The 55872-nt window shown below is 71.3% G+C and carries 56 protein-coding genes (2 of these 56 running past the window's edge); 41 read left to right on the forward strand and 15 right to left on the reverse strand.

The genetic code is table 11. The features are described from left to right. The 10 genes from murD to ACGFZS_RS04385 form a co-directional block, all read left to right on the forward strand. Positions 1-297 carry the 3' portion of a UDP-N-acetylmuramoyl-L-alanine--D-glutamate ligase gene (gene murD, locus ACGFZS_RS04340; RefSeq protein ID WP_393793823.1) on the forward strand. The gene continues 1137 nt to the left of window position 1, outside the view, so only the last 297 of its 1434 coding nucleotides appear in the window; its start codon lies off the left edge, out of view; its stop codon occupies positions 295-297. A 66-nt stretch (positions 298-363) separates the two neighbouring features. Further along, entirely contained in the window at positions 364-1719 is a 1356-nt protein-coding gene (ftsW, locus tag ACGFZS_RS04345) for a putative lipid II flippase FtsW (RefSeq protein WP_365680366.1), read from the forward strand. A gap of 6 nt (positions 1720-1725) precedes the next feature. Beyond that, complete coding sequence (gene murG, locus ACGFZS_RS04350; protein WP_365680368.1) at positions 1726-2814, forward strand: undecaprenyldiphospho-muramoylpentapeptide beta-N-acetylglucosaminyltransferase; 1089 nt, start codon at positions 1726-1728, stop codon at positions 2812-2814. A gap of 29 nt (positions 2815-2843) precedes the next feature. Next, the gene (locus tag ACGFZS_RS04355) at positions 2844-3641 is read left to right on the forward strand and encodes a cell division protein FtsQ/DivIB (RefSeq protein ID WP_393794116.1); all 798 of its coding nucleotides are present in this window, start codon (positions 2844-2846) and stop codon (positions 3639-3641) included. 280 nt (positions 3642-3921) lie between these two features. Next, positions 3922-5118: a cell division protein FtsZ gene (gene ftsZ / locus ACGFZS_RS04360; protein ID WP_365680370.1), complete on the forward strand. Its 1197-nt coding sequence runs from the start codon at positions 3922-3924 to the stop codon at positions 5116-5118. A gap of 10 nt (positions 5119-5128) precedes the next feature. Beyond that, entirely contained in the window at positions 5129-5857 is a 729-nt protein-coding gene (pgeF, locus tag ACGFZS_RS04365; protein WP_393793824.1) for a peptidoglycan editing factor PgeF, read from the forward strand. Between the two features lie 6 nt (positions 5858-5863). Continuing rightward, a complete protein-coding gene (locus ACGFZS_RS04370; protein WP_393793825.1) occupies positions 5864-6583 on the forward strand; it encodes a YggS family pyridoxal phosphate-dependent enzyme in 720 nt (239 codons plus the stop codon). Positions 6584-6709: 126 nt separating this feature from the next. Further along, on the forward strand, positions 6710-7351 hold the full coding sequence (locus tag ACGFZS_RS04375; protein WP_355707924.1) for a cell division protein SepF: 642 nt from the start codon (positions 6710-6712) through the stop codon (positions 7349-7351). Between the two features lie 50 nt (positions 7352-7401). Beyond that, positions 7402-7686 (forward strand): YggT family protein, encoded by a 285-nt coding sequence (locus tag ACGFZS_RS04380; protein ID WP_355707926.1) that lies wholly within the window; start codon positions 7402-7404, stop codon positions 7684-7686. A 56-nt stretch (positions 7687-7742) separates the two neighbouring features. After that, the gene (locus ACGFZS_RS04385; RefSeq protein WP_393793826.1) at positions 7743-9050 is read left to right on the forward strand and encodes a DivIVA domain-containing protein; all 1308 of its coding nucleotides are present in this window, start codon (positions 7743-7745) and stop codon (positions 9048-9050) included. Between the two features lie 216 nt (positions 9051-9266). Here the strand turns inward: ACGFZS_RS04385 and ileS are convergent, their stop codons facing one another. After that, the gene (gene ileS / locus ACGFZS_RS04390) at positions 9267-12404 is read right to left on the reverse strand and encodes an isoleucine--tRNA ligase (protein WP_393793827.1); all 3138 of its coding nucleotides are present in this window, start codon (positions 12402-12404) and stop codon (positions 9267-9269) included. Positions 12405-12997: 593 nt separating this feature from the next. Between ileS and ACGFZS_RS04395 the strand changes: the two genes are divergently transcribed. The 6 genes from ACGFZS_RS04395 (at position 12998) to ACGFZS_RS04420 (ending at position 18434) form a co-directional block, all read left to right on the forward strand. After that, on the forward strand, positions 12998-13762 hold the full coding sequence (locus tag ACGFZS_RS04395) for a TraR/DksA family transcriptional regulator (RefSeq protein WP_393793828.1): 765 nt from the start codon (positions 12998-13000) through the stop codon (positions 13760-13762). 67 nt (positions 13763-13829) lie between these two features. Further along, the gene (lspA, locus tag ACGFZS_RS04400) at positions 13830-14438 is read left to right on the forward strand and encodes a signal peptidase II (RefSeq protein WP_393793829.1); all 609 of its coding nucleotides are present in this window, start codon (positions 13830-13832) and stop codon (positions 14436-14438) included. Between the two features lie 55 nt (positions 14439-14493). Beyond that, positions 14494-15438 (forward strand): RluA family pseudouridine synthase, encoded by a 945-nt coding sequence (locus tag ACGFZS_RS04405; RefSeq protein WP_393655354.1) that lies wholly within the window; start codon positions 14494-14496, stop codon positions 15436-15438. Continuing rightward, the gene (locus ACGFZS_RS04410) at positions 15435-15905 is read left to right on the forward strand and encodes a GNAT family N-acetyltransferase (RefSeq protein WP_393655356.1); all 471 of its coding nucleotides are present in this window, start codon (positions 15435-15437) and stop codon (positions 15903-15905) included. Before ACGFZS_RS04405 ends, ACGFZS_RS04410 begins: the two co-directional genes overlap by 4 nt. Before the next feature lie 56 nt (positions 15906-15961). Next, positions 15962-17548, forward strand: coding sequence for a Na+/H+ antiporter (locus ACGFZS_RS04415; protein WP_393793830.1), 1587 nt, complete (start codon positions 15962-15964; stop codon positions 17546-17548). Between the two features lie 145 nt (positions 17549-17693). Beyond that, positions 17694-18434, forward strand: a complete 741-nt coding sequence (locus ACGFZS_RS04420) for an SDR family NAD(P)-dependent oxidoreductase (RefSeq protein ID WP_393793831.1) — start codon at positions 17694-17696, stop codon at positions 18432-18434. Between the two features lie 9 nt (positions 18435-18443). Here the strand turns inward: ACGFZS_RS04420 and ACGFZS_RS04425 are convergent, their stop codons facing one another. Beyond that, positions 18444-19556 (reverse strand): mechanosensitive ion channel family protein, encoded by a 1113-nt coding sequence (locus ACGFZS_RS04425; protein WP_393794117.1) that lies wholly within the window; start codon positions 19554-19556, stop codon positions 18444-18446. A gap of 101 nt (positions 19557-19657) precedes the next feature. Here ACGFZS_RS04425 and ACGFZS_RS04430 point away from each other — a divergent pair, with 101 nt between their 5' ends. Then, complete coding sequence (locus tag ACGFZS_RS04430) at positions 19658-20227, forward strand: dienelactone hydrolase family protein (RefSeq protein WP_393793832.1); 570 nt, start codon at positions 19658-19660, stop codon at positions 20225-20227. 16 nt (positions 20228-20243) lie between these two features. Here ACGFZS_RS04430 and ACGFZS_RS04435 read toward each other — a convergent pair whose 3' ends face one another. The 4 genes from ACGFZS_RS04435 to ACGFZS_RS04450 all read right to left on the reverse strand — a co-directional run bounded on the left by ACGFZS_RS04435 (position 20244) and on the right by ACGFZS_RS04450 (position 25022). Beyond that, positions 20244-21914, reverse strand: a complete 1671-nt coding sequence (locus ACGFZS_RS04435; protein ID WP_359209667.1) for an alkaline phosphatase D family protein — start codon at positions 21912-21914, stop codon at positions 20244-20246. Between the two features lie 102 nt (positions 21915-22016). Next, positions 22017-22859 (reverse strand): thioredoxin domain-containing protein, encoded by an 843-nt coding sequence (locus ACGFZS_RS04440; RefSeq protein ID WP_355707946.1) that lies wholly within the window; start codon positions 22857-22859, stop codon positions 22017-22019. A gap of 83 nt (positions 22860-22942) precedes the next feature. Further along, positions 22943-23629: a hypothetical protein gene (locus tag ACGFZS_RS04445; protein ID WP_393793833.1), complete on the reverse strand. Its 687-nt coding sequence runs from the start codon at positions 23627-23629 to the stop codon at positions 22943-22945. 67 nt (positions 23630-23696) lie between these two features. Next, positions 23697-25022, reverse strand: coding sequence for a DUF2252 domain-containing protein (locus ACGFZS_RS04450; RefSeq protein ID WP_393655369.1), 1326 nt, complete (start codon positions 25020-25022; stop codon positions 23697-23699). A gap of 182 nt (positions 25023-25204) precedes the next feature. Between ACGFZS_RS04450 and dnaE the strand changes: the two genes are divergently transcribed. After that, positions 25205-28744, forward strand: coding sequence for a DNA polymerase III subunit alpha (dnaE, locus tag ACGFZS_RS04455; RefSeq protein ID WP_393793834.1), 3540 nt, complete (start codon positions 25205-25207; stop codon positions 28742-28744). Positions 28745-28857: 113 nt separating this feature from the next. Here the strand turns inward: dnaE and ACGFZS_RS04460 are convergent, their stop codons facing one another. Beyond that, positions 28858-29037, reverse strand: a complete 180-nt coding sequence (locus tag ACGFZS_RS04460) for a hypothetical protein (protein WP_393793835.1) — start codon at positions 29035-29037, stop codon at positions 28858-28860. A 220-nt stretch (positions 29038-29257) separates the two neighbouring features. Here ACGFZS_RS04460 and ACGFZS_RS04465 point away from each other — a divergent pair, with 220 nt between their 5' ends. The 4 genes from ACGFZS_RS04465 to ACGFZS_RS04480 all read left to right on the forward strand — a co-directional run bounded on the left by ACGFZS_RS04465 (position 29258) and on the right by ACGFZS_RS04480 (position 33273). Continuing rightward, on the forward strand, positions 29258-30478 hold the full coding sequence (locus ACGFZS_RS04465) for an NYN domain-containing protein (RefSeq protein ID WP_393793836.1): 1221 nt from the start codon (positions 29258-29260) through the stop codon (positions 30476-30478). Between the two features lie 201 nt (positions 30479-30679). Further along, positions 30680-31654, forward strand: coding sequence for an ABC transporter ATP-binding protein (locus tag ACGFZS_RS04470; protein WP_393793837.1), 975 nt, complete (start codon positions 30680-30682; stop codon positions 31652-31654). A gap of 100 nt (positions 31655-31754) precedes the next feature. Then, positions 31755-32579, forward strand: a complete 825-nt coding sequence (locus tag ACGFZS_RS04475; RefSeq protein WP_365680409.1) for an ABC transporter permease — start codon at positions 31755-31757, stop codon at positions 32577-32579. A 34-nt stretch (positions 32580-32613) separates the two neighbouring features. Further along, complete coding sequence (locus ACGFZS_RS04480; protein ID WP_393793838.1) at positions 32614-33273, forward strand: AAA family ATPase; 660 nt, start codon at positions 32614-32616, stop codon at positions 33271-33273. 511 nt (positions 33274-33784) lie between these two features. Here the strand turns inward: ACGFZS_RS04480 and ybaK are convergent. The 4 genes from ybaK to ACGFZS_RS04500 form a co-directional block, all read right to left on the reverse strand. Next, a complete protein-coding gene (gene ybaK / locus ACGFZS_RS04485) occupies positions 33785-34291 on the reverse strand; it encodes a Cys-tRNA(Pro) deacylase (RefSeq protein WP_393793839.1) in 507 nt (168 codons plus the stop codon). A 16-nt stretch (positions 34292-34307) separates the two neighbouring features. Then, positions 34308-35048 (reverse strand): LON peptidase substrate-binding domain-containing protein, encoded by a 741-nt coding sequence (locus ACGFZS_RS04490; RefSeq protein ID WP_359209696.1) that lies wholly within the window; start codon positions 35046-35048, stop codon positions 34308-34310. A gap of 11 nt (positions 35049-35059) precedes the next feature. Continuing rightward, on the reverse strand, positions 35060-36112 hold the full coding sequence (locus ACGFZS_RS04495) for a hypothetical protein (protein WP_393793840.1): 1053 nt from the start codon (positions 36110-36112) through the stop codon (positions 35060-35062). 137 nt (positions 36113-36249) lie between these two features. Then, positions 36250-37827 carry an oxidoreductase gene (locus ACGFZS_RS04500; RefSeq protein WP_393793841.1) on the reverse strand — a complete coding sequence of 526 codons (1578 nt, stop codon included), beginning with the start codon at positions 37825-37827 and terminating at the stop codon, positions 36250-36252. Between the two features lie 201 nt (positions 37828-38028). Between ACGFZS_RS04500 and hisD the strand changes: the two genes are divergently transcribed. The 8 genes from hisD to hisF are packed head-to-tail and all read left to right on the forward strand — an operon-like array spanning position 38029 to position 43770. Continuing rightward, entirely contained in the window at positions 38029-39354 is a 1326-nt protein-coding gene (gene hisD / locus ACGFZS_RS04505) for a histidinol dehydrogenase (RefSeq protein ID WP_393793842.1), read from the forward strand. After that, the gene (locus tag ACGFZS_RS04510; protein WP_393793843.1) at positions 39351-40469 is read left to right on the forward strand and encodes a histidinol-phosphate transaminase; all 1119 of its coding nucleotides are present in this window, start codon (positions 39351-39353) and stop codon (positions 40467-40469) included. Before hisD ends, ACGFZS_RS04510 begins: the two co-directional genes overlap by 4 nt. Beyond that, on the forward strand, positions 40466-41059 hold the full coding sequence (hisB, locus tag ACGFZS_RS04515) for an imidazoleglycerol-phosphate dehydratase HisB (protein WP_133028294.1): 594 nt from the start codon (positions 40466-40468) through the stop codon (positions 41057-41059). The genes ACGFZS_RS04510 and hisB overlap by 4 nt, the downstream gene beginning before the upstream one ends. Positions 41060-41063: 4 nt before the next feature. Continuing rightward, the gene (locus ACGFZS_RS04520) at positions 41064-41228 is read left to right on the forward strand and encodes a hypothetical protein (RefSeq protein WP_351325110.1); all 165 of its coding nucleotides are present in this window, start codon (positions 41064-41066) and stop codon (positions 41226-41228) included. Further along, a complete protein-coding gene (gene hisH / locus ACGFZS_RS04525; protein WP_393793844.1) occupies positions 41219-41869 on the forward strand; it encodes an imidazole glycerol phosphate synthase subunit HisH in 651 nt (216 codons plus the stop codon). The genes ACGFZS_RS04520 and hisH overlap by 10 nt, the downstream gene beginning before the upstream one ends. Beyond that, on the forward strand, positions 41866-42591 hold the full coding sequence (gene priA, locus ACGFZS_RS04530) for a bifunctional 1-(5-phosphoribosyl)-5-((5-phosphoribosylamino)methylideneamino)imidazole-4-carboxamide isomerase/phosphoribosylanthranilate isomerase PriA (RefSeq protein WP_393793845.1): 726 nt from the start codon (positions 41866-41868) through the stop codon (positions 42589-42591). Before hisH ends, priA begins: the two co-directional genes overlap by 4 nt. After that, a complete protein-coding gene (locus tag ACGFZS_RS04535; protein WP_359209716.1) occupies positions 42588-42980 on the forward strand; it encodes a RidA family protein in 393 nt (130 codons plus the stop codon). Before priA ends, ACGFZS_RS04535 begins: the two co-directional genes overlap by 4 nt. Positions 42981-43014: 34 nt before the next feature. Further along, the gene (gene hisF, locus ACGFZS_RS04540) at positions 43015-43770 is read left to right on the forward strand and encodes an imidazole glycerol phosphate synthase subunit HisF (protein ID WP_355707982.1); all 756 of its coding nucleotides are present in this window, start codon (positions 43015-43017) and stop codon (positions 43768-43770) included. A gap of 4 nt (positions 43771-43774) precedes the next feature. Here hisF and ACGFZS_RS04545 read toward each other — a convergent pair whose 3' ends face one another. Both ACGFZS_RS04545 and ACGFZS_RS04550 read right to left on the reverse strand, forming a co-directional pair. Next, positions 43775-44173: a VOC family protein gene (locus ACGFZS_RS04545; RefSeq protein WP_393655396.1), complete on the reverse strand. Its 399-nt coding sequence runs from the start codon at positions 44171-44173 to the stop codon at positions 43775-43777. A 10-nt stretch (positions 44174-44183) separates the two neighbouring features. Continuing rightward, positions 44184-44819, reverse strand: a complete 636-nt coding sequence (locus ACGFZS_RS04550) for a TIGR03085 family metal-binding protein (RefSeq protein WP_355707985.1) — start codon at positions 44817-44819, stop codon at positions 44184-44186. Between the two features lie 73 nt (positions 44820-44892). On the opposite strand from ACGFZS_RS04550, the gene hisI reads away from it, so the two are divergent. The 11 genes from hisI to lgt all read left to right on the forward strand — a co-directional run bounded on the left by hisI (position 44893) and on the right by lgt (position 53894). After that, positions 44893-45333, forward strand: a complete 441-nt coding sequence (gene hisI / locus ACGFZS_RS04555; protein ID WP_393793846.1) for a phosphoribosyl-AMP cyclohydrolase — start codon at positions 44893-44895, stop codon at positions 45331-45333. An 11-nt stretch (positions 45334-45344) separates the two neighbouring features. Beyond that, positions 45345-46841, forward strand: coding sequence for an anthranilate synthase component I (locus ACGFZS_RS04560; protein WP_393655398.1), 1497 nt, complete (start codon positions 45345-45347; stop codon positions 46839-46841). 61 nt (positions 46842-46902) lie between these two features. Then, positions 46903-47547, forward strand: coding sequence for a TIGR02234 family membrane protein (locus ACGFZS_RS04565; protein WP_365680433.1), 645 nt, complete (start codon positions 46903-46905; stop codon positions 47545-47547). A 216-nt stretch (positions 47548-47763) separates the two neighbouring features. Further along, complete coding sequence (locus tag ACGFZS_RS04570) at positions 47764-48024, forward strand: HGxxPAAW family protein (RefSeq protein WP_355707993.1); 261 nt, start codon at positions 47764-47766, stop codon at positions 48022-48024. A gap of 78 nt (positions 48025-48102) precedes the next feature. Next, entirely contained in the window at positions 48103-48552 is a 450-nt protein-coding gene (locus ACGFZS_RS04575) for a DUF2752 domain-containing protein (RefSeq protein WP_393793847.1), read from the forward strand. Positions 48553-48700: 148 nt separating this feature from the next. Continuing rightward, the gene (gene trpC / locus ACGFZS_RS04580; RefSeq protein ID WP_365680438.1) at positions 48701-49510 is read left to right on the forward strand and encodes an indole-3-glycerol phosphate synthase TrpC; all 810 of its coding nucleotides are present in this window, start codon (positions 48701-48703) and stop codon (positions 49508-49510) included. Between the two features lie 21 nt (positions 49511-49531). Further along, entirely contained in the window at positions 49532-49732 is a 201-nt protein-coding gene (trpM, locus tag ACGFZS_RS04585) for a tryptophan biosynthesis modulator TrpM (protein WP_393793848.1), read from the forward strand. A 78-nt stretch (positions 49733-49810) separates the two neighbouring features. Continuing rightward, on the forward strand, positions 49811-51094 hold the full coding sequence (gene trpB, locus ACGFZS_RS04590) for a tryptophan synthase subunit beta (protein WP_393793849.1): 1284 nt from the start codon (positions 49811-49813) through the stop codon (positions 51092-51094). Next, positions 51091-51909, forward strand: a complete 819-nt coding sequence (gene trpA, locus ACGFZS_RS04595) for a tryptophan synthase subunit alpha (RefSeq protein ID WP_393793850.1) — start codon at positions 51091-51093, stop codon at positions 51907-51909. Before trpB ends, trpA begins: the two co-directional genes overlap by 4 nt. Before the next feature lie 111 nt (positions 51910-52020). After that, positions 52021-52797 (forward strand): DsbA family protein, encoded by a 777-nt coding sequence (locus ACGFZS_RS04600; protein ID WP_393793851.1) that lies wholly within the window; start codon positions 52021-52023, stop codon positions 52795-52797. A 92-nt stretch (positions 52798-52889) separates the two neighbouring features. Then, complete coding sequence (gene lgt, locus ACGFZS_RS04605) at positions 52890-53894, forward strand: prolipoprotein diacylglyceryl transferase (RefSeq protein ID WP_393793852.1); 1005 nt, start codon at positions 52890-52892, stop codon at positions 53892-53894. Between the two features lie 94 nt (positions 53895-53988). On the opposite strand, the gene ACGFZS_RS04610 is transcribed toward lgt, so the two are convergent. After that, complete coding sequence (locus tag ACGFZS_RS04610) at positions 53989-54825, reverse strand: HpcH/HpaI aldolase/citrate lyase family protein (RefSeq protein WP_393793853.1); 837 nt, start codon at positions 54823-54825, stop codon at positions 53989-53991. After that, positions 54822-55872: the 3' portion of a CaiB/BaiF CoA transferase family protein gene (locus tag ACGFZS_RS04615; RefSeq protein WP_393793854.1), read on the reverse strand. Its footprint extends 176 nt past the window's final position; 1051 of the gene's 1227 nt are visible here — the last part of the coding sequence; its start codon lies off the right edge, out of view — the gene reads right to left on this strand; the stop codon is at positions 54822-54824. The genes ACGFZS_RS04610 and ACGFZS_RS04615 overlap by 4 nt, the downstream gene beginning before the upstream one ends.

A 55872-nucleotide genomic window follows, 5' to 3' on the forward strand; every position in this document is an offset into this window, starting at 1 on the left:
ACCTTCGACGAGCTGGTCGCCAAGTCGGCGAAGCGGCTTCGCGGGGTGGTGCTCATCGGCGCCGATCGCGCCCTCATCCGGGACGCCCTGGCGCGACACGCGCCGGAGGTACCCGTCGTCGACCTCGACCGGACCGACACTGGGGCGATGCTCGCGGCGGTCCAGGAGGCCCGGCGGCTGGCGGTCGAGGGCGACACGGTGCTCCTCGCCCCCGCCTGTGCCTCCATGGACATGTTCGCCAACTACAACAAGCGCGGTGACGCGTTCGCCCAGGCTGTTCGCGGACTCGGAGCCTGACCCGGCCGCCTGCCGGGCGACCATGGGAGGGACGCGTGGGACGGTCGACGTTCAGCGGAGGCGCTGATGCCCGGTAGCCGTACCGGCCGCCCGCCCGTACAGCGAGCGGTCCGCAGGCCCGCCGCCTCCCGCTCGCGGCGGGACAACCCGCTGCGGCGGCTCTACACCCGCGCCCAGCGGGCCTGGGACCGGCCGCTGACCGCCTACTACCTGATCCTCGGCGGCAGCCTGCTGATCATCGTGCTGGGTCTGGTGATGGTCTACTCGGCGTCCCAGATCACCGCGCTGCAGATGTCGCTGCCGGGCTCGTTCTTCTTCCGTAAACAGTTCCTGGCCGCGTGCATCGGCGGCGTGCTGCTGCTCGTCGCCTCCCGGATGCCGGTGAAACTGCACCGGGCGCTCGCCTACCCGATCCTCGCCGGAGCCGTCTTCATGATGGCGCTGGTGCAGGTGCCGGGGATAGGGATGTCGGTCAACGGCAACCAGAACTGGATCTCCCTGGGCGGCTCCTTCCAGATCCAGCCCAGCGAGTTCGGCAAGCTGGCCCTGGTGCTCTGGGGCGCCGACCTGATGGCGCGCAAACAGGAGAAGCGGCTGCTGACCCAGTGGAAGCACATGCTGGTGCCGCTGGTCCCGGTCAGCTTCCTGCTGCTCGGGCTGATCATGCTCGGCGGCGACATGGGTACGGCGATCATCCTGACGGCGATCCTGTTCGGCCTGCTGTGGCTGGCGGGGGCGCCGACCCGGCTGTTCGCCGGGGTGCTGTCCATCGCGGGCGTGCTCGGGGTGATCCTCATCAAGACCAGCCCCAACCGCATGGCCCGGCTCGCCTGCATCGGCGCCACCGAGCCCAAGACCGGCGTCGCCGACTGCTGGCAGGCGGTGCACGGCATCTACGCCCTGGCCAGCGGCGGGCTCTTCGGATCCGGGCTCGGCGCGAGTGTGGAAAAATGGGGGCAACTCCCCGAAGCCCACACCGACTTCATCTTCGCCGTCACCGGTGAGGAACTGGGCCTCGCGGGGACGCTGTCGGTACTGGCCCTCTTCGCGGCTCTAGGCTATGCGGGTATCCGCGTGGCCGGATGCACGGAGGATCCCTTCGTGAGGTACGCCGCGGGAGGCGTGACCACCTGGATCACCGCCCAGGCGGTGATCAACATCGGTGCGGTGCTCGGCCTGCTGCCGATCGCCGGCGTCCCCCTCCCGCTGTTCTCCTACGGAGGCTCCGCCCTGCTGCCGACCATGTTCGCCATCGGGCTGCTGATCGCCTTCGCACGCGACGAGCCCGCTGCGCGGGCGGCGCTTGCGATGCGGCAACCTCGCTTTGGTAGAAAGCGGGGGGCCGGGGGTCCTCGGGGACCTCGGAGATGGAACACGATGCGACGGCGCGCCTCGGCGGCGCGCTCGTCCGGAGAGCGGTGAATTTCGGTGCATGTCGTACTCGCTGGTGGGGGGACCGCCGGCCACATCGAGCCCGCGCTCGCCCTCGCGGACGCCCTGCGCAGGCAGGACCCCACCGTGGGGATCACGGCCCTGGGCACGGAACGCGGCCTGGAGACCACGCTCGTCCCGCAGCGGGGCTATGAGCTGGCGCTGATCCCGGCGGTTCCGCTGCCCCGGAGGCCCACTCCCGAGCTGATCACCGTCCCCGGCCGGCTGCGCGGCACCATCAAGGCCGCCGAGCAGGTCCTGGAGCGCACCAAGGCGGACTGCGTCGTCGGCTTCGGCGGCTATGTCGCCCTGCCCGGCTACCTCGCCGCCAAGCGCCTCGGCGTGCCGATCGTGATCCACGAGGCCAACGCCCGCCCCGGCCTCGCCAACAAGATCGGCTCCCGGTACGCGGCCGCCGTCGCGGTCTCCACCCCGGACAGCAAGCTGCGCGACGCCCGTTACATCGGCATCCCGCTGCGCCGCTCCATCTCCCTCCTGGACCGGGCCGCCGCCCGTCCCGAGGCCCGGCACCGCTTCGGCCTGGACCCCAACCTGCCCACGCTGCTGGTCTCCGGCGGCTCCCAGGGCGCCCGCCGGCTCAACGAGGTCGTCCAGCAGGTCGCCCCCTGGCTCCAGCAGGCCGGCATCCAGATCCTGCACGCGGTCGGCCCGAAGAACGAACTGCCGCAGGTGCACCAGATGCCGGGAATGCCCCCCTATATCCCGGTAAGTTACCTGGACCGGATGGACCTCGCGTACGCCGCCGCCGACATGATGCTCTGCCGCGCGGGCGCGATGACCGTCGCCGAACTCTCCGCCGTCGGGCTCCCGGCCGCCTACGTCCCGCTGCCCATCGGCAACGGCGAACAGCGCCTGAACGCCCAGCCGGTGGTCAAGGCCGGCGGCGGCCTCCTGGTCGACGACGCGGAGCTCACCCCGGAGTGGGTGCAGCAGAACGTCCTGCCCGTGCTCGCCGACCCCCACCGGCTGTACGAGATGTCCCGCGCGGCAAGCGAGTTCGGCCGCCGGGACGCCGACGACCTGCTCGTCGGCATGGTGTACGAGGCGATCGCCTCAAGCCGCTAGGACTGTATGACGAAAGGCAAGTGAGCAGCGTGGCCGGACCGACCACCACCGCCGAACGCGGTGAACGCCAGCGGGAGTCGTCCGGCCCGCCGCTCCTTCGGCGGCTGCGCAACCGCCGCTTTCGTAAGATCGTCATTCTGGCCCTCGCCGTGGTGCTCCTCGGATCCGGTTCCGTCTGGCTGTTGTACGGCTCTCCATGGCTGCGCGTTCGGCACGTCTCCGTGTCCGGTACGGCCGTTCTGACGCCGGAGCAGGTCCTGGAGGCCGCCGACGTCCCGGTCGGGGCTCCGATGATCTCCGTGGACACGGACGGCATCGAGGCCCGGCTGCGCCGGAGACTGCCCCGGATCGACGTGGTCGACGTCGTCCGTTCCTGGCCCCGTGGAATCGGGCTGAAAATCACCGAGCGCACCCCGGTTCTGCTCATCGGAAAGGGCGGAAACTTCACCGAAGTGGACAAGGAAGGCGTCCGGTTCGCGACGGTTTCGCAGGCACCGAAAGGCGTTCCGGCGCTGGAATTGAGTCTGTCCCGATCGGGTTCGGCCACCGCGAGCCTGCGCCGCTTCGGCACCGACCGGCTGGTGCGGGAGGCGGTCCAGGTCGCGGGCGCCATTCCGGCCGCCGTCCGCCGGGACACCGCGACCCTCAAGGTCCGTTCCTACGACGACATCTCGCTGGAGTTGAGCGGCAGGCGCACCGTCGAGTGGGGGAGTGCCGAGAACGGCGCCGCCAAGGCGCGTACTCTCACCGCACTCATGAAAGCCGCTTCCGGTGCCCGGCACTTCGACGTGAGCGTTCCCACCGCCCCCGCGTCATCGGCGAGTTGACGCACATCAGCGCAGGCCAGCACCCTGGTTGGGCACCGCTATGGCTGATCACATAGGGTGAAAAGAAAAACGGGAGGTTCGGCGTGTTCGTTGAACGGGCGCCACTTGTCGACTTAGTGTCCTGTTCAGAAGACTCCAGGGAACAGACACACTGGTAACCCTAAACTTCAGGCTTAGGGTTCGGGTCGGCGCTACGGACCGTCCCATTCGGCATCTGCCGTCCCCGCGCGGGGCACCGCTCGTGGACGGCGACGTTAATTCGAGGCGAGAGGCCTTCGACGTGGCAGCACCGCAGAACTACCTCGCAGTCATCAAGGTCATCGGTGTCGGCGGCGGTGGTGTCAATGCCATCAACCGGATGATCGAGGTCGGCCTCAAGGGCGTCGAGTTCATCGCCATCAACACCGACGCGCAGGCGCTGTTGATGAGCGACGCCGACGTCAAGCTCGACGTCGGCCGTGAACTCACCCGCGGGCTCGGCGCCGGCGCCAACCCGGCCGTCGGCCGCAAGGCCGCCGAGGACCACCGCGAGGAGATCGAGGAGGTCCTCAAGGGGGCCGACATGGTCTTCGTGACGGCCGGCGAGGGCGGCGGCACCGGCACCGGCGGCGCGCCCGTCGTGGCCAACATCGCGCGCTCGCTGGGCGCCCTCACCATCGGCGTGGTCACCCGCCCGTTCACCTTCGAGGGACGGCGCCGGGCCAACCAGGCCGAGGACGGCATCGCGGAGCTCCGCGAAGAGGTCGACACCCTCATCGTCATCCCGAACGACCGGCTGCTGTCCATCTCGGACCGCCAGGTCTCGGTGCTCGACGCCTTCAAGTCGGCCGACCAGGTCCTGCTCTCCGGTGTCCAGGGCATCACCGACCTCATCACCACGCCCGGTCTCATCAACCTCGACTTCGCCGACGTGAAGTCGGTCATGTCCGAGGCCGGTTCGGCCCTCATGGGCATCGGCTCGGCCCGTGGCGACGACCGCGCGGTGGCCGCCGCCGAGATGGCGATCTCCTCGCCGCTCCTGGAGGCCTCCATCGACGGCGCCCGAGGCGTGCTGCTCTCCATCTCCGGCGGCTCCGACCTCGGCCTGTTCGAGATCAACGAGGCCGCCCAGCTGGTCAGCGAGGCCGCCCACCCCGAGGCCAACATCATCTTCGGCGCGGTCATCGACGACGCCCTGGGCGACGAGGTCCGGGTCACCGTCATCGCGGCCGGCTTCGACGGGGGCCAGCCCCCGGCCCGCCGGGACAACGTGCTCGGCTCCTCCTCGGCCTCCACCCGCCGCGACGAGCCGACTCCGGTACGGCAGCCCGAGTCCCGCCCGTCCTTCGGCTCGCTCGGCAGCGTGACCCCCAAGGAGGAGCCGGAGCCGGCGCCCGAGCCGGTCGCCGACATCCCGGTCGCCCCGCCGGTCCCGCCGTCGCGTTCCTACTCGGACAGCGCGGCCGAGGAACTGGACGTACCGGACTTCCTCAAGTGATCCTTACGACGTGATAGGACAGCGCGAGACCGTGAGCGGCGCGCACTTCGCTTTCACCGACCGGTGGGGCGGGGTGAGCGCCGCTCCGTACGAGCAGCTCAACCTGGGCGGGGCGGTCGGCGACGACCCCGAGGCGGTACGGACCAACCGGGACGTCGCCGCCAAGTCGTTCGGCCTCGATCCGGCGGACGTGGTCTGGATGAACCAGGTGCACTCCGCCGAGGTGGCCGTCGTGGACGGTCCCTGGGGAAAGCGGCCGGTGCCGGAGGCGGACGCGGTCGTCACCGCGCGGCGGGGGCTCGCCCTCGCGGTACTCACCGCCGACTGCACCCCGGTCCTGCTCGCCGACCCGGTCGCCGGAGTGGTGGCCGCCGCCCACGCGGGCCGGCCCGGCATGGTCGCCGGAGTCGTTCCCGCCGCCGTACGCGCCATGACGGAACTCGGCGCCGACCCGGCCCGGATCGTCGCCCGCACCGGTCCCGCCGTCTGTGGCCGGTGCTACGAGGTGCCGGAGGCGATGCGCGCCGAGGTGGCCGCCGTCGAGCCGGCGGCGCACGCCGAAACCAGCTGGGGCACACCGGCGGTCGACGTGAGCGCCGGAGTGCACGCACAGCTGGCGCGCGCCGGGGTGCACGACCGAGTGCAGTCGCCGGTGTGCACGCGGGAGTCGGCTGATCACTTCTCGTACCGCCGCGACCGCACCACCGGGCGGCTCGCGGGCTATGTGTGGCTGGACTGATGGGGCATGACGGACCGTAAGACCGAACTCGCCGCGAACCTGGCGAAAGTGGAGGAGCGCATCGCCGCCGCCTGCGCGGCGGCCGGGCGCAAGCGTGAAGAGGTGACCCTGATCGTGGTCACCAAGACCTACCCGGCGAGCGATGTGCGGATCCTGTCCGGACTCGGTGTGCGCCAGGTCGCCGAGAACCGGGACCAGGACGCGGCTCCCAAGGCCGCCGAATGTGTGGATCTGCCCCTCACCTGGCATTTTGTTGGTCAATTGCAGACCAACAAGGTGCGATCCGTGGTGGGTTACGCGGACCTCGTGCAGTCCGTCGACCGTTCCAGGCTCGTCGGGGCACTGTCCAGGGAGGCGGTGCGGGCCGGGCGCGAGGTGGGGTGCCTCCTCCAGGTCGCGCTCGACGCGGGTGCGAGCGAGCGGGGCGAGCGCGGTGGCGTGGCGCCGGGCGGAATCGAAGAGTTGGGCGACCTCGTCGCCGGCTCGCCGGGGCTGCGGCTCGACGGACTGATGACCGTCGCTCCGCTCACCGGGGAGTACGCGGGGCGCCAACGTGCGGCGTTCGATCGGTTGATGGATTTGTCGACTGACCTGCGCCGAGCCCATCCGACTGCGAACATGGTCTCCGCAGGGATGAGTGCGGACCTCGAGGAGGCAGTGGCGGCCGGGGCGACACATGTACGCGTCGGCACTGCGGTACTCGGAGTCCGCCCCAGGCTCGGGTAACGTCGCCAGGAAGTCGGACCACAGCAGAAAATATGGTCAATGCGGCCCAAGGCGGGCGCAATGGCCACGTGGATCGCGGGACTTGGCAGTCGTCACGGATCCACCACAGAGCGGAGGACTCAGAGCATGGCCGGCGCGATGCGCAAGATGGCGGTCTACCTCGGCCTCGTGGAGGACGATGGGTACGACGGCCGCGGATTCGACCCCGACGACGACTTCGAGCCCGAACTGGACCCGGAGCCGGAGCGGGACCATCGACGGCACGAGCCGTCACACCAGTCCCACGGCGCACATCAGTCCCAAAGGGACGATTCGGTACGAGTGGTGCAACCGTCGCCACCGCGCGAACCGGTGTCGCATTCCGCTTCGCTACCCGCGGAATCCGGCCGCCCGGCGCGCATCGCTCCCGTGGCGTCCATCACACAAGAACGCGCAAGCCTGGAGAAGAACGCACCGGTGATCATGCCCAAGGTCGTGTCGGAACGAGAGCCTTACCGGATCACCACGCTTCACCCGCGGACCTACAACGAGGCCCGTACCATCGGGGAACACTTCCGCGAGGGCACCCCGGTGATCATGAATCTGACTGAGATGGATGACACAGACGCGAAGCGACTTGTCGACTTTGCGGCCGGTTTGGTGTTTGGTCTTCACGGAAGCATCGAGCGGGTGACGCAGAAGGTGTTCCTGTTGTCTCCTGCTAACGTCGATGTCACGGCGGAGGACAAGGCCCGCATCGCAGAGGGCGGGTTCTTCAACCAGAGCTGAGACACACCACCGGTACAGGGCATGGAACAGGGGAGAGGGAAGCACGGATCATGAGCGTGTTCCTGGATGTGATTCGCATCGCGCTGATGTGCTTCCTCATCGTGCTGCTGTTCCGGTTGGTCATGGACTACGTGTTCCAGTTCGCCCGCTCATGGCAACCCGGCAAGGCGATGGTGGTCGTACTTGAGGCCACCTACACTGTCACCGATCCACCGCTCAAGCTTCTGCGGCGGTTCATCCCGCCGCTGCGTCTCGGGGGCGTGGCGCTCGACCTGTCCTTCTTCGTACTGATGATCATCGTCTACATCCTGATCGCGATCGTTGGTCGGCTGTGATGAGCGATGTGACCTACCGTCTTGCCGAACGCCGACGACTACGTTGAGGTGAAGAGATGCCGTTGACCCCCGAGGACGTGCGGAACAAGCAGTTCACGACCGTCCGCCTCCGAGAAGGCTATGACGAGGACGAGGTCGATGCCTTCCTCGATGAGGTCGAAGCCGAACTGACGCGCCTGCTCCGCGAGAACGAGGACCTGCGCGCCAAACTGGCCGCGGCCACGCGCGCGGCTGCCCAGAACCAGCAGAACATGCGCAAGCCTCCGGAGCCGCAGGACCAGCAGGGCGGCATGCCCCAGCAGGGGATGCCGCAGCAGGGTGGCATGCCTCCGCAGGGGATGCCGCAGCAGGGCGGTATGCCCCAGCAGGGGATGCCGCAGCAGGGCATGCGAGGCCCCGGCGCTCCGGTGCCCGCCGGCATATCGGGCCCGCCGCAGCAGCAGATGGGTGGCCCCATGGGCGGTCCCCCGCAGCTGCCGAGCGGCGCCCCGCAGCTGCCGGCCGGTCCCAGTGGCCAGGGCGGTCCGCAGGGTCCCGGTCCGATGGGTCAGGGCCCCATGGGTCAGGGTCCGATGGGTCAGGGACCGATGGGTCAGGGCCCCATGGGTCAGGGCATGGGACAGGGTCCCGGTCCGATGGGCCAGGGCATGGGCCCGGGTCCGATGGGCGGCCAGCCCCCCATGCAGCAGCAGATGGGTGGCCCGATGGGCGGCCCCATGGGCGGTCCGATGGGCGGCCCCGGTCAGGGCCCCGGTGGCGACAGCGCCGCCCGTGTCCTCTCGCTGGCCCAGCAGACCGCCGACCAGGCGATCGCCGAGGCCCGCTCCGAGGCCAACAAGATCGTCGGCGAGGCCCGCAGCCGCGCCGAGGGCCTGGAGCGCGACGCCCGCGCCAAGGCGGACGCGCTGGAGCGGGACGCGCAGGAGAAGCACCGCGTCGCCATGGGCTCCCTGGAGTCCGCGCGCGCCACGCTGGAGCGCAAGGTCGAGGACCTGCGCGGCTTCGAGCGCGAGTACCGCACGCGTCTGAAGTCGTACCTCGAGTCCCAGCTGCGTCAGCTGGAGACCCAGGCCGACGACTCCCTGGCCCCGCCGCGCACCCCGGCCACGGCCTCCCTCCCGCCGTCCCCGGCGCCCTCCATGGCCCCGGCCGGCGCGAGCGCCCCGTCCTACGGCGGCAACCCGTCGATGGGCGGTCCGTCGATGGGCGCCCCGTCCCCCGCTGCCCCGTCCTACGGCGGCCAGCAGCAGATGACACCGGCGATGACCCAGCCGATGGCACCGGTACGCCCGCAGGGCCCCTCCCCGATGGGCCAGGCGCCGTCCCCGATGCGCGGCTTCCTCATCGACGAGGACGACAACTGACGGCGGGCGCGTAGCGCGCGTAGCCGTCGGCAGAGCACCACAGGGCGGGGCCCCGGATTCCGATCCGGGGCCCCGCCCTGTTTACGCGGGTTGCGCATACATCCTGTCTTTGAAGGGGCGCGGGGAACCGCGCACGGCACCTGCACCGACCCGCGCATACGAAAGGGGCCCGGTCTCCACTCCGGAGACCGGGCCCCTTCTCGATCAGGCCGGGGGCTACGCCTTGCGCAGGCGGAACGTCAGCGAGAGCCCTTCGTCGGTGAAGGGAGAGCCGTAGGTGTCATCCGCCTCGCCCTGGGAGAAGTCGGTCGCCAGCACCTCGTCGGCGATCAGCGAGGCGTGCTCCGCCAGCGCCGCGATCACCGCCGGGTCCGTCGACACCCACCGCAGTGCGATGCGGTCGGCCACATCCAGCCCGCTGTTCTTGCGCGCCTCCTGGATCAGCCGGATCGCGTCCCGGGCGAGGCCCGCCTGCCGCAGCTCCTCGGTGATCTCCAGGTCGAGGGCGACCGTGGCACCCGAGTCGGACGCCACCGACCAGCCCTCACGAGGCGTCTCCGTGATGATCACCTCGTCCGGCGCCAGCGTCACCGTCTCGCCGTCGACCTCCACCGTCGCCGTGCCCTCGCGCAGCGCCAGCGACAGCGCGGCCGCGTCCGCCGCGGCGACCGCCTTCGCCACGTCCTGCACCCGCTTGCCGAACCGCTTGCCCAGCGCCCGGAAGTTCGCCTTAGCCGTGGTGTCCACCAGCGAGCCGCCCACCTCGGACAGCGACGCCAGCGAGGAGACGTTCAGCTCGTCGGTGATCTGCGCGTGCAGCTCCCGGTCGAGCGCGTCGAAACCGACGGCCGCGACCAGCGCCCGGGACAGCGGCTGCCGGGTCTTGACGCCCGACTCCGCGCGGGTGGCGCGGCCGAGCTCCACGAGCCGTCGTACCAGGACCATCTGCTTCGACAGCTCCGGGTCGATCGCGGACAGGTCCGCCTCCGGCCAGGACGACAGGTGCACCGACTCCGGGGCGCCCGGGGTCACCGGCACGACCAGGTCCTGCCAGACCCGCTCGGTGATGAACGGGGTCAGCGGGGCCATCAGCCGGGTGACGGTCTCCACGACCTCGTGCAGCGTGCGCAGCGCGGCCTTGTCGCCCTGCCAGAAGCGGCGGCGCGAACGGCGGACGTACCAGTTGGACAGGTCGTCGACGAACGCGGACAGCAGCTTGCCGGCCCGCTGGGTGTCGTACGCCTCCAGGGACTGCGTCACCTGGTCGGTGAGCGCGTGCAGTTCGGAGAGCAGCCAGCGGTCCAGGACCGGGCGGTCGGCCGGGGCCGGGTCCGCCGCGGACGGCGCCCAGTTCGACGTACGGGCGTACAGCGCCTGGAAGGCCACCGTGTTCCAGTACGTCAGCAGCGTCTTGCGGACGACCTCCTGGATGGTGCCGTGACCCACCCGGCGGGCCGCCCACGGCGAGCCGCCGGCCGCCATGAACCAGCGCACCGCGTCCGCCCCGTGACGGTCCATCAGCGGGATCGGCTCCAGGGTGTTGCCCAGGTGCTTGGACATCTTGCGGCCGTCCTCGGCGAGGATGTGGCCGAGGCAGACCACGTTCTCGTACGAGGACTTGTCGAAGACCAGCGTGCCGACCGCCATCAGCGTGTAGAACCAGCCGCGGGTCTGGTCGATGGCCTCGGAGATGAACTGCGCCGGGTAGCGGCTCTCGAACAGCTCCTTGTTCTTGTGCGGGTAGCCCCACTGCGCGAACGGCATCGAACCCGAGTCGTACCAGGCGTCGATGACCTCCGGCACGCGCGTGGCCGTCTTCGCGCACTCGGGGCACGCGAAGGTGACGTCGTCGATGAACGGGCGGTGCGGGTCCAGGCCCGACTGGTCGGTGCCGGTCAGCTCGGTGAGCTCCGCGCGGGAGCCGATCACGGTGAGGTGGTCGTCCTCGCAGCGCCAGATCGGCAGCGGGGTGCCCCAGTAGCGGTTGCGGGACAGCGCCCAGTCGATGTTGTTGTCCAGCCAGTCCCCGTAGCGGCCGTGCTTGACCGTCTCCGGGAACCAGTTCGTCTTCTCGTTCTCCGCGAGGAGGCGGTCCTTGATCGCCGTGGTGCGGATGTACCAGGACGGCTGCGCGTAGTACAGCAGCGCGGTGTGGCAACGCCAGCAGTGCGGGTAGCTGTGTTCGTACGGCAGGTGCTTGAAGAGGAGGCCGCGCTGCGCCAGGTCCTCGGTGAGCCGTTCGTCGGCCTTCTTGAAGAAGACGCCGCCGACCAGCGGCACGTCCTCCTCGAAGGTGCCGTCCGGGCGGACCGGGTTGACCACCGGCAGGCCGTAGGCGCGGCAGACCTTGAGGTCGTCCTCACCGAAGGCGGGGGACTGGTGGACCAGACCCGTACCGTCCTCGGTCGTGACGTATTCGGCGTTCACGACGTAATGAGCCGGTTCCGGGAACTCCACCAGCTCGAACGGACGTTGATAGGTCCAGCGCTCCATTTCGGCGCCGGTGAAGGTCTGGCCCGTGGTCTCCCAGCCCTCGCCGAGCGCCTTGGCGAGAAGCGGCTCGGCGACGACGAGCTGCTCCTGGCCGTCGGTGGCGACGACGTAGGTGACCTCGGGGTGCGCGGCGACCGCCGTGTTGGACACCAGGGTCCACGGCGTGGTCGTCCACACCAGGAGCGCGGCCTGGCCGGCGAGCGGACCGGAGGTGAGCGGGAAACGGACGTACACGGAGGGGTCGACGACCGTCTCGTAGCCCTGCGCCAGCTCGTGGTCGGACAGGCCGGTGCCGCAGCGCGGACACCAGGGGGCGACGCGGTGGTCCTGGACCAGCAGCCCCTTGCCGAAGATCTCCTTGAGCGACCACCAGACCGACTCGATGTACTCGGGGTCCATGGTCACGTAGGCGTCGTCCAGGTCGACCCAGTAGCCCATGCGGGTCGTCAGCGCGGAGAACGCGTCGGTGTGCCGCAGGACGGACGCGCGGCACTTCTCGTTGAACTCGGCGATGCCGTACGCCTCGATCTCCGGCTTGCCGCTGAAGCCCAGCTCCTTCTCGACCGCGAGCTCCACGGGCAGGCCGTGGCAGTCCCAGCCGGCCTTGCGGCCGACGTGGTAGCCGCGCATGGTGCGGAAGCGGGGGAAGACGTCCTTGAAGACGCGCGCCTCGATGTGGTGGGCGCCGGGCATGCCGTTGGCGGTGGGCGGGCCCTCGTAGAACACCCACTCGGGGCGGCCCTCGGACTGCTCCAGGGTCTTGGCGAAGATCTTCTGGTCGCGCCAGAAGTCGAGCACGGCGTGCTCAAGGGCGGGCAGGTCGACCTGTGCGGGCACCTGGCGGTACGTCGGCGCTGTCATCTGCGAGCTTCCTCCAACGGACTTGCTGCCTTCCGTCGGAGGGACGAGAGCTCTGTCTTCCGTACGCCGTGTGCGGCGCGCTCCCGCGGTACCACCCTCCTTGGCTCCCCGGACGCCGTACGCGCCGGTGAGCCCCCTCATTGGGGTCGCGAAGCCGGTTCTACTGACCCTCGCGGGGCGTTCCTCCGGCGGCTCCGGGGTGATCTTCGCGTCGCGCTCGCCCCCGGGCTCCCACCGTCCCCGGGTCGCTCTGGGCTGCGTACGCCGCTACTCGTCCCCATCCACGCTTCTCGCTCCGCCCAGTGTACGGCTCCGCACGGACAGCGGCCGACCCGTTTTCCCGGCCCCCGCGGCGACGGGCCGTCCACCTGCCGAGATGACCCGAATGGCGAGGTACGCGTGTTCGCATCCTGGGATGTCCGGCTCGACGGATTACCGCGCGGGGAGCTGGGCACAACGCATGCATACCTGCTGCGTGGGGGGTGCGGGGCAGGCGGATCGGGCGGCGTGCCCCGTTGCCGCGGGACTGGAGTCGATTTATCGTCCCAGCACGATTCGCGTGCAAGATCACAATATGTGAAGGGGCCGCGGCCATGGTGGCGAAGAAGACCGCCGTACAGCAGTCGGCGTCCGGCCGGACCAGGGGCGCGGCCGCCTCCGACGGGGACCGTCAGGAGGCTGGCGGAAAGAAGGACTCGCACGCGAAAGCGGCGGATGCTCCCAAGAAAGCGCCAGGTGAGAAGGGCGCTGCCAAGAAAGCGGCCGCAAAGAAGACGCCGGTGAAGAAGGCGGCCGCGGCGGCGAAGAGCACGGCCAAGAAGAGCACGGCCAAGAAAGCGGGCGCGGCGCGGGCCGCGAAGCAGACGGGAGCCACGACGGTGGTTGCGAAGAAGACCCCTGGCACGGCCGCTGCGGCGGCGGAGACCGCCGTCCCCAAGGCGCGGGTCGCCACGGCGGCTCCGGGCGAGCTCGCGGTGCGTCCGGGCGAGGACCCGTGGACGTCGGAGGAGGTCGAGGAGGCGCGCACCGAGCTGATGGCCGAGGCGATGCGGCTGCGTGCCGAGCTGGAGGCCTCCGACAGCGCCCTGGTCGGTCTGATGCGGGACTCCGGGGACGGCGCGGGTGACGACCAGGCCGACACCGGCACGAAGAACATCACGCGCGAGCACGAACTGGCGCTGGCCGCCAACGCGCGCGAGATGCTCGAACAGACCGAGCGCGCCCTGGAGAAGCTGGACGCGGGCACCTACGGCCTCTGCGAGAACTGCGGCAACCCCATCGGCAAGGCCCGGATGCAGGCCTTCCCGAGGGCGACGCTGTGCGTGGAGTGCAAGCAGAAACAGGAACGCCGCTACTGAGCATCGGTGTCGCCTGGGGCGTGCCGTAGTCTCGTCCCGAGGCAGGCACCTAGGTTGAGGGACTCACGTGGCAGAGGCGGAGCGCATCATCGGTACGCCGGGCACCCCGGACGACGGCGGCGAGCAGACGGCGACGCCCGACGCTTCCGCCGCGGAGCAGCGGCCGGTCACGGACGAGCGGCGGCCCGGGCGCGGGCGCCGCATCGCCGTGCTGTTCGCCGTGGCCGCCTTCGCGTACGCCCTCGACCTGGTCAGCAAGATGATCGTGGTCGCGAAGCTGGAGCACCACGCGCCGATCGAGGTCATCGGCGACTGGCTGGAGTTCCACGCGATCCGCAACCCCGGCGCGGCCTTCGGCTTCGGCGGTGCCTTCACGATCATCTTCACGGTGATCGCCGCGGCCGTGATCGTGGTGATCTTCCGGCTGGCGCGCAAGCTCTACAGCTTCCCCTGGGCGGTCGCCCTCGGCCTGCTGCTCGGCGGTGCGCTCGGCAACCTCACCGACCGGATCTTCCGCTCGCCGGGGATCTTCGAGGGCCAGGTCGTCGACTTCATCGCACCCAAGGGCTTCGCGGTGTTCAACCTGGCCGACTCGGCGATCGTCTGCGGTGGCATCCTGATCGTGCTGCTCTCCTTCCGGGGCCTGGACCCCGACGGAACCGTCCACAAGGACTGAGGGGCCGCGAGGCCGCGCGTACGGGGCTGTCCGAGGTGTCCGGCATACTCGACGGGTGAGCACGCTTCCCGAGATCCGTACCCTGCCCGTGCCCGACGGCCTGGAGGGCGAGCGCGTCGACGCCGCCATCTCCCGCATGTTCGGCTTCTCCCGCACCAAGGCGGCCGAGCTGGCCGCGGCGGGCAAGGTCCAGGTGGACGGCTCGGTGGTCGGCAAGTCCGAGCGGGTGCGCGGCGGGGCCTGGCTGGAGGTCGAGATGCCGGGGGCGCCCGCGCCCGTGCAGATCGTCGCGGAGCCCGTCGAGGGCATGGAGATCGTGCACGACGACGACGACGTGGTCGTGATCGTCAAGCCGGTCGGCGTGGCCGCGCACCCCTCCCCGGGCTGGACCGGCCCGACCGTCATCGGCGGTCTCGCCGCCGCCGGCTACCGGATCTCCACCTCCGGCGCCGCCGAGCGCCAGGGCATCGTGCACCGCCTCGACGTCGGCACCTCCGGCCTGATGACGGTCGCCAAGTCGGAGCGCGCGTACACCTCGCTCAAGCGCCAGTTCAAGGAGCGCACGGTCGACAAGCGCTACCACACGCTGGTGCAGGGCCACCCCGACCCGACCAGCGGCACCATCGACGCCCCCATCGGCCGCCACCCCCAGCACGACTACAAGTGGGCGGTCACGGCCGACGGCAAGCCCTCGGTGACCCACTACGACCTCATCGAGGCGTTCCGCGCGGCCTCCCTGCTCGACGTGAAGCTGGAGACCGGCCGCACCCACCAGATCCGCGTCCACATGGCCGCCCACCGCCACCCCTGCGTCGGCGACCTGACCTACGGCGCCGACCCGACGCTCGCCAAGCGGCTGCACCTGACCCGCCAGTGGCTGCACGCGGTCCGCCTCGGCTTCGAGCACCCCGCGGACGGCGAGTGGGTCGAGTTCGCCAGCGAGTACCCGGCCGACCTGCAGAAGGCGCTGGACCAGGTCCGCGAGGAGACCTACGGATGAGCACGCGCGCGTACGCGGTGCGGGTCGCCGAGGACCCGGCCGACCTGGAGGCGTGCTTCGCGGTCCGCAAGCAGGTCTTCGTCGTCGAGCAGGGCGTCCCCGAGGACCTGGAGTACGACGAGTACGACGCCACGGCCCTGCATGTGCTGGCGGTCCGCGAGGACGGCGTACCGCTCGGCACCGGCCGGCTGCTGTACGGCGAGCCGGCCGCGGAGAAGACCGGCGGCGACCTCTCCCTCGGCTCCCTGGGCCGGCTCGCGGTCTCCCAGGAGGCCCGCGGCCTCGGCGTCGGCGTCGCCCTGGTGCGGGCCATCGAGGAGGCCGCACGCGCGCGTGGGCTGGCCGCCGTCGACCTGCACGCGCAGACCCACGCGCTGGGCTTCTACGAGCGGCTGGGATATCAGCCGTACGGAGCGGAGTACGAGGAGGCGGGGATCCCGCACCGGGGCATGCGCAGGGTTCTGTAGCCGGCATGGCACGCTTGAGGCCCGCTGTGTGATCGTCGACACCCGGAGCGCTGGCCGTGGATCAGTTGGCCCTGTTGTTCGTGCTGCTGCTCGGGGCCCTGGTGAGCGTCCCGGTGGGGGACCGGTTCGGACTGCCGGCGCCGGTGCTGATGACCCTGTTCGGGATCGTCCTCGCGGTGGCCGACTTCGTGCCCAACGTGAACATCCCGCCCGAGCTGATCCTGCCCGGCCTGCTGCCGCCGCTGCTCTACGCCGCCGTACGGCGGACCTCCTGGCGGCAGTTCGCGGCCAACATCCGGCCGATCTTCCTGCTCGCGGTGGCCCTGGTGTTCGTCACCACGGTCTGCGTGGCCTTCGTCGCCAACGCGATCGTGCCCGGGCTGTCGATCGCCGCCGCGGTCGCGCTGGGCGCGCTGGTGGCCCCGCCCGACCCGGTCGCCGCGACCGCCGTTGCCGGGCAGCTGGGGCTGCCGCGCCGGCTGGTGTCGATCCTGGAGGGCGAGGGCCTCTTCAACGACGTCACGGCCATCGTCCTGTACCACGTGGCGATCGCCGCCGTGGTCAGCGGCAGCTTCTCGCCCTGGCGGGCCGGGCTGGACTTCCTGCTCTCCGCGGTGGTCGCCCTCGCCGTGGGGCTGGCGCTCGGCTGGGGCGCCAACAAGCTGATGGACGTGCTCGGCGACGCCACCCTCCAGATCGGCCTGACCCTGCTCGTCCCGTACGCCTCCTACGTGCTCGCCGAGGAACTGCACGGCTCCGGTGTCCTCGCGGTGCTCACCACCGCGCTGTTCATCGCCGAGTACGCCACCGACGCCGACGACGTGATGACCCGGCTCGCCGGATACACCTTCTGGGACATCGTCGACACCCTCGTCACCGGGGTGGCGTTCGGGCTGATCGGCCTGGAACTGCACAACGCCCTGCGTACGGCGTCCGGCCGCTGGGGCGAGCTGCTCGGCTGGGCGGCGGCGGTCGTGGGCGTGGTCGTCGTCGTCCGGCTGGTGTGGCTGCTGCCGGCGACCTGGCTGACCAAGCGGCTGCACGCCCGGCGGGACTACGACGAGGAGATCCCGACCAGCTGGCGGGAGACCATCGTGATGTGGTGGTCCGGGATGCGCGGGGTGGCGTCGGTGGCGCTGGCCCTGGCGATTCCCCTGAAGACCGACGACGGCTCGCCCTTTCCGGACCGGGACGAGATCGTCTTCATCGCGTTCGGCGTGATCATGGCGACGCTGGTGCTCCAGGGACTGACCCTGCCGTGGCTGGTGAAACGGCTGGGGGTGCGGGCCGACACCGACCGGGAGAAGGAGGTCGAGAAGGAGCTGGCGGTGCGGGCGGCGAAGGCGGCCCGGCGGCGGCTGAAGGAGATCGAGCAGGTCGAGGAGTTGCCGGAGGACGTGACCGAGCAGATGCTGCGGCGGGCCTTCGAGATCGGTTTCCGGATCAGTCCCGACGTGGCGGAGGACGAGCGGCGCGAGGGACACGAGAAGCGGTTGCGGCGGCTGAAGCGGTTGCGGCGGATCCAGCAGGAGATGCTGAGCGCGGCGCGGCACGAGGTGCTGGCGGCGCGGAGCGAGCCGGGGGCGGATCCGGAGATCGTGGACCGGGTGCTGCGGCACTTGGACGTCCGCAGTCTGCGCTAGCGCTCCGCTGGGAGTGCCGTGAGGTGCCGTCGTTCGTCTGCGGCTGCGTCGTGGCTGGTCGCGCAGTTCCCCGCGCCCCTGCGGGGCGCTGTGCCGCTGTGGATATCCGAAGGCAGGGTCGGCGGTGCGCTCGTAGTCTCGGATCATGGCTCGGAACATTGTGATCAGTGGTGGGGGAACAGGGATCGGACTGGCCGCGGCGCGGGTGTTCGCGGCCGACGGGGACCGGGTGCTGCTGCTCGGGCGGCGCAGAGAGGTGCTGGAGAAGGCAGGGGTGCCGGGGGCGGTGGTACGTGCCGCCGATCTGGCCGAGCCGGCCGATGTGCGGGCCGTCGCGCGGTTCGTCGCCGAGGAGTTCGGCACCGTGGACGTGCTGATCCACAGTGCCGGGGCGAACGCGGCGTTCGCGGACGGCGCCGAGGCCGGTGATCCGCTGGACGCCGTCGCCCGCGTCTGGAGCGGGAACTTCCGGCAGAACACGCTGACCGCCGTCCTGCTCACGGAGGCGCTGAAGGACCGGCTGGCGGATCCGGGAGGGCGGGTGCTGTTCCTCGGCTCCATCGCCGCCTTCCGGGGCTCGGGGACCGGGTCCTACGCCGCCGCCAAGGCGGCCCTGCACCCCTACGCCCATGATCTGGCCCGGCAGCTGGGGCCGCGCGGGGTCACCGTGAACGTGGTCGCGCCGGGGTACATCGAGGACACCGAGTTCTTCGGCGGCCCGGTCGAGGAGGCGCGGCGGGAGCGGCTCGTCGCCGAGACGTCGACCGGGCGGGCCGGGACACCCGGTGACGTCGCCGCCACCCTGCACTGGCTGGCCTCCCCCGTGGCCGGGCACATCACCTCGCAGATCATCCAGGTCAACGGGGGTGCCGAACGCGGCCACTGAAGCGAGGTCTCAGCCGCGGCCGGTGCGGGGCGGCTCGTGGAGGCGGCGGGCGGCCGCCGTGCCGTCCTGGGAGGGGATGATCCCGCCGGGCGGCAGGACCGCGTCGGCCGTGTTGACCCGGGGCAGGGCGTACGGGTGCTCGGCGGCCAGCCAGGTGATCATCTGCTCCCGGACGGCGACCCGGACCTTCCAGACGTCGTCCGAGTCCTTGGCCGTCATCAGCGCCCGCACCTGGATGGTGTTCGGTGTGGCGTCGGTGACCACCAGGCCGTAGTCCCGGCCGTCCCAGGCGGCGCACTCGCGCAGGATGTCCCGGAGCCGCTCGCGCATCGCCTCGATCGGCGCCGAGTGGTCGAGATGCCAGAAGACGATCCCGGTCATCTGCGGGGTGCCGCGCGACCAGTTCTCGAAGGGTTTGGAGGTGAAGTACGACACCGGCATGGTGATCCGGCGCTCGTCCCAGGTCCGTACCGTCAGAAAGGTCAGGGTGATCTCCTCGACCGTGCCCCATTCGCCGTCGACCACGACGGTGTCGCCGAGGCGCACCATGTCGCCGAAGGCGATCTGCAGACCCGCGAACACGTTGGCCAGGGTGGACTGGGCGGCCACACCGGCGACGATGCCGAGGACTCCGGCGGAGGCCAGCAGTGAGGCGCCGGCCGCGCGCATCGCCGGGAAGGTCAGCAGCATCGCCGCCACGGCCATCACGCCGACGACCGCCGCCACCACCCGCATGATCAGCGACACCTGGGTGCGCACCCGGCGGACCCGGGCCGCGTCGGTGTGGCCGCGGGCGTAGCGGCTGAACGAGGACTCGACGACCGCCGCCGCGATCCGCACCACCAGCCAGGCGGCGGACCCGATCAGCACCAGGGTCAGGAGCTGGCCGACGGCGACCCGGTGCTCCAGGAGCAGCGCGGCCTGGTCGTAGGAGCCTCTGAGCAGGGCCGCGCAGAGCACCAGCTGGTAGGGGACGCGGGCGCGGCGCAGCAGGCCCCACAGCGGGGTCTCGGTGTGCCGTGTGTCGGCCTTGCGCAGCAGCAGGTCGGTCGCCCAGCCGATCAGCAGGGTGAGGACGACGGCGCCGCCGACCACGATCAGCGGGCGGAGTACGTTCTCCATCTCCATGAGGTCGAACGTAACCGGATCCACGGGGTCCTGAACATGCCGATCGGTGAGAAGGCCGTCACGGTGCCGTCTCGGGCGGCTGGCACCATGGGGGCATGAACATCATGCTCTTTCATTCGACCTATGGGCTCAGGCCCGCGGTGCGCGAGGCCGCGGACCGGCTGCGTGCCGCGGGGCACGAGGTGTGGACGCCGGACCTCTTCGAGGGGCGCACGTTCGACACGGTCGAGGAGGGCATGGAGTTCAACGAGTCGATCGGCAAGGACGAGCTGCTGAAGCGGGCCGTGCTGGCGGCGGCGCCGTACTCGGAGCGCGGGCTGGTGTACGCGGGGTTCTCGCTGGGCGCCTCGATCGCGCAGACGCTGGCGCTGGGCGACGAGCGGGCGCGGGGGCTGCTGCTTCTGCACGGCACGTCGGACATCGCGCCGAACGCCGTGGTGGACGAGCTTCCGGTGCAGCTGCACGTGGCCGAGCCGGACGCCTTCGAGACGGACGACTGGCTGAGCGCCTGGTATCTGCAGATGGGCCGGGTCGGCGCCGAGGTGGAGATCTACCGGTACGCGGGTGCCGGGCATCTTTACACCGACCCCGGCCTGCCGGACTACGACGAGGAGGCCGCCGAGGCCACCTGGCGGGTGGCGCTCGGCTTCCTCGACTCGCTGTAGCCGGGGTGGACGGGGGTTACACCGGGTCGTAGGTGCGCTCGACCTTCTGCGTGCCGCTGCGGGTGCGGTACGACCGCTCCCAGGACGAGGTGGCGTCGGCCTTCGTCTTGTCGGAGAGGACGTAGTAGTCCATCTGCGCCCGTGCTGCGGTGATGTCCAGGATGCCGTAGCCGTGCCGGTCGGTGTCGACCCAGTGGACGTGCCGGTTGGCCAGCTGGATGATCGGCGCGGCGACGGTGGAGACGACGCCCGGGGAGACCTTGAGGATGTCGTCCAGGTTGTCGGAGGTCACCGAGGTGACCACGAACTCCGTGGCGGCCGAGGCGGACAGCGGGTAGGTCCCGGCGTCGACCGGCACGTCGTTGGCCCAGGCCATGTGGATGTCGCCGGTCAGGAACACCGTGTTGCCGATCGCGTTGGAGCGCAGGTGGGCCAGCAGCTCGCGGCGGTCGTCGGTGTAGCCGTCCCACTGGTCGGTGTTGAGGGCGAGGCCGTCCTGGGGCAGGCCGAGCAGCTTGGCGAGCGGCTTGAGCAGGTCGGCGGAGAGCGAGCCGATGGCGAACGGCGAGATCATCACCGAGTTGCCGACCAGCCGCCAGGTGGTGTCGGAGGCCTTCAGCCCGGCCTTCAGCCAGTCGAGCTGGGCGCGTCCGGTGATGGTGCGGTCCGGGTCGTCGACCGAACCGCTGCCGGTGGACACCTGCTGGGAGCGGAAGGAGCGCAGGTCGAGCAGGGAGAGGTCGGCGAGCTTGCCGAAGCGCAGCCGGCGGTAGGTGGTGCCGGCGATGGCGGGGCGGACCGGCATCCACTCGAAGTAGGCCTGCTTGGCGGCGGCCTGACGGGCCGTCCAGGTGCCTTCGGTGCCCTCGGTGTGGTTCTCGGCACCGCCGGACCAGGAGTCGTTGGCGAACTCGTGGTCGTCCCAGATCGCGACGACCGGCGCCTTGGCGTGCAGGGCCTGCAGGTCGGTGTCGGTCTTGTACTTGCCGTGCCGGGTGCGGTAGTCGGCGAGGGTGATGATCTCGTGGGTGGGCGCGTGCTGGCGGACGACGGTGTCGCGGGTGCCGTACTCGCCGGTGCCGTACTCGTAGATGTAGTCGCCGAGGTGCAGCCAGGCGTCCAGGTCGTTGCGGGCGGCCAGGTGGCGGTAGGAGGCGAAGTAGCCGGCCTCCCAGTTGGCGCAGGAGACCACGCCGAAGCGCAGGCCGGAGACGGCGGCGTCGTTCGCCGGGGCGGTGCGGGTGCGGGCCACCGGGGAGTCGGTGCCGCCCGCCGAGAAGCGGAACCAGTAGTCGGTGGCCGGGGCCAGACCGCGGATGTCCGCCTTGACGGTGTGGTCGGAGTCGGCGGTCGCCGTGACGGAGCCCTGCGAGACGACGTTCGTCAGCGCCTTGTCGGTGGCGACGACCCAGCTGACCTGGGTGTCCGGGCCGAGACCGGAGCCGGGGACGGCGTCGGCGGTCGGCGTCACCCGGGTCCACAGCAGGATGCCGTCGGGCAGCGGGTCGCCGGAGGCGACGCCGTGCAGGAACGCGGGGGCGTCCGAGGCGGCCCGGGCCGGCAGCGCGGCGGCCAGCGGCGCGGCCAGGACAGCGGTCGCCGCCGCGGCCTTGACGACCGTACGGCGGCGGGGGGAGAGGGAGTTGGCACCCTCGGAAGACTGTGTTGATCTGTTTCGACTGGTCACGGGCGCTCAGGTTACTGACCGGTATGACCAAGAGCAGGCGAACCGGTGAAAGTTCGCCTGCTCTTCACCCGGAGCTGGGGATTCCGCTCCGCTCCCGGCCGGTCAGGCCTTGAGGGCCGCGTCCACCAGGGTGTTGAAGGACTCGACCGTCATCGGCGGGTTGCCGTTGGAGTCGGCCGTCAGCATCTTGCCGTTCATGACGAAGCTCGGGGTGCCCGTCACGCCGTCCTTGTTGGTGTCGAAGGTCTTCGACATGGCCAGCGCCCAGGCGTCGTACTTGCCGGACTTCACGTCGGCCTGGAAGGACTTGTTGTTCTTCAGTGCCGGGACGGTGTCGGCGACCTCGATGAGGTAGCTGTCGTTCTTGAACTTGTCGGTGGACTCGTCCGGGTGCCACTTCTTCGAGTACAGCGCGGTCTTGTACTCCAGGAAGGCCTCGTCGCTGACGTTCAGCGCGGCGCCCATGGCGGCCATGGCGCTCTTGGAGCCCTCGCCGCGCGAGCCGATCTGACCCTTGCCGAGCGAGTCGCCGTCGAGGAAGGTGCCGCCGATGTACTGGATCTTGAACTTGCCGTCGTCGATGTCCTTCTTCACGGTCGTGCCGACGGTCTGCTCGAACTGGGCGCAGATCGGGCAGCGCGGGTCCTCGTAGACCTTGAGGGTCTTCTTGGCGGTGGACTTGCCGATGACGACCGTGGTGCCGTTGGTGCCGGTGGTGTTGGCCGGGGCGACGACCTTCTCGTCCTTCACGGCCTCCCAGTGGCTGGGCTTGTTCGCCTGGACGACGGCGTAGCCTATGCCGCCCGCCGCGGCGAGCACGGCCACGACCGAGGCGGCCACGACGACCTGCCGCTTGACCTTGGCGCGCTTGGCCTGCTTCTCGCGCTCGACGCGCAGCCGCTCCCGGGCCGCGGTCTTGGCCGCCGCGCTGTTCCGCTTGCTCATGTTGGTGATCTCCATAGGGGACGCGCACATGTCGTACGCGGGATACGTGTGGGGGACTCGTCGTACTCGGGCGGGAGGGGCGCTCAGCTGTGGGCGAGCGCCGGGGAGCACGGCGGTCCACGCCGTCCCAGGGAGTGCACGAGGACCAGGTCGCGGGCGGCGGCCGCCCGCGGCGCCGGGCGCGGCAGCCGTCGTACCGGAACGGGCCGGACCGTGCCCGCGGCGACCGCGAGGAGCAGCGGGCGGAAGGTGGTGGCGGCGATCGCGCGCAGCAGCTGGGTCAGGGCGCGCTCGCCCCGGCGCAGCCAGGCGGCGGCGAGCAGACCCACGCCGATGTGCGCGGCGAGCAGCAGCCAGGCGGCGCCCGGGTCGGCGTGCGCGAGGACCGCGGAGGCGCGGGAGCCGCCGGCCATCTGCGCCAGCGGGGTGCCGACGGCGCCGCCGTGGCAGAGCACGTCGAAACCGACCGCGCGCAGCGGACCGGCGATGGGGCCGCCCGCCCGGCCGTAGCAGGCGTGCTGGCCGGTGGTGAAGACCGTGTCGGCGGCCAGCTCCAGCGGGATCAGCAGGGCCGCGATCCGGCCGAAGCCGCGCTCGCGGCCCGCCAGCGCGTACGCCGTGGCGAACACGCCGGCGGCGACCGCGGCCACCGTCGTGAACGGCAGCGGGGCCCGGGACAGCAGCACGTGCGACGCGGTGCTGAGCGTCACGACGAAGGCCGTGAACAGCGCCGCGCGCACGGCTCTGAGCTGGGTCCCGGATATGTCCATAGCGGTGGAGAGTCTGTCACGTACCCATGTAGGAGACCCCTAAAAGGGCCCTGTGAATCCGCGAAGGTTACAGCCCTGGAATGCGGCCGTTGCGGAAGAGGTCCACGAAGATCTGGTGGTCGGCACGCGCGCGTGCGCCGTAGCTGTGCGCGAAGTCGGTCAGCAGCGGCGCGAAGCCGTCCTCGTCGGCGGCGATCGCCGCGTCGATGGCCCGCTCGGTGGAGAACGGCACCAGGGACTCGCCGGACTGGTCGTCGGCCGCGGAGTGCATGGACGCCGTGGCCCGGCCGAGGTCCGCGACGACCGCCGCGATCTCCTCCGGGTCGTCGATGTCGCCCCAGTCCAGGTCCACCGCGTACGGCGAGACCTCGGCGACCAGCTGCCCCGCGCCGTCCAGCTCGGTCCAGCCCAGCCACGGGTCGGCGTGGGCCTGCAGCGCGCGCTGCGAGATCACCGTGCGGTGGCCCTCGTGCTGGAAGTAGTCCCGGATCGCCGGGTCCGTGATGTGCCGGGAGACCGCCGGGGTCTGGGCCTGCTTGATGTAGATCACGACGTCGTTCTCCAGGGCGTCCGTGGAGCCCTCCAGGAGGATGTTGTACGACGGCAGGCCGGCCGAGCCGATGCCGATGCCCCGGCGGCCGACGACGTCCTTCACGCGGTAGGAGTCCGGGCGGGACAGGGACGACTCCGGGAGGGTCTCCAGGTAGCCGTCGAAGGCCGCCAGGACCTTGTAGCGGGTGGCGGCGTCCAGCTCGATGGAGCCGCCGCCGGAGGCGAAGCGGCGCTCGTAGTCGCGGATCTCCGTCATCGAGTCCAGCAGCTCGAAGCGGGTCAGCGAGCGGGCCGCGCGCAGCGCGCCGAGCAGCGGACCCTCGGCGGTGTCCAGGGTGAACGGCGGCACCTCGTCGCTCTTGGCACCGGTCGCCAGCGCGTGGATCCGCTCCCGGTAGGCGCCCGCGTACACCTCGACCAGCTCGGTGATCTGCTCGTCGCTGAGCGCCTTCGCGTACCCGATCAGCGCGATGGAGGCGGCGAAGCGCTTCAGGTCCCAGGTGAAGGGGCCGACGTAGGCCTCGTCGAAGTCGTTGACGTTGAAGACCAGGCGGCCGTTGGAGTCCATGTACGTGCCGAAGTTCTCGGCGTGCAGATCGCCGTGGATCCACACGCGCGAGGTGCGCTCGTCCAGGTAGGGGCCGCCGCGCTTCTCAGGGTCTATGTCATGGCAGAACAGCGCCGCCGTGCCCCGGTAGAAGGCGAAGGCCGAGGCCGCCATCTTCCGGAACTTCACGCGGAACGCGGCGGGGTCGGCGGCCAGCAGCTCGCCGAAGGCGGTGTCGAAAACGGCGAGGATCTCCTCGCCGCGCTGCTCGTCGTTGAGCCGGTGGACCGACATCGCTGGGTGCCTCCTGGTGCATGACGTGTACGACAGCGTTTCCGTCGTACTCAACGCACGAAGGTACGTGGGAGTGCCCGGACCGTGTCAGTCCCGGGGCATAGACTTCGGCGCTGTCCCCCCAGACTGTCCGCAGCCGGTCGGAAGATCGTCGACGCCTGTTTCCTTTGGAGGCCGAAACCGTGTCAAAGCCGCCCTTCACGCACCTGCACGTCCACACCCAGTACTCGCTGCTGGACGGTGCCGCGCGGCTCAAGGACATGTTCAACGCCTGCAATGAGATGGGCATGACGCACATCGCCATGTCCGACCACGGCAACCTGCACGGGGCGTACGACTTCTTCCATACGGCGAAGAAGGCCGGGGTCACCCCGATCATCGGGATCGAGGCGTATGTCGCCCCCGAGTCCCGGCGCAACAAGCGCAAGATCCAGTGGGGCCAGCCGCACCAGAAGCGGGACGACGTCTCCGGTTCCGGCGGTTACACCCACAAGACGATGTGGGCCGTGAACAGCACGGGGCTGCACAACCTCTTCCGGCTCTCCTCGGACGCGTACGCCGAGGGCTGGCTGCAGAAGTGGCCCCGGATGGACAAGGAGACGATCTCCCAGTGGTCCGAGGGGATCGTGGCCTCCACCGGCTGCCCCTCGGGAGAGGTCCAGACCCGGCTGCGCCTCGGCCAGGAGGAGGAGGCCCTCAAAGCCGCCGCCGACTACCAGGACATCTTCGGCAAGGACCGGTACTTCCTGGAGCTGATGGACCACGGCATCGAGATCGAGCACCGGGTCCGCAAGGGCCTCCTGGAGATCGGCAAGAAGCTCGGCATCCCGCCGCTGGTGACGAACGACTCGCACTACACGTACGCGCACGAGGCGACCGCCCACGACGCCCTGCTGTGCATCCAGACCGGCAAGAACCTCTCCGACCCGGACCGTTTCAAGTTCGACGGCACCGGCTACTACCTGAAGTCCACGGACGAGATGTACGCCGTCGACTCCTCGGACGCCTGGCAGGAGGGCTGCGCCAACACCCTCCTGGTCGCCGAGATGGTCGACACCACCGGCATGTTCCAGGCCAAGAACCTCATGCCGAAGTTCGACATCCCCGACGGCTTCACCGAGGTCACCTGGTTCAAGGAGGAGGTCCGCCGGGGCATGGAGCGCCGCTTCCCCGGTGGCATCCCGGACGACCGCCAGAAGCAGGTCGAGTACGAGCTGGACGTCATCATCCAGATGGGGTTCCCGGGCTACTTCCTCGTGGTCGCCGACTTCATCATGTGGGCCAAGAACAACGGCATCGCGGTCGGCCCCGGCCGAGGCTCCGCGGCCGGCTCGATCGTCGCCTACGCCATGGGCATCACCGACCTCGACCCGATCCCGCACGGCCTGATCTTCGAGCGGTTCCTCAACCCCGAGCGCGTCTCCATGCCCGACGTCGACATCGACTTCGACGAGCGTCGGCGCGTCGAGGTGATCAGGTACGTGACCGAGAAGTACGGCGCCGACAAGGTCGCCATGATCGGCACCTACGGCAAGATCAAGGCCAAGAACGCGATCAAGGACTCCGCGCGCGTCCTCGGCTACCCGTACGCGATGGGCGACCGCCTCACCAAGGCGATGCCCGCCGACGTCCTCGGCAAGGGCATCGACCTCGACGGCATCACCAACCCCTCGCACCCCCGGTACAACGAGGCCGGCGAGATCCGCGGGATGTACGAGAACGAGCCGGACGTCAAGAAGGTCATCGACACCGCGAAGGGCGTCGAGGGCCTGGTCCGGCAGATGGGCGTGCACGCGGCCGGCGTGATCATGTCCAGCGAGCCCATCGTCGACCACGCCCCGATCTGGGTGCGGCACACGGACGGCGTGACCATCACGCAGTGGGACTACCCGCAGTGCGAGTCGCTCGGCCTGCTGAAGATGGACTTCCTCGGCCTGCGCAACCTGACGATCATGGACGACGCCGTCAAGATGGTGAAGTCCAACAAGGGCATCGACCTCGACCTGCTGGCCCTGCCGCTCGACGACCCGAAGACCTTCGAACTCCTCCAGCGCGGCGACACCCTGGGCGTCTTCCAGTTCGACGGCGGCCCCATGCGCTCGCTGCTGCGCCTGATGAAGCCCGACAACTTCGAAGACATCTCCGCCGTCTCCGCGCTGTACCGCCCCGGCCCGATGGGCATGGACTCGCACACCAACTACGCGCTGCGCAAGAACAAGCTCCAGGAGATCACCCCGATCCACAAGGAGCTGGAGGAGCCCCTGGAAGAGGTCCTGGCCGTCACCTACGGCCTGATCGTCTACCAGGAGCAGGTCCAGAAGGCCGCCCAGATCATCGCCGGGTACTCGCTCGGCGAGGCCGACATCCTGCGCCGCGTGATGGGCAAGAAGAAGCCCGACGAACTGGCCAAGAACTTCACCATCTTCCAGGCCGGCGCCCAGAAGAACGGCTACAGCGACGAGGCGATCCAGGCCCTGTGGGACGTGCTGGTCCCCTTCGCCGGCTACGCGTTCAACAAGGCGCACTCCGCCGCGTACGGCCTGGTCTCGTACTGGACCGCCTACCTGAAGGCGAACCACCCCGCCGAGTACATGGCCGGACTGCTCACCTCGGTCAAGGACGACAAGGACAAGTCGGCCGTCTACCTCAACGAGTGCCGCCGCATGGGCATCAAGGTGCTCCCGCCGAACGTCAACGAGTCGGTGCACAACTTCGCGGCGCAGGGCGACGACGTGATCCTGTTCGGCCTGGAGGCCGTCCGCAACGTCGGTACCAACGTGGTCGAGTCGATCATCAGGAGCCGCAAGGCCAAGGGAAAGTACGCGTCCTTCCCCGACTACCTCGACAAGGTCGAGGCGGTCGCCTGCAACAAGCGCACCACGGAGTCGCTGATCAAGGCCGGCGCCTTCGACACCATGGGGCACACCCGCAAGGGCCTCACCGCGCAGTACGAACCGATGATCGACAACGTGGTCGCGGTCAAGCGCAAGGAGGCCGAGGGGCAGTTCGACCTCTTCGGCGGGATGGGCGAGGAGGACAACAGCGAGCCCGGCTTCGGACTGGACGTCGAGTTCACCACCGACGAGTGGGAGAAGACCTATCTGCTCGCCCAGGAGCGGGAGATGCTCGGTCTGTACGTCTCCGACCACCCGCTCTTCGGCCTGGAGCACGTGCTCTCCGACAAGGCCGACGCGGGCATCGCCCAGCTCACCGGCGGCGAGCACGCCGACGGCGCGGTGGTCACCATCGGCGGCATCATCTCCGGCCTCCAGCGCAAGATGACCAAGCAGGGCAACGCCTGGGCGATCGCCACCGTGGAGGACCTCGCCGGCTCCATCGAGTGCATGTTCTTCCCGGCGACCTACCAGCTGATCTCGACCCAACTCGTCGAGGACGCGGTCGTGTTCGTCAAGGGCCGCCTGGACAAGCGCGAGGACGTGCCCCGGCTGGTCGCCATGGAACTGGCGGTCCCGGACCTGTCCAACGCCGGGACCAACGCGCCCGTGATCCTCACCATCCCCGCCACCCGGGTCACCCCGCCGATGGTCAGCCGCCTCGGCGAGATCCTCAGCCACCACAAGGGCGACAGCGAGGTCCGGATCAAGCTCCAGGGGCCGACCAAGACGACCGTGCTGCGCCTGGACCGGCACCGGGTGAAGCCGGACCCGGCCCTGTTCGGCGACCTGAAGGTCCTGCTCGGCCCGTCCTGCCTGGCCGGATAGGGCCGGGTCCGGGCCCTGCCGGCCCCTGAGCGCGCGGAAGGGGCGCACCCGCATCGGGTGCGCCCCTTCTGTGTGCCTGGGCTTCAACAGCCCGGTGGGACCCGGTGGTCCGCTCAGTTGTGGCCGAAGCTCTTCTGCTTCTTCCGCGCGACGTCCGCCGGGCTGCCCTGGATGTGCGACACCGGCGAGTCCTGGGACTCGCCCGACGTGCGCTGCCCGTGCTCCTGGGTCTGCTCGGTCTGCTGCGCGGTGCGGTTCTGAGAGCCACCCTTGCGGTTCTTGTTCTTGGCCATGGTGATCTGCCTCCTGTGGGGGATCTAGGGGCCGAATTCAGACTCACATAGGCTGACAACGGACGCATTTCGGATAATTACCGTCTGTAACAGGGCTTGTCGGAGAGCAAGGCCCCGAAACGCCACGCCGAAGATCGAGTTCGGGCCGTTAACCCCCGTGTGGTCGGGCAGACTCGAAGGAAGCCCCGAAAGCAAACCTCCCGGAAAGAGGGTGAGTCGCGTGGACCGCTGCATCGTCCTGGTGGACGCCGGGTATCTGCTGGGTGCCGCCGCCAGTCTCCTCGCCGGTGAGCCCTCCCGATCCCGGATCACCGTCGATCACGCCGCGCTGATCCAGGCGCTGCGCGACCGTGCGGAATCGGACACCGAGCGTCCACTGCTGCGCATCTACTGGTTCGACGGCGCCCCCGACCGCGTCCCCCAGCCGGAACACCGTCGCCTGCGCGTGATGCCCCGGGTGACCGTCCGGCTCGGCGCGCTGACCCGCAGCGACGGACGCTGGGCCCAGAAGGGCGTGGACGCGGCCATGCACGCCGAGCTGACCGAGCTGGCCCGCAACCGCGCCTGCTCCGACGTGGTCCTGGTGACCGGCGACGGGGATCTGCTGCCGGGCATGATGGCCGCGAAGGAGCACGGGGTCGCCGTACACCTGTGGGCCGTGCAGGCGGCCGACGGGGACTACAACCAGTCCGAGGACCTGGTCGCCGAGGCCGACGAGCGGCGGGTCCTGGACCGGGCGTGGATCACCCAGGCGGTACGGGCGAAGGAGCTGACGGCCGTGTGCGCGCCGCCGCCGGTGCCGCGGCCGGAGATCGCCGCGATCCTGTCGGCGCCGCTGCCCGAGTCCTCGCTGGCCCCCGCGGGCGGCCCGGGGGCCGAGGAGGCGGACCGGGCGCCGGTCGCCGCGGTGGAGAACGGCGTGGTGGAGCGGGTGCCGGCGCCGAAGGGGGTGCCGACGCCGAAGGACCTCGCCGCGCTGCGGGCGCCGGGCGCGCAGCCGGTCCAGCATCCGGCGACCACGGCCACCCTGCGGTGGTCCTCCGACAAGGGGTGGGTGGACCGGCCGGGGGCCGCCACGGAGTCGGCGGAGGCCGCCTCCATGCCGACGCTGGCGCAGCTGACCACGGCGGAGCAGCGGTGGGCCGACCGGGAGGAGGACATCACGACCGTCGGCGGGGATCCGTACGAGGTCGGGCAGGTGTTCGCCCGGCGGTGGATGTCGCGGCTCGGGGACCAGGGGCATCTGCAGCGGCTGTCCGGGATGTATCCGCGGATTCCGCACCGGATCGACGGGGAGCTGTTGCGGTACGCGGCCCGGTTCGGGTTGCTGGCGCACAAGGACGACCAGATCGACGAGCACGACCGGTACGCCATTCGGGCGGGGTTCTGGAGGGAGTTCGATGTGCCGGCGGGGGCCGGGGAGCATGCGTCGGCGGAGTGAGTGAGGGGGCTCTGGGAGGGACTTCGGGTGCGGGCCGGTGGGGGCTGGTCGCGCCCACGCGGCGGAGCCGCATATTTGATGCAGCCCCGCGCCTCTACGGGACGCTGACTGCCCCAACGGTGAGTAAACGGGGGCGACCCCGTAGTCTCGTCCCTTGTGAGTACGGGCGTGGGTCGGGCACTTCGGCGGCAGGGTGATGTCGTGTGTGCCGTGCGTGGGCTGACCAAGACCTACGCCGCGGTCAAGGGGCGGCGCGGGGCTCCCGGGGTGCCCGAGGTGCGGGCCACCGACGGGGTGGAGCTGGACGTCCGGCGGGGTGAGATCTTCGGGCTGCTGGGGCCGAACGGGGCCGGCAAGTCGACGCTGGTGCGGCAGCTCACGGGGCTGCTGCGGCCCGACGCCGGCAGTGTCGAGATCCTCGGGCACGACATCGTGCGGCACCCGGAGCGGGCCGCGCGGATCCTCGCCTATCTCGGACAGGAGTCCACCGCCCTGGACGAGCTGACCGTGTCCCTCGCCGCCGAGACCACCGGGCGGCTGCGCGGACTGGACGTACGGCAGGCGCGGAGCGAGCGCGACGCCGTGCTGGACGAACTGGGCCTGACCCCGATCGCCGGGCGGGCGCTCAAGAAGCTCTCCGGGGGACAGCGGCGGCTGGCCTGCTTCGCCGCCGCGCTGGTCGGACAGCGGTCGCTGCTGGTGCTGGACGAGCCGACGACCGGGATGGACCCCGTCGCCCGGCGGGCCGTGTGGGCCGCCGTCGACCGGCGGCGCGCCGAGCAGGGGGCGACCGTCGTCCTCGTCACCCACAACGTGATCGAGGCGGAGACCGTGCTGGACCGGGTCGCCGTGCTCGACCAGGGGCGGGTCATCGCCTGTGACACCCCGGCCGGGCTCAAGGAGCGCGTCGCCGGCGAGGTGCGGGTCGAGCTGGTGTGGCGGGAACGGGCCCCGCTGGAGGTGCCCGAGGTGGCCGTCCTGCGGGAGCGGGCCACCGAGTCCGGCCGGCGCTGGACGCTGCGGCTCGCGCCCGAGGAGGCGCGGGCCGTCGTCGCGACCGTGACCGGCGGGGCCGCCTTCGCCGCCCTCGACGACTTCACCCTCGCCACGCCCAGCCTGGAGGACGTCTACCTGGCGCTGGGCGGCGCCGCACGGCAGGGGCTGGTGAAGGCGTGAACGTGAGCGTGTACGTGAACGCCGGGGCGACCGGGCCCGTACGGGAAGGCGCGGCGGCCGTACGTGCCGTGGATGCCGCAGGGAAGAGGAGCAGCGCGACGTGAGTGTCGTACCCGCGGAGGTTCTGCCGGGCGGTGCCCTGGCCGTGGAGGAGACGGCGCCGGGTGCGGCGGCCGAGCTGGGTCCGCGCGCGCGGCTGTGGCCGTCGCTGGTGGCCGTCTACCGGGCGCAGCTGTCCCGGGCCCGGGTGGCACGGATCCCGCTGCTGTTCGTCGCGACCTTCCAGTCCGTCGGCATCATGATCATGATGCGTGGGGTGGTGGACTCGCGGGCCGAGGCCCAGTCCGTGGTGGCGGGGTCCTCGGTGGTCGTCGTCGCCTACGTGGCGCTGAACCTGCTGGCCCAGTACTTCGGGCAGCTGCGGGCGAGCGGCGGTCTCGACCACTACGCCACGCTGCCGGTGCCGCCGGCCTCGGTGGTGCTCGGGGCGGCCGCGGCGTACGCCTCCTTCACCGTGCCCGGGACGCTGGTCACGGCCGTCTTCGGGTGTGTGCTCTTCGGGCTGCCGCTGGGGAACCTGTGGATCCTCGTCGCCGTGATCCCGCTCGCCGGGGCCGCCCTGGCGGGGCTGGGCGCGGCCTGCGGACTGCTCGCGCCGCGCCCCGAGCTCGCGACGCTGCTCGGGCAGCTGGGCATGTCGGCGGCCCTGCTGCTCGGTGTGCTGCCGCCGGACCGGATGCCGGGGATCATCCAGTTCGCCCGTGATCTGCTGCCGTCGACGTACGGCGTGGAGGCCTACGCCCGGACCTTCGGGGCGGCGCCCGACTGGGCCGTCGTCCTCGCTGACCTGGGTGTGTGCGCGGGGGTGGGGGTCGTGTCGCTGGCGGTCGCCACCTGGGCGTACCGCAGGGCCGCCGTCCGGTGACGCACCCCACAGGCCGACCTGGCACGATGTCAGGGTGACCGCACCGTTGACGCCGCCTCCGCCGCCGCACGACCAGTCCTCGCACCAGGCCTGGCAGGCGCCGCCGCCTGCCGAGGCGGGGTTCGGAGCAGAGTACGGACAGGACGGTCCCGGGATGAAGACCGAGCTGCGGGAGGCCGCGGTGATCGTCCTCGCGGTGGCCGTGAGCGGTGCGCTGCTGGGGCTGCTGTGGATGTGGCTGGCGCCGCATGTGCCGCTGGTGGCGGACCAGTCCGGGAAGAACTGGGCGGTGTACCTCAAGGACACCGAGGGTGAGCAGGCGGCGGGCGTGGACGGAACGTTCACGCTGCTGGCGCTGGCCTTCGGGGTGGTGAGCGCGGTCGTGGTGTTCCTGTGGCGGCGGCGTGGGGGTGTGCCGCTGGTGGTGGCGCTGGGGGTGGGCGGGCTGCTGGGGTCGCTGCTCGCGTGGCGGCTGGGGGTGTGGCTGGGGCCGGAGCAGGATGTGATCGCCCATGCCAAGGAGGTGGGGAAGGGGGTGACGTTCTCCGCGCCGTTGAAGCTCGGGGCGAGGGGGGCGTTGCTGGCGTGGTCGTTGTCGGCGTTGCTGGTGCACCTGGGGTTGATGGCGCTGTTCGGTCCCCGTGATCCTGAGCCGCCGTACGCGGACGGACCGTACGCCGCGCCACCCGCGTAGTTTTCTCGCCCCCGCCGCCCCTACCCGTCCCATCCCAGGGGGCAGCGCCCCCTTCGCCCCCCGCCTCCTGGGGGCTCCGCCCCCAGCCCCCCTCCGGCCTGAACGGCCTCGTCCTCAAACGCCGGACGGGCTGAAAACATGGCTGAGCGCCGTGCTCGCCGAACGCCGGACGGGCTGAAGATGTGGCCGGGCGGTCGTGGCCGTCGGGCGCCGGGCGAGGTTTGCGATGCCGATGCCGGCAGGAGACTCAGGGGCGCGGGGAACTGCGCGATCAGCCCGATGCGGCCTGCAGTCGGCAGGCGGCCGTACCCTCCACCCCCTGTGCCGGACGGCGGCCGGGGTCCTCGGTAGTGGAGTCAGGGGGCGCGGTCGGCAGGGCACCGCACCCCCACCCCCTATGCCGGACGGCGGCCGTGGTTCGAGCGGGCCTTCTTTACGCGCCACTTTCTTTTCCGGGTTTTCTTCGACATGCCTTTTGTACTTAACCCAGGATGGGGGCTTCGTCGAGGGGTTACGCGCGGCCGATGGGGGCGAGGGTGGCTCGGGTGAGGTCGGCGAGGGCCGTGGGGGTCAGTTCGACCTCCAGGCCGCGGCGGCCGGCCGAGACGCAGATGGTGGGGTGGGCCGAGGCCGAGGCGTCCAGGACGGTGGGGAGCTTCTTGCGCTGGCCGAGCGGGGAGATGCCGCCGCGGACATAGCCGGTGGTGCGTTCGGCGAGGGCCGGGTCCGCCATCGCCGCGCGCTTGCCGCCCACCGCCGTGGCGAGGGCCTTGAGGTCCAGGGTGCCCGCCACGGGGACGACCGCGACCGTGAGCGCGCCGTCCACGTCCGCGACCAGGGTCTTGAAGACGCGGTCCGGGGAGACCCCCATCGCCTCCGCCGCCTCCTCGCCGTAGGACGGGTGGGAGGGGTCGTGCTCGTAGGCGTGGACGGTGAAGTCCACGCCCGCCGCGGTCAGGGCCACCGTCGCCGGGGTGCCGCCCCCGGACTGCTGCTGCTTCTTCGGCTTCTTCGGCATGTCAGGAGACCCCGGCTCAGTTCAGGCTCGTCGGCGACCGCGTCAGCTCCGACGCGGGCAAGGACGGCAGGTTACGGATGATCGCCGTCTCGGAGCGAAGGAGTTTCAGCTCGTCGCGGAGGCGGGAGGCCGTGTCGGGGGCCTGCAGCAGCCGCTGCTTGGTGGGGGTGTCGTGCATCATCGCGGCGGCGACCAGGTAGGAGACGACGGAGGGCTCGTCGGGCAGGTCGACCCCGCTGGACAGCGACCGCTCCCGGGCTCCCGCCAGCCGCTTCTGGTACTGGCGGAAGGCCCGCAGCACCCCTTCGGCCAGCGCGCCCGCCTCGTCGCCGGGGTCCTCCTCCAGCTCCTCCAGCTCAGCGGTCAGGAACGGCCCCGACGCGTCGACGGAGAGCAGCCGCACCCGGCTCGTCCCCGTCGCCAGCACCTCGAACGTGCCGTTCGCCCGCTCCCGGATCGTCGCCGCGTCCGCCACACAGCCCACCCGGTGGAAGGACGCGAGGGGGTCGGGTCCGAAGCCGGCCGCCGGGCCCCGGTCCGGCTGGGCCGTCGGGTCCGGCATGCCCGGCGCGCTCGGTGCCACCTCGTGGCCGTCGCGGATCGCCACGACGGCGAACCGGCGCGGTTCTTCCTCGGGGGTCTTCAGCAGGTCGCGCATCATGGCGCGATAGCGCTCCTCGAAGACGTTCAACGGCAGCACGAGCCCCGGGAACAGCACCGAGTTCAGCGGAAAGAGGGGGAGACGGACGGTGGTCACGGCGCCACAGCCTAGTGGTCATCGGCGGGAACATGTCCGCCGTGCTCGGCCCGTGGGCGTCCCGCGGCCCTCGGCGAGGGGGTCGGGCCGGCCTCGGGAAGGGGCTCGGTACCGGCCAGCAGCGGGGTCCGCAGCCGTACGAAATGGCCCAGCGGGTCGTCGGACAGCCGGGCCCAGGGGAACGACGTGACGTACGGGCCGATCAGGCGCAGCTGGGCGCGGGCGTCCTCCCGGCGTTCCAGCCGGACCAGGAGGTACATCAGATTGTTGCGGACCTCGGCCGGCCAGAGGTCGGCCGCCGGGAACCGCGCGGAGAGCGTGATCGCCCGGTCGGCCGCCGCGTCCAGGCGGGCGCGCGGCACCTCGGGGCCGCAGCCGTCGGTGAGATAGGCGAAGGCCGCGCGGGCCGGCAGCGCCTGGACGAGCGAGTCCGGCGGGGCGTCCTGTGCGGCCGTGTCGGCGAAGTCGAAGCACTCGCCGTGCGAGCCGTGCCAGTACGTGCCCAGGTAGCGCAGGGCGGCCACATGGCAGCCGTAGTGGTGCGGGGCGCGGCGGACCGCGGCCTCCCAGAGTTCCTCGAAGTACTTGTGGCCGGCGTTCGAGCCGCGGGCGTGGTCCAGGGCGATCCGCCACGGCACCGGGTCGCGGTCGTCGCCCCGGGCGGCGGCCGTGATCACGGGACTCACCGCGCGTAGCAACTCGGTCCGGGCGGGGGAGTCCCAGGCGTGGTCCACCGCCAGCTGGGCGCGGAGCAGCAGCAGGTCGGGGTCGTGCGGGGCGGCCCGGTACCAGTCGTCGAGCCACTCGGCGCGCGAGCGGGCGAACAGGGCCAGCCGGTGCACATACCGGTCCCGTGCCTCCCACTCGGCCGCGGCCCGGGTGCCGGCCAGCAGGGCCGCGGCGGGTTCGTACGCGCCCTGGCCGGCCGCGACCAGCACCGGCGCGAGCTGTTCGTCGGGCGCGTCGAGAAGTACCTCGTCGTCGGCCGGCAGCGGGCCGAGGGCGGGGCGCGAGGTGGTTCTTGCCGTCCGTGCGGAACGGAACAGCGCGCGCAGCGAAGCCATGGTTCCGCCATTGAAAGTCCGCTGGTCGGGCCTGCGCCAGACCGCCCGGCCAACTCCACGAAAGTTGTACGATCCCGGGTCAAGGACAGGTAAAAGGTGACTGTTGCTCACCTGTTGGGTACCTGTCAGAAAGGGAGCTATCCCCGCCGCAGCAGCCGCGTCGCCCCCGCCGCCACCGTGGTCGCCAGGATCCAGCCCAGCAGGATCATCACGGCCGCCGCCCACTGCCAGCCGCCGCTGAGCCGCCACTGGCCGGCCTGGCCCAGGTCGATCACCGGCAGCAGCAGGTCGAGGACGAACAGCGCCGGATCCCAGACCGGGTGGCCGCCGGAGCCCATCGGCGGATGCGGGGCGTGCGCGAAGGCGAGCGTGCCCGCCGCCCACAGCACCGCCATCCACACCGCCGCCCGGCCCGGCCGGTAGCCGTAGGCCACCGTCAGGTCCTGCGCGTACCCCCAGAGCTTGGCGGCCAGCGGCAGCGTCTCACGGCGCCGGCGCTGCTTGGCGAGCAGCACCTCCCGGGCGTCCTCGTCCTCGCCGGCCGCCCGCAGCACGGTCGCGAGGCGCTCGTACGGCTCCGGGTTGTACTCGGCGGTGGCCGCCGCCACCCAGCCGAGCCGCCGGGTCAGCGGGAACGGGCCCTGCGGCACCAGGTTCTCGTAGGCGAAACCGCCCATGTGCAGCCGCCCCGGGCCCGGCCAGCTGGTCGCCCGGTCGACCAGGTTGACCACCCGGGCGCCGGACAGCAGCACCCCGCCGCGCTGCGGCTCCTCACCGAGGAACCGCAGCTCCGGCGCCTGCACCCGGCGCAGCGACAGCTCCTGGCTGTCCGTGAGGGTGAACCGCGCGCGCTCCAGGTCGATGGCGTCCCCGAACCGCCCGTCGTCCAGCCGTATCCCGCCCTGGCACTCGAACCGCTGGATCCGGGTCCCGCGCGCCGGGGTCGTGCCGCTCTGCCAGGGGCCGCCCACCCCGGCCGGGGTCAGGTAGAGGGTGCGGCCGACGGTCAGCTGGGGCGCGTTCAGCGCGAACCGCCCGTCCGGGTTGCGCAGCCGGGCGCCGCGCAGGCTCAGCGAGACGCCCACCTTGGCGCTGCGCAGGCTCAGCTCCCCGTGCGATTCGAGCAGCTCCGCCTGGAGGTCCTGGCCGACGGTCATGCCGTCGGCCGCGATCGACCGGCCGCTGCGGTCCCGGTACACCACCGCCTGGTTCAGCAGCAGGTCGGTGCCGATGTGCGCGTCGGTCAGCCGGAGCCCGCCGAGGAACCGGCAGCGCGGCAGATGCAGATCGCCCTCGGTGTGCACCCGGGCCGCCTCCAGCCGGGGCGCCGCGCAGTCCACGAACCGCGCGGTCGTGAAGTGCGCCTCCGGCAGCAGGATCTCGTCGTCGAACCGGCAGCCGCGCAGCTCCAGGTACGGGGTGACCGTGCCGCCCGCCAGGTCCAGCGTGCCGCTGATCCGCACCCCGGCCAGCTTCAGCGAGGACACCCGGCCCGCGAGCGCCGGCGGCCCGTCCAGCAGCAGCCAGCACACGATCCGCGCCCGCACGGTCCGCTCCGGCCCCCACGGATGGCCGCCGTGCGGATCGTCCACATGCGCGTCGCCGCTGCTCAGGTCGTACACGGTGCCGTTGCGGAACGCCTGCCACATACCGGCCTCGGCCGCGGTCAGATCGTCCGGCAGGTCCCCGTCCCGGACGCCGTCCCCCTCGGTCACGGCTCTTCCTTCTTCCTCAACTACTCGTGAGTCATGTTTCGGTACAACCGGTGATGCCCGGTGGGTGAGATCCCGAACACACATGGTGAAGGCGATCTTCCGGGTTCCGGCCAGGCTATGTACCGGTCGTTGCCCCAGGTTCTGTATCAGCCATTGATACGCGCGGACGGGCCCCGAGTGCCGTCTGAGAGAATTGATTCCGTGATCTCCCGAATCGATCTGCGCGGCGACGCCCTCCCCGAGGGACCCGCCCTGCGCGACCTGCTGCCCCGAGCCGACTTCGACGTCTCGGCCGCCCTGGAGAAGGTGCGTCCGATCTGCGAGGCCGTGCATCATCGGGGCGACGCGGCGCTGATCGACTTCGCCGAGAAGTTCGACGGGGTCACCCTGGAGCAGGTGCGGGTGCCCGCCCAGGCGATCGAGAAGGCCCTGGCGGAGCTCGACCCGGCGGTGCGCGCGGCCCTGGAGGAGTCCATCCGGCGCGCCCGTCTCGTCCACCGCGAGCAGCGTCGTACGACCCACACGACCCAGGTCGTGCCCGGCGGGTCCGTGACCGAGAAGTGGGTGCCCGTCGACCGGGTCGGGCTGTACGCGCCCGGCGGCCGGTCGGTCTACCCGTCCTCCGTGATCATGAACGTGGTGCCCGCGCAGGAGGCCGGCGTCGAGTCGATCGCGCTCGCCTCCCCGGCGCAGGCGGAGTTCGGCGGACTGCCGCACCCGACGATCCTCGCCGCCTGCGCCCTGCTCGGCGTCGACGAGGTGTACGCGGCCGGCGGCGCCACCGCCGTCGCGATGTTCGCGTACGGCACCGAGTCCTGCCCGCCCGCCGACATGGTCACCGGCCCCGGCAACATCTGGGTCGCCGCCGCCAAGCGCTACTTCACCGGGAAGATCGGCATCGACGCCGAGGCCGGCCCGACCGAGATCGCGGTCCTCGCGGACGCCACCGCCGACCCGGTGCACGTCGCCGCCGACCTGATCAGCCAGGCCGAGCACGACCCGCTGGCCGCCGCCGTCCTGGTCACCGACTCGGTGGACCTCGCGGACGCGGTCGAGAAGGAGCTGGCGCCGCAGGTCGCGGCCACCAAGCACATCGACGACCGGATCGTCCCCGCCCTGAACGGCCGGCAGTCCGCGATCGTCCTGGTCGACGGCGTCGAGGAGGGCCTCAGGGTCGTCGACGCGTACGGCGCCGAGCACCTGGAGATCCAGACGGCCGACGCCGCCGCCGTGGCCGACCGGGTCCGCAACGCGGGCGCGATCTTCATCGGGCCCTGGGCGCCGGTGTCGCTGGGCGACTACGCCGCCGGGTCCAACCACGTGCTGCCCACCGGCGGCTGCGCCTGCCACTCCTCCGGCCTGTCCGTGCAGTCCTTCCTGCGCGGCATCCACATCGTCGACTACACCAGGGACGCGCTGGCCGACGTCGCGCACCACGTGGTCACGCTGGCGGAGGCGGAGGACCTGCCCGCGCACGGCGCGGCGATCAAGGCTCGTTTCGGGTGGAAGGTTCCTGAAGGCAAGTGACCGGCATCGACGATCTCCCCGTACGGGACGAGCTGCGCGGCAAGTCCCCCTACGGCGCGCCCCAACTGGACGTCCCCGTACGGCTGAACACCAACGAGAACCCCTACCCGCTGCCCGAGCCGCTGGTCGAGCGGATCACGGAGCGGGTGCGCGAGGCCGCCCGCGACCTGAACCGCTACCCCGACCGGGACGCGGTCCAGCTCCGCACCGAGCTGGCCAAATACCTGACGAAGACCGGCGACCACCCGCTCTCCATCGAGAACGTGTGGGCGGCCAACGGCTCCAACGAGGTCATCCAGCAGCTGCTGCAGACCTTCGGCGGACCGGGCCGCAGCGCGATCGGTTTCGAGCCGTCGTACTCGATGCACGCGCTCATCTCGCGCGGCACCGGCACGCGCTGGATCTCCGGCCCGCGCGACGAGGACTTCACCCTCGACGTCGAGGCCGCCTCGGCGGCCATCGCCGAGCACAAGCCGGACGTCGTCTTCATCACCACCCCCAACAACCCCACGGGCAACGCGGTGCCGCCCGAGACGGTCCTCGCGCTCTACGAGGCCGCCCAGGCCGCCAAGGCCGCGACCGCCGGGGCGATCGTCGTCGTCGACGAGGCCTACATCGAGTTCAGCCACGGCGCCTCGCTGCTGCCGCTGCTCGAAGGACGGCCGAATCTCGTCGTCTCCCGGACCATGTCGAAGGCCTTCGGCGCGGCCGGCCTGCGCCTCGGCTACCTCGCCGCGCACCCCGCGGTGGTGGACGCCGTCCAGCTCGTACGGCTGCCGTACCACCTGTCGGCGATCACCCAGGCGACCGCGCTGGCCGCCCTGGAGCACACCGACACGCTGCTGAAGTACGTGGAGCAGCTGAAGGCCGAGCGGGACCGGCTGGTCGCCGAGTTGCGGGCGGCCGGGTTCGAGGTCACCGAGTCCGACGCGAACTTCGTGCAGTTCGGCCGGTTCGAGGAGCCGCACGCCGTCTGGCAGAAGATCCTCGACCGGGGCGTCCTCGTCCGGGACAACGGTGTGCCCGGCTTCCTGCGGGTGTCCGCCGGAACCCCCGAAGAGAACGACGCGTTCCTCGACGCGGTACGTGAAGTCAAGAAGGAGCTGGACGCATGACCCGCGTAGGGCGCGTGGAGCGCACCACCAAGGAGACCTCGGTCCTCGTCGAGATCGACCTCGACGGCACCGGCAAGACCGACATCAAGACCGGCGTCGGCTTCTACGACCACATGCTCGACCAGCTCGGCCGGCACGGTCTGTTCGACCTCACCGTCAAGACCGACGGCGACCTGCACATCGACTCGCACCACACCATCGAGGACACCGCCCTCGCCCTCGGCGCCGCCTTCAAGCAGGCCCTCGGCGACAAGGTGGGGATCTACCGGTTCGGCAACTGCACGGTCCCGCTCGACGAGTCCCTCGCCCAGGTGACCGTGGACCTGAGCGGCCGCCCGTACCTCGTGCACACCGAGCCCGAGAAGATGGCGCCGATGATCGGCGAGTACGACACCACCATGACCCGGCACATCCTGGAGTCCTTCGTGGCCCAGGCACAGATCGCCCTGCACGTGCACGTGCCCTACGGACGCAACGCGCACCACATCGTGGAGTGCCAGTTCAAGGCGCTGGCACGGGCGCTGCGCTACGCCTCCGAGCGCGACCCGCGCGCGGCCGGCATCCTCCCCTCGACGAAGGGCGCGCTGTAAAGCCATGACCGGTCTGTCCACCGTACTGATCGTCGTCGGCCTCTTCCTGGTCGGCGGAATCATCTCCTTCGTCAAGCAGAAGATGCCCACCAGCCTGATCGTGCTGCTCTCGATCGGTGCCGCGATGTGCCTGGTGGCGGGTGTCGTGAGGCTGGAGGTGTGGAATTGAGCGGATCCTCCAAGAAGGTCGTCGTCTTCGACTACGGCTTCGGCAACGTCCGGTCCGCCGAGCGCGCCCTCGCCCGCACCGGGGCCGACGTCGAGATCACCCGTGACTTCGACCGGGCCATGAACGCGGACGGGCTGCTGGTGCCGGGTGTCGGCGCCTTCGCCGCCTGCATGCGGGGCCTCAAGGAGGCCCGCGGGGACTGGATCATCGACCGCCGGCTGTCCGGCGGACGGCCGGTCATGGGCATCTGCGTCGGCATGCAGATCCTGTTCGCGCGCGGCATCGAGCACGGCGTGGAGACCGAGGGCCTCGACGAGTGGCCCGGCTCGGTCGAGCCGCTCCAGGCCGAGATCGTGCCCCACATGGGCTGGAACACCGTGGACGCGGCGCCCGGCTCGGCCCTCTTCGCCGGCCTGGACACCGACGCGCGGTTCTACTTCGTGCACTCCTACGCCGTCCAGGACTGGTCGCTGGAGACGCACAACGCCTCGATGCGGGCCCCGCTCGTCACCTGGTCCACGCACGGCAAGCCGTTCGTGGCCGCCGTCGAGAACGGCGCCCTGTGGGCCACGCAGTTCCACCCCGAGAAGTCCGGCGACGCCGGCGCCCAGCTCCTCACCAACTGGATCGGAACACTGTGAGCAAGCTCGAACTCCTCCCCGCCGTCGACGTCCGCGACGGCCAGGCCGTCCGCCTCGTGCACGGCGAGTCGGGAACCGAGACCTCCTACGGCTCCCCCCTCGAAGCCGCCCTCTCCTGGCAGGCGTCGGGCGCCGAGTGGCTCCACCTGGTCGACCTGGACGCCGCGTTCGGCACCGGCGACAACCGCGCGCTGGTCGCCGAGGTCACCCACGCCATGGACATCAAGGTCGAGCTCTCCGGCGGCATCCGCGACGACGCCACCCTGGCCGCCGCCCTCGCCACCGGCTGCACCCGGGTCAACCTCGGCACGGCCGCCCTGGAGACCCCGGAGTGGGTCGCCAAGGTCATCGCCGAGCACGGCGACAAGATCGCGGTCGGCCTGGACGTCAAGGGCACCACCCTCCGCGGCCGCGGCTGGACCCGGGACGGCGGCGACCTCTACGAGACGCTGGCCCGCCTCGACCAGGAGGGCTGCGCGCGCTACGTCGTCACCGACATCGCCAAGGACGGCACCCTCCAGGGCCCGAACCTGGAGCTGCTGCGCAACGTCTGCGCGGCGACGGACCGGCCGGTCGTGGCCTCCGGCGGCGTGTCGTCGCTCGACGACCTCCGCGCGCTGGCCGAACTGGTACCCCTCGGTGTCGAGGGCGCCATCGTCGGCAAGGCGCTGTACGCCAAGGCGTTCACCTTGGAAGAAGCACTGGAGGCTGTCTCGTCATGACGTCCGATGCCGTACGACGTGCGCAGAGCGGAAGTCCCTGGGAAGAGTCCTTCGGTTTCGCACGCGCCGTGGCGGCGGGCGACCGGGTCGTGGTGGGCGGTACGACGTCCTTCAAGGGCACGGTGCTGTACGGGGAGGGCGACCCGTACGAGCAGGCCAAGGTGGCGTTCACCGCGGCCCTGGAGGCGATCGCCGAGTTCGGGCTCGGACCCGAGTCGGTGATCCGCACGCGGATGTACCTGACCCACGTCCGGGACGTGGACGCGGTGGGCCGGGCCCACAAGGAGATCTTCGACGGGGTGCGCCCGGTGTCCACCCTGCTGGTGGTGGAGGGCTTCGTCGACCCGCGCATCCTGGTCGAAGTCGAACTGGAAGCCTTCCGGGGCTAGAGGCATACGAGGCATACAGAGGAGCCGTGGATTCATGACCCTGGCGGTCCGAGTCATCCCCTGCCTGGACGTGGACAACGGCCGGGTCGTCAAGGGTGTCAACTTCCAGAACCTGCGCGACGCGGGCGACCCGGTCGAGATGGCCAAGGTGTACGACGCGGAAGGCGCCGACGAGCTGACCTTCCTGGACATCACCGCGTCCTCCGGCAACCGGGAGACCACCTACGACGTGGTGCGCCGCACCGCCGAGCAGGTGTTCATCCCGCTGACGGTGGGCGGCGGTGTGCGTACCGCCGAGGACGTCGACAAGCTGCTGCGGGCCGGCGCCGACAAGGTGGGCGTCAACACGGCGGCGATCGCCCGCCCCGACCTCATCCGTGAGATCGCGGAGCGCTTCGGCCGCCAGGTACTGGTCCTCTCCGTCGACGCCCGCCGCACCGAGGCGGGCTCCTTCGAGGTCACCACCCACGGCGGGCGCCGCGGCACCGGCATCGACGCGGTCGAGTGGGCCCACCGGGCCGCCGAACTCGGCGCCGGCGAGATCCTGCTCAACTCCATGGACGCGGACGGCACCAAGGACGGCTACGACCTGGAGATGATCACGGCCGTCCGCAAGCACGTCACGGTCCCGGTCATCGCCTCCGGCGGGGCCGGCAAGCTGGCCGACTTCGCCCCGGCCGTCGGCGCGGGCGCGGACGCGGTCCTCGCGGCCTCCGTCTTCCACTTCGGCGACCTGCGCATCGGCGAGGTGAAGCAGGCGCTGCGGGACGCCGGGCACCCCGTGCGCTAGCCGGTCAGCCCTTCGGCTGGGCCAGCTGGATCAGGTTGCCGACCGTGTCGTCCAGGACGGCCGCGATCACCGGGCCCTGCTCCTGCGGCTCGTGCGCGAACCGGACACCGAGGGCGCGCAGCCGCTCGTACTCCGTGTGGATGTCGTCCACCGAGAAGACGATCGCCGGGAGCCCCGCCTCGTAGACGGCCTTGCGGTACGGCTCCGCGATGGGGCCCTGGCCGGGCTCCAGGAGCAGCTGGAGGTCCTGCTGGGCGCCGTCCGGCGCGCCGACCGTGACGAACAGGGTGCCGCCGCCCAGGTCGAGGCGGGTGCGGGTCTCGAAGCCGAGGACATCGGTGTAGAAGGCGTGCGCCCGGGTCACGTCGTCGACGTAGACACTCGTCATCGCGACCTTGATCACGGTGTGCTCCTCAGATGCCCAGCTGCCTGGAGTCGTGCAGCTTGGCGATCGCGTTCTCGTCGCCGTCCACCTCGACCTTCGCCGCGTTCTGCCGGCCGAAGGCGAACATCAGCAGCTCGGAGGGCTCGCCCGTCACCGTCACCACGGGGGCGCCCCGGTGCGCGACCGCCGTCTGGCCGTCCGGGCGGCGCAGGACGAGACCGGTCGGCACCCCCCGGCCCAGCAGCCGCGCGGTGCGCTCCAGCCGCGCCCACAGGGCGTCCTGGAAGACGGGGTCCAGCTCGCGCGCCGACCAGTCCGGCTGGGCCCGGCGGACGTCCTCCGTGTGGACGTAGAACTCCACCGTGTTGGCCGCCTCGTCGACCTGCTTGAGCTGGAAGGGTGAGAACCGCGGCGGGCCGGTACGGATCAGCTGGATCAGCTCCTCGTACGGCTTCGCGGCGAACTCCGCCATCACCTTCTCCAGGCGCGGCGCGAGCTGCTTGATCAGGGTGCCCCCGGCCGCGTCCGGCCGGCGCTCGCGCACCACCACGTGCGCGGCCAGATCACGGGTCAGCCAGCCCTCGCAGAGGGTCGGCGCCTCGGGACCGGCGGTCTCCAAGAGGTCGGCGAGCAGAAGCCGTTCACGCTTGGCGAAGGTCGACATACCGCCAGCCTACGGCCACACCCAGCGTCCGGACAGTGGACACGGACCGTGACTGTCGGTGCGGCGCGGCACAATGGCACCCATGACCAGTACGACCGGTACGACGGGTACCCCCCCGTCCAGTGGCCTCGCCCCGGAGATCGCCGCCCGCCTCAAGCGCAGCGCCGACGGCCTCCTGCCCGCCATCGCCCAGCAGTACGACACCGGCGAGGTGCTGATGCTCGGCTGGATGGACGACGAGGCGCTGCACCGGACCCTCACCACCGGCCGCTGTACCTACTGGTCGCGCAGCCGCCGGGAGTACTGGGTCAAGGGCGACACCTCCGGCCACTTCCAGTGGGTCAAGTCGGTCGCGCTCGACTGCGACGCCGACACCCTGCTGGTCAAGGTCGACCAGGTGGGCGCCGCCTGCCACACCGGCGACCGCACCTGCTTCGACGCCGACGTGCTCCTCAAGGACGTCGAGCACGCCCACGAGGGCGCCGGTCCCGGCACCCCCGCCTCGGATCAGTAAGGTCTGCCGCCATGGACCTCGAGACCTTCCGCAAGCTGGCGACCGACCGGCGCGTCATCCCGGTCACCCGCAAGCTCCTCGCCGACGGCGACACCCCGGTCGCGCTCTACCGCAAGCTCGCCGCCGAGCGCCCCGGCACCTTCCTGCTGGAGTCCGCCGAGAACGGCCGCACGGCGTATCAATGGTCTCGGTACTCCTTCGTGGGCGTCCGCTCCTCGGCCACCCTCACCGCCCGGGACGGCCAGGCCCACTGGCTCGGCGCCCCGCCCGTCGGCGTCCCGGTCGAGGGCGACCCGCTGGCCGCCCTGCGCGCCACCATCGAGGCCCTGCACACCCCGCACGACCAGGACCTCCCGCCCTTCACCGGCGGCATGGTCGGCTACCTCGGCTACGACATCGTGCGCCGCCTGGAGAAGATCGGCCCGGGCGAGCACGACGATCTCCGGCTCCCCGAGCTGACCATGCTCCTCACCAGCGACCTGGCCGTCATGGACCACTGGGAGGGCTCGGTCCTGCTGATCGCCAACGCGATCAACCACAACGACCTCGACACGGGCGTCGACGAGGCCCACGCCGACGCCGTGGCCCGGCTGGACGCGATGGAGCGGGACCTCTCCCGCGCGGTCGCCCAGCCGCCCGCCGTCCTGCCGCCCTCCGAACTCCCCGAGTACACCGCCCTGTGGGGCGGCCCCGACTTCCAGGTCGCCGTCGAGGACATCAAGGAGCGCATCCGCGCGGGCGAGGCCTTCCAGGTCGTCCCCTCCCAGCGCTTCGAGACGCCGTGCACGGCGAGCGCGCTGGACGTCTACCGCGTCCTGCGGGCCACCAACCCGTCGCCGTACATGTACCTCTTCCGCTTCGACGGCTTCGACGTCGTGGGATCCAGCCCGGAGGCGCTCGTCAAGGTCGAGGCGGGGCAGGCCATGGTGCACCCCATCGCCGGCACCCGCCCGCGCGGGGCCACCCCGCAGGAGGACCAGGCCCTCGCCGACGAGCTGATGGCCGACCCCAAGGAGCGCGCCGAGCACCTGATGCTCGTCGACCTCGGGCGCAACGACCTGGGCCGGGTCTGCGAGCCCGGCTCCGTCGAGGTCGTCGACTTCATGTCCGTCGAGCGGTACTCGCACGTCATGCACATCGTCTCGACGGTCACCGGAAAGGTCGCCGAGGGCCGCACCGCCTTCGACGTCCTCACCGCCTGCTTCCCGGCCGGCACCCTCTCCGGCGCCCCCAAGCCCCGGGCCATGCAGATCATCGACGAACTGGAGCCGTCCCGAAGGGGGCTGTACGGCGGCTGCGTCGGCTACCTCGACTTCGCCGGCGACTCCGACACCGCCATCGCCATCCGCACCGCCCTGCTGCGGGACGGCACGGCGTATGTGCAGGCAGGCGCCGGTATCGTCGCCGACTCCAACCCGGTCGCCGAGGACCAGGAGTGCCGCAACAAGGCGGCGGCGGTCCTGCGGGCCGTGCACACGGCCAACAGACTGGGCGCGCAGGGCGAGTAGGGGCGAGTGGGGCGCTTCTCACGCGACCCCGGGTGACCGTTCGCCCGGGGTTCAGGCGATAGTGGAGTACGTGACTGCTGTTCCTCACCCCTCATCCGAAGCCGCCGCACCCGAGCGCTCCGGCCGCCGCAGCCTTGCCGTGGCTCTGCTGTTCGGCGCGCTCGGCGCGGCCGTGGCCCTGCTGTCCACCCGGCAGCGCTGGGCCGAGGGCACCGCGACGGTGGCCGGCGGCGACTTCCCGCTGACCGCCAAGGGCAGCGACGTCACGGGCGTCCCCGCGGCCCTCGCCATAGTGGGCCTCGCCGCGCTCGTCGCCGTCTTCGCCGTCCGCAGGGCCGGCCGCTTCGTGGTCTCCGGGCTGCTCGCGCTCTCCGGCGCCGGCATCCTCGCCGCGGCGCTGCTGGGCGCCTCCGACGACTCCGCGCTCGACGAGAAGGCCGCGCAGGCCAGCGGTGACACCTCCGCGACGGTCGCCGCGCTCAGCCACACCGGCTGGCCGTACGTCGCCGCGGCCGGCGGTGCGCTGATCCTGGTCGCGGGGTTGCTGGCGCTGCGGTACGGGCGGCTGTGGCCCGCGATGTCCGGGCGTTACGAGCGGGGTACGGGGGCGGAGCGGCCGCGCCGGGCGCCGAAGCCGGTGGATCCGGACCGGCCCGAGGACATCTGGAAGGCGCTGGACCGGGGCGAGGACCCTACGGGGGCGTGAGACCGAGAACGGGTTGTCGGTCGTCTGCGGGTGGGTGGGGGCTGGTCGCGCCCACGCGGCGGAGCCGCATATCGAACACAGCCCCGCGCCCCTTTCAGGGGCGGTTCAGTCGATGTGGCGAATCAGACGCCACCCCCGCGTCCGGCACGGGTGCTCGTACGGGACAATGGAGGACGAGCGTCCGGAAGGACACGTACGAGCAACGAGGAGCAAGTCATGGCGGGCAGCAGCCACGGTCACACCCCGGCCGCCTGGACCGGCGTCACCATCGCCTTCATCGGTTTCTGCGTCGCGGGCGCCTTCATGGTGATGGCCCAGCCGCTCGGCTTCTGGGCCGGCATGGTGATCGTGGTCCTCGGCGGTGTGGTCGGCATGATCATGCGCTCCATGGGTCTCGGCCAGCCGAAGCAGGCCGCCGCGCTCTCCTACACCACGCCGGCCGCCGCCACCCGCGAGCCGGTCGGCGCCGAGAGCTGACCCGCGAGGCTTTCTGAGGGGCACCCCCGAGAGATCGGGGGTGCCCCTCACGCGCGTGTGCCGACGGTACGGGGCACAATGCGAGGCGTGAACGCCGACATCCAGCGCGCAGCCGTCCCGCCGGCGATGCCCTCCCTGCGGGGCAGGCTCGCCGTGCCCGTCTCCGTGCTGGGCGCGGTCGTCGGTGCCTTCGCCTACGTCGGGACCGTCGACCCCAACCAGCCCGGCCACTACCCGGTCTGCCCGCTGTACCGGTTCACCGGCCTGTACTGCCCCGGCTGCGGCGGCCTGCGCAGCGCGCACGCGTTCGTCCACGGGGATCTCCTGGCCGCGCTGCGGGACAACGCCGCCGGTGTGGTCGCCTATCTGGCCTTCGCCGTCGTGTGGACCGTCTGGGTGGTGCGCGCGGTGCGCGGCCGGCCCGCCCGGATCGTGCTCAGGCCGGCGCTGATGTGGACGCTGGGCGCGTTGGTGCTGGTCTTCACCGTTGTCCGGAACCTGCCGTTCGGTGGCTGGTTGCATCCTTGATCAACTGGCGAACGTCCAGGTAGTGGGACCGGCGTCAACTCGATGCGAGACCAGTGCCGTCCTGCGGATACCATCGCAGGTGACCATGAGTTTTCGGACCCATGGGATGTGACCGCTGGAAAGAACCGTCCGGAAGGGGGCCGCTCGCGTGAGTGTGCTCGACGAGATCATCGACGGAGTCCGTGCCGACCTCGCGGAACGGCAGGCGCGCGTCAGCCTCGACGAGCTCAAGGAGCGCGCGGCGAAGGCGCCCGCCGCCAAGGACGGTGTGGCCGCGCTGCGTGGTGAGGGCGTCAAGGTCATCTGTGAGGTCAAGCGCTCCAGCCCGTCCAAGGGCGCGCTGGCCGCGATCGCCGACCCGGCCGGGCTCGCCGCGGACTACGAGGCGGGCGGCGCGGCCGTCATCTCGGTCCTGACCGAGCAGCGCCGCTTCGGCGGCTCGCTGGCCGACCTGGAGGCGGTCCGGGCCCGGGTGGACATCCCGGTGCTGCGCAAGGACTTCATCGTCACGTCGTACCAGCTGTGGGAGGCCCGCGCGTACGGCGCCGACCTCGCGCTGCTGATCGTCGCCGCCCTCGACCAGCCGGCCCTGGAGTCGCTGATCGAGCGTGCCGAGTCCATCGGCCTCACCCCGATCGTGGAGGTCCACGACGAGGACGAGGTCGAGCGCGCGGTGGACGCGGGCGCCAAGGTGATCGGCGTCAACGCGCGCAACCTGAAGACCCTGGAGGTCGACCGCACCACCTTCGAGCGGGTCGCCCCGGAGATCCCCGACCACATCGTCAAGATCGCCGAGTCCGGCGTCCGCGGCCCGCACGACCTGATCGCCTACGCCAACGCCGGCGCCGACGCCGTCCTGGTCGGCGAGTCCCTGGTCACCGGCCGCGACCCCAAGGCGGCGGTGGCCGACCTGGTGGCGGCGGGCGAACACCCCGCGCTCCGGCACGGCCGCCCCTGATCACCCGCTAGGCTGATCCCGATGACTCTCACGGTGACGACGACAGTGGACCGGTACGCCCGCCTCGCGCGCGGCTGCCGGCCCCGCGGTTGCCGCGCCCCGGCCCGCCGAATCCACGGCCGCCGCGTCCGCTACGTCATCGGCGACGAACCCGGCCAGGTCAACGGCCGCCGATGGCAGCGCCCCTTTAGGGGCGCGGGGAACTGCGCGACAAGCCACTGACGGCCCGCAGTCACGAACACACCCCCGCCCCCACGGCGAACAGTGTTTTTTCATCGGCACTCACCGTGAGGTATCGGCATGCCCAGCGATTTCTTCTTCCCTGACCCCACCGGCCAGGTGCCCAGCGCCGAGGGCTACTTCGGCGCATTCGGCGGCAAGTTCATCCCGGAGGCCCTCGTCGCCGCCGTGGACGAGGTCGCCGTCGAGTACGACAAGGCCAAGCACGACCCCGAGTTCGCCCGCGAGCTCGACGACCTGATGGCCCACTACACCGGCCGCCCCAGCTCCCTCACCGAGGTCCCCCGCTTCGCGGAACACGCGGGCGGCGCCCGGATCTTCCTCAAGCGCGAGGACCTGAACCACACCGGCTCGCACAAGATCAACAACGTGCTCGGCCAGGCCCTGCTCACCAAGCGCATGGGCAAGACCCGGGTGATCGCGGAGACCGGCGCCGGCCAGCACGGCGTCGCCACCGCCACCGCCTGCGCGCTGTTCGGCCTCGACTGCACCATCTACATGGGCGAGATCGACACTCAGCGCCAGGCCCTCAACGTGGCCCGGATGCGGATCCTCGGCGCCGAGGTCATCGCCGTGAAGTCCGGCAGCCGCACCCTCAAGGACGCCATCAACGAGGCGTTCCGCGACTGGGTGGCGAACGTCGACCACACCCACTACCTCTTCGGTACGGTCGCCGGACCGCACCCCTTCCCGGCCATGGTCCGCGACTTCCACCGGGTGATCGGCGTCGAGGCCCGCCGCCAGATCCTGGAGCGCGCGGGGCGCCTGCCCGACGCGGCGATCGCCTGCGTCGGCGGCGGCTCCAACGCCATCGGCCTCTTCCACGCCTTCATCCCCGACGCGGACGTCCGCCTCATCGGCTGCGAGCCCGCGGGGCACGGCATCGGGACCGGCGAGCACGCGGCCACCCTCACCGCCGGCGAGCCCGGCATCCTGCACGGCTCCCGTTCCTACGTCCTCCAGGACGACGAGGGCCAGATCACCGAGCCGTACTCGATCTCCGCCGGTCTGGACTACCCCGGCATCGGCCCGGAGCACTCCTACCTCAAGGACTCCGGCCGCGGCGAGTACCGCGCGGTCACCGACGACGCGGCCATGCAGGCCCTGCGCCTGCTCTCCCGCACCGAGGGCATCATCCCGGCCATCGAGAGCGCCCACGCCCTCGCCGGCGCCCTGGAGGTCGGCAGGGAACTCGGCAAGGACGGGCTGATCGTCGTCAACCTGTCCGGCCGCGGCGACAAGGACATGGACACCGCCGCGCGCTACTTCGGACTGTACGACGCCGACGCCGAGGTGGCCGCCGACACCACCGCCACCGCCGAGATCGAGGGGGACGCCAAGTGAGCGGGAACATCCAACTGCTGAACGACACCCTCGCCGGCGCGAAGGCCGAGGGCCGCGCCGCGCTCATCGCCTACCTCCCGGCCGGGTTCCCGACCGTGGACGGCGGCATCGAGGCGATCAAGGCCGTCCTGGACGGCGGCGCCGACGTCGTCGAGGTCGGGCTGCCGCACAGCGACCCGGTCCTGGACGGCCCGGTCATCCAGACCGCCGACGACATCGCCCTGCGCGGCGGCGTCAAGATCGCGGACGTGATGCGCACGGTCAAGGAGGCCTACGAGGCCACCGGCAGGCCGATCCTCGTCATGACGTACTGGAACCCCATCGACCGCTACGGCGTCGAGCGCTTCACCGCCGAACTGGCCGAGGCCGGCGGCGCGGGCTGCATCCTGCCCGACCTGCCGGTCCAGGAGTCGGCGCTGTGGCGGGAGCACGCCGAGAAGCACGGCCTCGCGACGGTCTTCGTCGTGGCGCCGAGCAGCAAGGACGAGCGGCTCGCCACGATCACGGCGGCGGGCAGCGGCTTCGTCTACGCGGCGTCCCTGATGGGGGTCACCGGTACGCGTGCATCGGTCGGCGCGCAGGCCCAGAACCTGGTCGAGCGCACCCGGGGCACCGGCACCGGGCTGCCCGTCTGCGTCGGCCTCGGCGTCTCCGACGCGACCCAGGCCGCCGAGGTCGCCGGGTTCGCCGACGGGGTGATCGTCGGGTCGGCCTTCGTGAAGCGGATGCTGGACGCGCCGGACCACGCGGCCGGTGTGGCGGCCGTGCGCGAGCTGGCCGGGGACCTGGCGAAGGGCGTGCGCGGACAGGCGTGACCCGCTGCGTAACCTTCGGGTACGTCAGGCATGACAGAACATTCGGTCACTCGAACGGGTGGACCTGGGACCGGGGAGGCGCGGTGCGCCTCCCCGGTTCGTTCTGGGGGTGTGAGCGAGAAGAATCGTGACGGAAAGCGGATGGCCCGCGAGCGGCTGGCGGCCGAGCGCGAGAAGCAGAAGGCCGCGGAGCGGCGACGGCGCGCGCTGATCGTCGGCGCGAGCGTCGTCTGCGTCCTGGGCCTGGCCGCGGTGGTCGGCATCGTCGCCGCGAACGCGGGCAAGGACAAGAAGAGCGAGAGCTCCGGCCCGGTCGTGGCGCCCTCGGGCGCGCAGGGCAAGGACAGCCTCGCGATCCCGGTCGGCAAGGACGACGCCAAGGCGACGCTCACCATCTGGGAGGACTTCCGCTGCCCGGCCTGCCAGGCCTTCGAGACGGCGTACCGTCCGACGCTCCACGAGCTGGTCGACTCCGGCAAGCTCAGGATCGAGTACCACCTGGCCACGCTGATCGACGGCAACCTCGGCGGCAGCGGCTCCCGGCACGCGGCCAACGCGGCGGCCTGCGCCCAGGACGCGGGCAAGTTCCGCGACTTCCACGACGTGCTGTACGAGAACCAGCCCAAGGAGACCGACGACGCGTTCTCCAGCGACGCCAAGCTGATCGAGCTGGCCGGCAAGGTCGACGGCCTGGTCACCCCGGCCTTCGAGAAGTGTGTCAATGACGGCACGCACAACGCCTGGGTCGTCAAGTCCAACCAGGCCTTCGAGGCCGGCAAGTTCGGCGGCACCCCGACCGTCCTGCTCGACGGCAAGAACATCTACCAGGACCAGACGATGACCCCGGCCAAGCTGAAGCAGCTGGTCGAGGACGCGAACAAGGGGTAGGCGGCGGTAAGCGTTTCTCACGCCCCTGTTATGGAGCCGTAGCCGGGCTGGTTGCCGTCGGCCCGGTCCGGCACGGTAGCGTCGACCCTGCCATGGAATATCTTGCCTACATTCCCAGCCCTTCGCGCGGAGTGATCCACCTCGGACCCATCCCGCTGCGCGGCTACGCGTTCTGCATCATCATCGGTGTCTTCGTAGCCGTCTGGCTCGGAAACAAGCGCTGGATCGCCCGGGGCGGGCGGGCCGGCACCGTGGCCGACATCGCCGTCTGGGCCGTACCGTTCGGCCTGGTCGGCGGGCGTCTCTACCACGTGATCACGGACTACGAGCTGTACTTCAGCGAGGGCCGTGACTGGGTCGACGCGTTCAAGGTCTGGCAGGGCGGCCTCGGTATCTGGGGCGCGATCGCGCTCGGCGCGGTGGGCGCCTGGATCGGCTGCCGGCGCCGGGGCATCCCGCTCCCGGCGTACGCCGACGCCATCGCCCCCGGCATCGCCCTGGCCCAGGCCTGCGGCCGCTGGGGGAACTGGTTCAACCAGGAGCTGTACGGGCGCGAGACGCACCTCCCGTGGGCTCTGCACATCACCTCCTCCGAGGGCGGCCGGGTCCCGGGCTACTACCACCCGACCTTCCTGTACGAGTCGCTGTGGTGCGTCGGCGTCGCCTTCCTCGTCATCTGGGCCGACCGACGCTTCACGCTGGGCCACGGGCGGGCTTTCGCGCTGTACGTCGCCGCGTACTGCGTGGGCCGCGGCTGGATCGAGTACATGCGCGTCGACGACGCCCACCACATCCTCGGTCTGCGGCTCAACGACTGGACCGCGATGATCGTGTTCCTGCTCGCCGTGCTGTACATGGTGCTCTCCGCGAAGAAGCGGCCGGGCCGGGAGACGGTGGTCGAGCCGGCCGCCGCCGACGCCGAGACCGACGGTGACAGCGCGGCCGACGGCGAGACCGCGGCCGTCGAGGCCGAGGAGGCTCCCGACGCGGAGCCCTCCGAGGACGAACCCCTGGCCAAGACCGACGACGTCGACGAGACCGACGAGGCCAAGGACGAGATCAAGGACGAGGCCGGGTCGGGGACCAAGAAGAGCTGACCTGCCGCGATACGACGAAGAGGGCGCCCGGGACCGACCGGGCGCCCTCTTCGCATGCGGACCGCCGGGCCACGGCGAGCCCGGCACCGCGAGATCACCGGCGGTGGAGCAGGGAGAGGGTTCTGCGGGCCGTGGCGACCACTGCCGCGTCGATGAAGCTGCCGTCGGGGAGGGCCTGGGCGCCCTGTTCCGTGGTGGCTGCCTTGATGATGGTTTCGGCCTGTTCCACTTCCGCCTCGGTGGGGAGGTAGGCCCGTTCGATGATCGGGAGCTGGCGGGGGTGGATGGCGGCGCGGCCCAGGAAGCCCAGGGCGCGGCCGTGGGCGCAGGAGGCGGCCAGGCCGCCCAGGTCGCGGGTGTCGGGGTGGACCGACTGGGGCGGCGGGGCGAGCCCCGCCGCCCGGGCGGCGACCACGATCCGGGAGCGGCACCAGTCGAGGCCGAGATCGTCCCGTACGCCCAGGTCGGCCCTCAGGTCCGCCTCGCCGAGGGAGATGCCGCGCAGGGCGGGGTGGGCGGTGGCGATGGCGTAGGCGTGCTCGATGCCGAGGGCCGATTCGAGGAGGGCGTAGAGCGGCAGGGCGGCGGTCCGGTCGGCGAGGTGGCGGACGTCCTCGGGGCTCGCCACCTTGGGCAGCCGCAGCCCGTCGAGACCGGGAAGGCCGAGCAGTGCCTGGACGTCGGCCTGCGCCCAGGGGGTGTCGAGACCGTTGATCCGGACGTGCACCGGGACCGGCTGCGGATGGGCGAGGAGGCCGGCGGTGGCGGCGCGGGCGCAGTCCTTGCGGTCGGGGGCGACCGCGTCCTCCAGGTCGATCACCACCACGTCCGCGCCGGAGACCAGCGCCTTGGCGACCACATGCGGCCGGTCACCGGGGACGTACAGCCAGGTCAGCGGGAAGGGGGCGGTGGTCTTGCGGCAGGTGGTCATACGGCGCCCTCCGCGCGCAGCGCCTGCCGCTCGGCCTCGGTCAGGCCCAGTTCGGTGAGGACCTCGTCGGTGTCGGCGCCGTGCGGGCGGCCGGTCCAGCGGATCGCGCCGGGGGTGGCCGAGAGCCGGAAGAGGACGTTCTGCATGCGCAGGGGGCCCAGTTCGGGGTCGGCGACCGTGGTGATCGTGTCCAGCGCCTGGTACTGCGGGTCCTCCATGACGTCCCGTACGTCCTGGATGGGCGCCACCGCCGCCTCGGCCTTCTCGAACTCGGCCAGCACCTCGGCACGGGAGCGCACGGCCACCCAGTCGCCGACGGCCGCGTCGAGGACGTCGGCGTGCGCGGCCCGGCCGGCGCCGGTCGCGAACCACGGCTCGTCGATCAGCTCCGGGCGCCCGACCAGCCGCAGCACGCGTTCCGCGATCGACTGGGCCGAGGTGGAGACGGCGACCCAGTCCCCGTCCGCCGTGCGGTAGGTGTTGCGCGGGGCGTTGTTGGCGGACCGGTTGCCGGTGCGCTCCTGGACGTAACCGAGCTGGTCGTACCAGATGGGCTGGGGGCCGAGGACGGTCAGGATCGGCTCGATGATCGCCATGTCGACGACCTGGCCCTCGCCGGTGCGGTCCCGGGCGGCGAGCGCGGTCATGACGGCGTACGCGGTCGCCAGCGCCGCGATCGAGTCGGCGAGACCGAACGGCGGCAGCACCGGGGGCGCGTCCGGTTCGCCGGTGATCGCCGCGAAGCCGCTCATCGCCTCGGCGAGGGTGCCGAAGCCGGGGCGGTGGGCGTAGGGCCCGAACTGGCCGAAGGCGGTGACCCGGGTCAGGACCAGGCGGGGGTTGGCGGCGGAGAGCTCCGCCCAGCCGAGGTCCCACTTCTCCAGGGTGCCCGGACGGAAGTTCTCCACGATGACGTCCGCGGTGGCGGCGAGCCGGAGCAGGGTGGCACGGCCGCCGCGCTTGGACAGGTCGAGGGTGATGGCGCGCTTGTTGCGGCCGAGCAGCTTCCACCACAGGCCGACACCCTGCTTGGCCGGGCCGTGGCCC

The organism is Streptomyces sp. NPDC048288, assembly GCF_043201555.1.
In the GTDB taxonomy this organism is placed as follows: domain Bacteria; phylum Actinomycetota; class Actinomycetes; order Streptomycetales; family Streptomycetaceae; genus Streptomyces.

What these genes read in the sequence shown, in the direction of transcription:
- ACGFZS_RS04495 (WP_393793840.1), bottom strand. Translation starts at nt 36,112, where the DNA reads ATGGCTTCGCTGCGCGCGCTGTTCCGTTCCGCACGGACGGCAAGAACC.
- hisI (WP_393793846.1), top strand. Translation starts at nt 44,893, where the DNA reads ATGGCACCCATGACCAGTACGACCGGTACGACGGGTACCCCCCCGTCC.
- ACGFZS_RS04575 (WP_393793847.1), top strand. Translation starts at nt 48,103, where the DNA reads ATGCGAGGCGTGAACGCCGACATCCAGCGCGCAGCCGTCCCGCCGGCG.
- ybaK (WP_393793839.1), bottom strand. Translation starts at nt 34,291, where the DNA reads ATGCCGAAGAAGCCGAAGAAGCAGCAGCAGTCCGGGGGCGGCACCCCG.
- ftsW (WP_365680366.1), top strand. Translation starts at nt 364, where the DNA reads ATGCCCGGTAGCCGTACCGGCCGCCCGCCCGTACAGCGAGCGGTCCGC.
- ACGFZS_RS04425 (WP_393794117.1), bottom strand. Translation starts at nt 19,556, where the DNA reads ATGGAGAACGTACTCCGCCCGCTGATCGTGGTCGGCGGCGCCGTCGTC.
- ACGFZS_RS04380 (WP_355707926.1), top strand. Translation starts at nt 7,402, where the DNA reads ATGAGCGTGTTCCTGGATGTGATTCGCATCGCGCTGATGTGCTTCCTC.
- ACGFZS_RS04610 (WP_393793853.1), bottom strand. Translation starts at nt 54,825, where the DNA reads ATGACCACCTGCCGCAAGACCACCGCCCCCTTCCCGCTGACCTGGCTG.
- trpB (WP_393793849.1), top strand. Translation starts at nt 49,811, where the DNA reads ATGCCCAGCGATTTCTTCTTCCCTGACCCCACCGGCCAGGTGCCCAGC.
- ACGFZS_RS04535 (WP_359209716.1), top strand. Translation starts at nt 42,588, where the DNA reads ATGACGTCCGATGCCGTACGACGTGCGCAGAGCGGAAGTCCCTGGGAA.
- ACGFZS_RS04420 (WP_393793831.1), top strand. Translation starts at nt 17,694, where the DNA reads ATGGCTCGGAACATTGTGATCAGTGGTGGGGGAACAGGGATCGGACTG.
- hisB (WP_133028294.1), top strand. Translation starts at nt 40,466, where the DNA reads ATGACCCGCGTAGGGCGCGTGGAGCGCACCACCAAGGAGACCTCGGTC.
- ACGFZS_RS04570 (WP_355707993.1), top strand. Translation starts at nt 47,764, where the DNA reads ATGGCGGGCAGCAGCCACGGTCACACCCCGGCCGCCTGGACCGGCGTC.
- ACGFZS_RS04460 (WP_393793835.1), bottom strand. Translation starts at nt 29,037, where the DNA reads ATGGCCAAGAACAAGAACCGCAAGGGTGGCTCTCAGAACCGCACCGCG.
- ACGFZS_RS04375 (WP_355707924.1), top strand. Translation starts at nt 6,710, where the DNA reads ATGGCCGGCGCGATGCGCAAGATGGCGGTCTACCTCGGCCTCGTGGAG.
- ACGFZS_RS04450 (WP_393655369.1), bottom strand. Translation starts at nt 25,022, where the DNA reads ATGTCGGTCCACCGGCTCAACGACGAGCAGCGCGGCGAGGAGATCCTC.
- ACGFZS_RS04395 (WP_393793828.1), top strand. Translation starts at nt 12,998, where the DNA reads ATGGTGGCGAAGAAGACCGCCGTACAGCAGTCGGCGTCCGGCCGGACC.
- trpM (WP_393793848.1), top strand. Translation starts at nt 49,532, where the DNA reads ATGACTCTCACGGTGACGACGACAGTGGACCGGTACGCCCGCCTCGCG.
- ACGFZS_RS04430 (WP_393793832.1), top strand. Translation starts at nt 19,658, where the DNA reads ATGAACATCATGCTCTTTCATTCGACCTATGGGCTCAGGCCCGCGGTG.
- ACGFZS_RS04410 (WP_393655356.1), top strand. Translation starts at nt 15,435, where the DNA reads ATGAGCACGCGCGCGTACGCGGTGCGGGTCGCCGAGGACCCGGCCGAC.
- ACGFZS_RS04385 (WP_393793826.1), top strand. Translation starts at nt 7,743, where the DNA reads ATGCCGTTGACCCCCGAGGACGTGCGGAACAAGCAGTTCACGACCGTC.
- ileS (WP_393793827.1), bottom strand. Translation starts at nt 12,404, where the DNA reads ATGACAGCGCCGACGTACCGCCAGGTGCCCGCACAGGTCGACCTGCCC.
- lgt (WP_393793852.1), top strand. Translation starts at nt 52,890, where the DNA reads ATGGAATATCTTGCCTACATTCCCAGCCCTTCGCGCGGAGTGATCCAC.
- hisF (WP_355707982.1), top strand. Translation starts at nt 43,015, where the DNA reads ATGACCCTGGCGGTCCGAGTCATCCCCTGCCTGGACGTGGACAACGGC.
- ACGFZS_RS04445 (WP_393793833.1), bottom strand. Translation starts at nt 23,629, where the DNA reads ATGGACATATCCGGGACCCAGCTCAGAGCCGTGCGCGCGGCGCTGTTC.
- ACGFZS_RS04550 (WP_355707985.1), bottom strand. Translation starts at nt 44,819, where the DNA reads ATGTCGACCTTCGCCAAGCGTGAACGGCTTCTGCTCGCCGACCTCTTG.
- ACGFZS_RS04440 (WP_355707946.1), bottom strand. Translation starts at nt 22,859, where the DNA reads ATGAGCAAGCGGAACAGCGCGGCGGCCAAGACCGCGGCCCGGGAGCGG.
- ACGFZS_RS04370 (WP_393793825.1), top strand. Translation starts at nt 5,864, where the DNA reads ATGACGGACCGTAAGACCGAACTCGCCGCGAACCTGGCGAAAGTGGAG.
- ACGFZS_RS04520 (WP_351325110.1), top strand. Translation starts at nt 41,064, where the DNA reads ATGACCGGTCTGTCCACCGTACTGATCGTCGTCGGCCTCTTCCTGGTC.
- ACGFZS_RS04560 (WP_393655398.1), top strand. Translation starts at nt 45,345, where the DNA reads ATGGACCTCGAGACCTTCCGCAAGCTGGCGACCGACCGGCGCGTCATC.